Origin of the sequence: Rhizobium sp. BE258 (assembly GCF_031457345.1) — a bacterium.
GTDB lineage: Bacteria > Pseudomonadota > Alphaproteobacteria > Rhizobiales > Rhizobiaceae > Rhizobium.
In genome coordinates, this window is sequence record NZ_JAVDWL010000007.1 from 111,426 (window position 1) to 166,338 (window position 54,913).

A 54,913-nucleotide genomic window follows, 5' to 3' on the forward strand; every position below is an offset into this window, starting at 1 on the left:
AGCAAGATGCAGCTGGTCGAGGCGCTCCGCGCCGCTCGCGAGTGGATGACCATCCACTAAGCTGCAACGAAAAATCAGACAAGAATAACAACCTCGAAACGAGGGGAATGGCGGGCACCTTGACCGGGCCTGCGCCAGGAGAACGGAACCGCGACCGGCAGAAACAAGGCCGGCGCGGTTTTTTCCATTTTAGCCGAGCGTGTGCAAGACTTCGGGAAGTGCTGCCTCGAAGCGGTTCATATCGGCTTCCGGTCCGACACTGACGCGGATGCAGCGGTTGAGCGGCGCGACACCGGGCATGCGGATGAACACGCCATGCTGCATCAGCCCATCGACGATGGCGCGCGCATAGGTGCCGTCACGCCCGGCATCGACGGTCACGAAATTGGTGGCCGAAGGCAGCGGCGACAGCTGGTTTGCCCGCGCAATGTCGGAGATGCGCTCGCGTGCTGCGTGGATCTTGCCGACCACTTCGGCCAGATAGGCCCGGTCCTTCAGGGCGGCGAGGGCTGCGGCGGTCGCCAGCCGGTTCATGCCGAAGTGATTGCGGATCTTGTCGAAAGCCCGGGCGGTGCCCGGCGTCGAGATCACATAGCCGACACGGGCGCCGGCCAGGCCATAGGCCTTGGAGAAGGTGCGGGTGCGCACGATGTTCGGCAGGTCGATCAGGGATTCGATCGAGGGCAGGGCACTCGCCGGTCCCGTCTCGCTATAGGCCTCGTCAAGCACCATCAGGCAGGTTTCGGGCAGCGCTCTGGCAAAGGCGACGATCTTGTCGGCGTCCCACCAGCTTCCCATCGGATTGTCAGGATTGGCGAAATAGACGAGCGGCGCATTCTCCCGCTTCACCGCATCCAGCAGGCCATCGAGATCTTCCCGGTCGTTCACATAGGGAACGGTGACGAGGCGCCCGCCAAAACCGGCAACATGGAAGTTGAAAGTCGGATAGCCGCCGAGCGAGGTGACGACGGGCATGCCGGGTTCGATCACCAGCCGGACGATCTGGCCGAGCAGTTCGTCGATGCCGCCGCCGATGGCGATATTGGCTGATGTGACGCCGAGATGGGCGGCCAGCGCCTCGCGCAGCTCGAAATTCTCCGGATCGTTGTATTTCCAGATATCACCGCCCGCCTCGCGCATTGCGGCGAGCACGGAAGGCGCCGGGCCGAAGCCGTTTTCATTGGCGCCGATGCGGGCAGCAACCTTCAGGCCGCGCTGGCGCTCGATGGCTTCGGGGCCGACGAAGGGAACGGTGGAGGGCAGGGAGCTGACCAGCGGCGTGAAGCGCGAAAAGGCGGACATGGAAATGCTGAATCCCGGATAAAATGAAAGCGGCGCCAACAATAGGCGCCGCTCTTTTCAAGGCAAGCAAGATTATTCCAGAAACCGGCCTATTGCATCGCCGTGATGCGGCCCGCGCGACGAGCCTGGATCGCCTCGACATTGCCGGCCATGAAGTCGGCGCGCACCACGCGGCGCAGTACTTCCGGATCGAGAACGTTGATGAAGCGAACGCCGATGCGTTCCTTGTTGCGGTACACCTCGGCGCAGCCGATGCGGTAGGCGAGCCCGAGAATGTTCAGATAATAATGTTTCGGAAGGCCGGCCGTCGACGCGACGAGGAAGGTGGCACCGCCGCGCGAGATATCGAGGATCTCCGCACTGCGAAGCGACATGCCGGTGAGACACGGGCGCACCGCGATGATGCGCGCCGGCCGGCTGACCTGGAATTGCTCCCAGCGCTGGTCGTAGACCTCAGATTTCACCGTCGCGAGATGCGTTGCCCGGTCCATGGACATCGTGCAGTCCTCCGTCTGAGCCAAGGTCATCCTGGCGCGTTCTGGCAGAGCCTCACATGAATGTTTTGCGCATTCGTCAAAGAGATTTAGACAATTTTAGTGAATGTGAATTTTGTGCTTACGTGACACAGTCCTGTGCCGCAGCGGGAAGCCTATGCGCCAAAAGCCCGCGCCGCCGCATAGCCGCCCGCAGCCGTTGCCGCGGTGACGAATGTGCCCCAGGCCATGTCCACCAGGGTCATTGTCACAGGCCAGTTCTTCAGCGTCGACAGATTGGTAATGTCATAGGTGCCGTAGGCCGCCAGTCCCAGAATGGCACCATAGGCAAGCGCTGTGGTCAGCGAGGCCGCGCTGACCGCCGGAAGCACCGCGAGCACCACGACGGCGACTGCAAAGAACACATAGAACAATGCCGCGATGCCGAGTGCAGGCTGCGGCAGCATCAGGTCGCCCAGCTGATCGCGGTAGAAGGTGCGAGCAACGAGGCCGAGCCAGATCGCATCCAGCACCAGCAGCGTGGCGAAAGACCCGGCATAGGCAAGCAGCGCTGTTTTCATCGGCGTCTCTCCCGTTTGATCATCTCTACGCTGAATTGAGAAATTGGATTGCCTGACTGAATCGTTTTCTCGGCCCGGGCTGCGAACTCTTTCAATTCCCAGGCGTTTTGCCTTGGTCGATGAAGTGCTCCGCGCTTCGGTAAACAATCAAGAGGATATGAAAAATGGCTGATATCAGAGTGCCTTGGGAGTCCTGGGTGGTGGTCTGCGACGGTGCGAAAGCGCTGTTCATGCAGAATGCCGGCGACGCCCAGATCATGAACCTGCAGGTTCAGGAAACCCTGACGCAGCCGAACGAGCCGACCCGTGAACTCGGCACCGACAAGCCGGGCCGGACCTCGGCGCCGGATGGCCAGAGTGCCAGCGCGATCGAGCAAACCGATTGGCAGGGCCGGGCAGAAGCCGAATTTCTGAAGCAGGTGGCCGCAAAGCTGGATGAGCTCGTGCATCAGAAAGATGCCCGCCGCATCGTCCTCGTCGCGCCGCCGAAGGCGCTCGGCACGCTCCGCCCGGTTCTCAGCGCCGGTGCGCAGGCGGCCATATCTGCCGAAGTCGCGAAGGACTATACCAATCTGCCGGTTGACCAGATCGAGCGCCACCTCGCGGCGTAACGTCTGAAACGAAGCAAGATACCGCGGGCGGCTTCGGCCGTCCGTTTTCATGGGAGAAGATCAGAGGCCGGTTTCGAAGCTCAGCCGCAGTACGTGATGCAGGAACTCGGCGTTGATCAGCATGTTGAAACTGATCGTCACGAGCTCGCCTTCGCGCTTGACCACCGTCGAGCCGATCTCGTCGTGAATGCCGAGGATCTCGAGGAAGAAATTGCTCGGCATCTCCACCGAGGGGCTCACTTCCAGCACCGCGCCGCCGAGATTGATCGTGCGGATCAGGCAGCGGACCTGCGTGCCGGTGCTGAGGTGGTGGCCGACGAAGATGATCTTGCCGGGCCGATCCAGGTGGAAGTCGCGATAGGATTGCTCCTGATCGCCGTCATTGAGGTGCATCTGAAAGGCCATGTCAGCCTCCGCTTGTTGTCTGGTTGAAATGTAATATGGGAATGCTGATAAGTTGTGAAAAGCATTGGTAAATTTTGAGCCTTATGCGGGACTGGCGGCGAAAAGCGCGCTGTATTTCCGGCGTTTCGGGCGCCGCCGGGCAGGTCATTATGGGGCATTCTTGACAGTTTCTCCGCTCTGCCGCATACAGGCTGCGGTTCGAGGCACCGGCCGCTCGCGGATGAAAGTCCATGGTGAAGCCTCGCAAACATGAGTCACGGCCATTTGGTGCATGCTGACTGACGGCAAGGCGAGCTCCCATTCACAGTCGATAATGGCATGCCTTCCGAAAGGCTGAACCTGTGACGACGACCTATCCATCCATCGACGAGCTGAAGGCTCAGGCCAAGCGCCTGCGCCAGGCCATGGAAACCCGCGGCAGCGCGCTATCCCACAGTGCCGCGCTCGAACTTATCGCCCAGCAATATGGCGCGCGTGACTGGAACACGCTGTCAGCGCTCGCCACCCGCCCGAATGCCGAACCGATTTCGCGGCTGTCGGTCGGCGCGCAGGTGCGCGGCCGCTACCTGAACCAGCCCTTTACCGGCAAGGTGCTGGCGCTGGCGCAGACGAACGGGGGGCTGCACAAGATCACCCTGCATTTCGACGAACCCGTCGATGTCGTGACCTTCGAGAGCTTCTCGGCGTTCCGCCAGCGCGTCAATGCTCAGGTGGACGGCAACGGCATCTCGCCGCGCAAGACCTCTAATGGTCTGGCGCAGCTTATTCTCGATATCTGATTGGGGATCTGAGTGATGAACACCGCATCCGCAGCCAATCCGTTTCTCACCGCGCCGCTGCCCAGGGTCTTCGCCCGCACGGCCGCGCCGATCATCCTGATCACCACCATCAACGGCCTGTTTGCCGTGGTGGACGCTTATTTCCTCGGTGCCTATGTCGGCGCCGGGGCGCTCTCGGCGGTGACGCTGATCTTTCCCGGGCTGATGATGGTCGTGGCGCTGCAGTCGCTGGTCTCCAACGGCATGGCGAGCATCCTGGCCCGCGAGCTCGGCGGCGGCAATCGCGATGCCGCCCGCCGCACCTTCGCTGCCACCCATGCGCTGGCGATCGCCGTCGTGCTCGTCGTCAACCTTATCTACTGGACCATCGGCTGGCGGATCGTCGGCAATGCCGCGGCGGGCGATATGGCGGTCGCGGCCAGCGCCTGCACCTTCATGGGCATCATGGTCGGCGCCGCACCCATCGCCTTCTTCCTGTCGCTCAACATCGACGCGCTGCGCAGCGAAGGCCGGATCGGCTTCATGACGCTTGTCATGCTGGCCGCCTCGGCGCTCAACATCGCCGCCAACTGGTTCTTCATGGCGGTGCTGCATTGGGGTGTGGCCGGTTCGGCGCTGGGTTCGGTGCTCGCCCAGGCGATCTGCCTGCTCGCCGTCATCATCTATCGGTGGCGCAACGTTGCCGCGCTACGGCCTTCAACGCGCTTCCCGCTCTCTGACTGGAAGCCAATCCTCGCGCTCGGTGCACCGATGAGCCTCGGCTTCATCGGCATCTCGCTCTGCTCGGCAGCCGTGATCTTCAACTTGTCGATCTGGGGCGAGGGCGATTATGTCGCCACCGTCGGTGCCTATGGCATCATCACCCGCGTCATGACCGTCGCCTACCTGCCGCTACTCGGCCTCAACATCGCTTCGCAGACGATCGCTGGCAACAATTACGGCGCGGGCCTGCGGGATCGCGTCGGCCAGAGCCTGAAGATCGCGATGATCGCGGCGCTCGTCTATTGCACCGGCGTGGAGATCATCGTCGAGCTCTCGGCAACCCGCCTCGGCCACATCTTCGTCGCCGACCCTGTTGTGATCGCCGAGGTCTCGCGCATCCTGCCCTGGACTGTCGGAGCCTATTTCCTGTTCGGCCAGATGATCGTGCTGTCAGGCTATTTCCAGGCGATTGGCGACGCCAAACGGGCGGCGATCTTCGGCCTGTCGCGCGCCTATCTCTTCACCCTGCCGCTGACCTTCCTGATGCCGCATGCCTTTGGCGAGATGGGAATCTGGATGGTGCCGGTCTTCGCTGAGGCCTGCATGTTCCTGCTGGCCTTTGCGGTGCTGGCGCGGAATGCGCGGCGGTTGGGGTGGCGGTATGGGTTGTTGCCGGCTTGAATAGATAGACTCCCTCATCCCTGTGCCCTTAGGGCCTCGCCCACGGGATGTCACAGGGATCCAGCCAGCCCAAGTCCTTGGGCTGGAAAGACTCTTCTAGCCACGCCGACGCGCGGCGGCTGGATTCCTGTGAAAAGCACAGGAATGAGGGAGTGGTTGGGGCGTCGTTGTGACCCTCTAGTCCTTATTGTCCGTCGCTGCCGTATCGGCTTCCTTCAGCGCCTCGGCACATTCCTGGCAGCAGACTTCCACGGTTGTGCCGCCGAGCTTGACGCTGATCGCGTCATGGCCGAGTTCGCAGTCGCAGGCGGCGCATGTGGTTTTCTTCATCTTCTGATCCTCCGTTGGGTATCCCGTTCGGGACAGGATCATAAGACCACTGGAGGCACCGGCCTCGCTGTCGAATTCTTTAGCGACTTATCGCGGCCGGATGCGCGCCGCGCGTTGGAATTCTGCCGGGCTCTGGCCATATGTCTGGCGGAACGAGGCAGTGAAGTGGCTGTGGCTCGAAAAGCCGAGCTCAAGGCCGAGCGCGGTCAGATCGTCGTACTTGCCGAGAAGATCGAGCGCCCGGGCAAGGCGCAGCCGCAGCTGATAGCGATAGAGCGGCGCAGCCTCGACCTGCTGGAAGACCTGGGTGAGATAGACGGGCGAAACGCCGACTTCGGCGCCGATCTCCGCAAGCGTCCAGCGCCGGGCGAGGTCGGAGGAGAGCACCAGCTTTGCCCGATCGACAAGCTTCTGACGGCCGATACTGGCGCCTGCTCCATGTGACGTGCGTTCGCCAAGCGAACGGCGAACGAGGGTAAGCGCAAGCGTCTCCGCTTCCAGCGTCTCGGCAGCGCCCTGACGCAGGCCATGGCGTAGAAGGGCGACAAGCGCCTGCGCCCGCGGGTCGATCCGCCGGCGCTGCCGGCGAAAGCCGAACAGATCGCCGGGCTGGACCTGATCTCGGGGCGCCAGTTCGGCCAGCAGCGCGTCATCGACGGAAAGGTCGATGCAGGCATCGCCTCCATCGACAGGATGGCTGATCTGGTAACCTTGCCCGGCATTGAAGAACAGCATCTGGTTGGCTTCTGCCACCGTGTCGCTGCGCCCGACATGGCGCATGAAGACGCCACGATAGGGATAGACGAGGCTGGTCTTGTGGGCGCATTCCTCGTCGCTCCTGTGACGGCATTCGCCATCGCAGACCACGTCACGGATGGTGACGGTATCCGTCTTCAAAAGCAGCGCTGTCGAAAATTGCGGCATCATATCGTCCGGGGATTGCGGGCTTATTCTAGCATAGTTCAATCGCGGGAATAGACGTGCACGTCGCTTTCGGTCTGGTAGCGCGACAGCCCGATATCCTTCAGCTGCGCATCCGAAAGCTCCATGACGGCGTTCAGGTTGCGCCGCTCGCGAAGCTTGCGCGCAGTCCAGCGATAGAAGGAGAGGAGGGTGGCCAGCAGACGCGATTGCGCCGTGTGTGGCAGGTGGCCGTTGCGGCCGGAGATAAGGGTGGTCGAGCCGTGCATGATATTGCTCCATCGGTGTTGTTTCGATGGAGGCAGTGAACCATCTGCACGGCTCGCCCGCTGTCAGATTATTTAGCGATCGAACGGCTGATTATTTCAGCAGCCACTCATGCTCCGGCGCGTTGTAGAACTTCCATACCCGCTTCGGCCCGGCCATGACATTGAGATAGTAGAGGTCATAGCCATGCGTCGCCGCGCAGGGGTGATAACCCTTCGGCACCAGCGTCACGTCGCCGTCTTCGAGCACCATCGCCTCGTCGAGCGAACGGTCGTCGGTATAGACGCGCTGGAAGCCGAAGCCCTGCGGCGGGTTGAGGCGGTGATAATAGGTCTCTTCCAGGAAGCTCTCGTTCGGCAGATTGTCCTGGTCGTGCTTGTGCGGCGGGTAGGAGGAGGTATGGCCGCCCGGCGTGATCACCTCGACGACGAGCAGCGAATGCGCCGACGCATCGTCTTCTGGCATGATGTTGTTGACGTGGCGGACATTGGTGCCCTTGCCGCGCGTCAGCGGTGGATGCGTGCCCGGCGGGATCGCCTTCGCCTCGTAGGTGCCGCCGCCCGGTGCGGAGCAGACGGCAAGTTCCAGATCGGTCTCGGCGGTCACCGACCATGCCGATTCCATCGGGATATAGAGCGCATGCGGTGCGCCGTCGAACGGACTCATGCGCTCGCCGAGCGTGCCGAAATCACGGGTGCCAGCCGAGGCCTTGCCCTTGCCGCTGACCCAGACGAGGCAGATCTCGCGCTCACCCGTTTCGCCCGATGCGGTCTCGCCCGGTTTCAGCCGATACATGTCGAAGCCGACATAGGTCCAGCCGGCGCTTTCAGGCGTCACATGGGTGACGCGGCCGCTGGTGCCTTCGGGTTTTACCTTGAGATTCGGCATGGTGTTTCCTCCTCGATGTATCCGTGAGTGCGGCTCCCCCTCTGTCCTGCCGGAAATCTCCCCCACAAGGGGGGAGATTGGCTGGGCGCAGCCGATCGTTCTACATTCAACTTTTTGGCGAGACGCCAACCACTCGCCGATCTCCCCCCCTTGTGGGGGAGATGCCCGGCAGGGCAGAGGGGGGTGTCACGCCCTCATGTCTCGCGGCAGACTACCCCTTCGGGAACCCTTCCGTCTCCACCGTATAACCGGCCGCCGTCATCACCCGCATCAGTTCGGCATAGCCGACCTCGGCCATCTTCTTCGGCGGTGCCTTGCGCGGGTCCTGTTCGGCTTCGACGACGAACCAGCCCTCATAGCCGTAATCGGCAAAGCGCTGGACGATCGCGGCGAAATCGAGCGAGCCGTCACCGGGAACAGTAAACGCGCCGAGCGCCACCGCATCGAGGAACGACTGCTTGCTGCGGTCGAGGCCATCGACGACAGGCTTGCGGATATCCTTGACGTGGACGTGGTTGATGCGGGCGTGGTGGTTGTCGATGGCGCGCAGCACGTCACCGCCGGCAAAGGCCAGGTGACCGGCATCGAGCAGCAGCGGAATACCTGCGCCCGAATGCTTCATGAAGGCGTCGAGTTCCGGTTCGGTCTCGACCACGGCCGCCATATGGTGGTGGTAGGAGAGGCGCATGCCCTGATCGGCGCACCATTCGCCGAATTCGGTGACGCGGCCCGCATAGGCCTTCATTTCGTCATCGGAAAGGCGCGGCTTGGTGGCGAGCGGCTTGGACCGGTCGCCCTGGATGGAACGGCCGACTTCGCCATAGACGATGCAAGGCGCGTTGACCGCCTTGAACAGCTCGATCATCGGCGCGATGCGGTCCTTGTTGGCGGCAAGCTCCTCGTTGACGAGCGTGCCCGAGAACCAGCCGCCGCAGAGCGTCACGTCGGCGGCGCGCAGGATCGGCAGCATTTCACCGGGATTGTTCGGGAAGCGGCGGCCCTGTTCCATGCCGGTAAAGCCCGCGCCGCGCGACTGGCGCAGGCACTCTTCTAGCGATACGTCGTCGCTCAGTTCAGGAAGATCGTCGTTCCACCAGGCGATGGGCGACATGCCAAGTTTGGCCTTCATTGGTATTCTCCTCGTCATTCTCTTAAATCAGTGAGTGCGGCCCCCTCATCCGGCTGCCGCCACCTTCTCCCCTAGGGGAAAAGGTGCCCGAAGGTCTCAGGCGCAACTTGTTGCGCCGGGGATGAGGGGGCTCCCGGCTCTAATGTTTGAAATCAACCAGCCCGCTGTGCCTCGCGTGCCTTCACATAGGCCGCATGCGCCTTGTTGACCTGATCGCGCGGGCTCACCTCGGGCACGGCGACATCCCACCAGTGGCCACCGGCCTCCGTCGTGATCAACGGATCGGTATCGATGACGAAGACTGAGGTCCGATCGTTGCCCTTCGAATCGGCGATCGCCTTTTCCAGTTCGGCGATCGATGCGACCTTGACGGCAATCGCCCCCATCGCTTCGGCATGCGCGCGGAAATCGATCTCCGGCATGACTTCGTGATAAGAGTCCTTCAACAGGTTGTTGAAGTTGGCGCCGCCGGTTGCCATCTGCAGCCGGTTGATGCAGCCGTAGCCGCGGTTATCCAGCAGCACGATGTTGAGCTTCAGGCCCATCATCACCGATGTCGCCAGCTCCGAATTCAGCATCATGTAGGAACCGTCGCCGATCATCACGACGACGTCCTTCTCGGGATGCGCCATCTTGGCGCCGAGGCCACCGGCGATCTCGTAGCCCATGCAGGAGAAGCCATATTCCATGTGGTAGCTGCCCGGTGCCGTTGCCGGCCAGAGCTTGTGCATTTCGCCGGGAAGACCGCCGGCGGCGCAAAGGCCGATCGCCTTTTCGAGCTCGAACGAACGCGTCACGGCGCCGATCACCTGCGCGTCGGAGGGTAGCGCCGCATTGGTGGACGCCATCGCCTTGCTGGCGGCCTCCACCCAGACGTTCTTTTCCTTCGTCGCCTTTTCGGCAAGTGCTGCCGGCGCCTTCCAGCCGGAAAGACCCTTGGACAGTGCCTTCAGGCCCTCACGCGCATCGGCGACCAGCGGCTGGCCATCATGCTTGTAGGCGTCGTAGGCCGCGATATTGAGGCCGAGCATCCTCAGCCCGTCATTCTTGAAGAGCGCCCAGGAGCCGGTCGTGAAGTCCTGGCAGCGGGTGCCGACGGCGATGATGAGGTCGGTATCCTCGGCAATTGCATTGGCGGCCGAGGTTCCGGTGACGCCGACCGAACCGAGAGCCAGCGGATGACGCTCGTCGATCGCCGATTTGCCGGCCTGCGTCAGCACGACGGGAACGCCGTGCGTATCTGCAAACGCGGCCAGTTCCTTGGTCGCCTGCGAATAGAGCACGCCGCCGCCGGCGATGATCACCGGCTTCTGCGATGCCTTGACGAGAGCGATCGCCGAGGCAAGCTCGTCGGCATCGGGTTGCGGACGCCTGACAGCCCAGACCTTCTCTTCGAACAGGCTTTCCGGATAATCGAAGGCCTCGGCCTGTACATCCTGGCAGAGCGAAAGCGTCACCGGCCCGCAATCCAGCGGATCGGTCAGCACCTGCATGGCGCGCTTCAGCGCCGAGATGATTTGCTCGGGGCGGGTGATGCGGTCGAAATAGCGCGAAACCGGGCGGAAGGCGTCGTTGGCCGACACCGTGCCATCGCCCCAGTCTTCGATCTGCTGCAGCACCGGATCCGGGGCGCGATTGGCGAAGACGTCGCCGGGCAGGAAGAGAACCGGGATGCGGTTGACATGCGCTACACCGGCGGCCGTCACCATATTGAGTGCGCCGGGGCCGATCGAGGTCGTGCAGGCCATGAAGCGCTTGCGGAAGCTCGCCTTGGCATAGGCGATCGCCGAATGCGCCATGCCCTGCTCGTTATGGGCGCGGTAGGTCGGCAGCTCGCTGCGCACCTGATAGAGCGCTTCGCCCATGCCGGCGACGTTGCCATGGCCGAAGATCGCCCAGACACCGCCGAAGATCGGCACCTTCTTGCCGTCGACGACGGTCATCTGCTTCTTCAGGAAATGCGCAACAGCCTGCGCCATCGTCAAACGGATTGTCTTACCCATCGGGTCCTCCCGAACCTTCGCTCTGTATCTTCCCCTCCCCAACCCCTCCCCACAAGGGGGAGGGGCTAACCCGCCGGGCTCTCCGCGCTTTCATCGCAACGTTGCGTTCGCTAGAACGTTGATTTGTAAAGCGAGGCGGCGCCTCAGGTTAAGTCCCTCCCCCTTGTGGGGAGGGGTTGGGGAGGGGTTTAATTCCTCAATTCAGCCCGCGCGTCTTCAGCCAGGCCTCGGTCAGCTGGCGGAAACGGCCCGCCATGTCGGATATAGCATCCTCGTCATTCATCTTGCCCGACAGCCAGCCTCGTGCCGCATCGGCAAAGATCGTGCGTCCGACGGCAAAGCCCTTGACCGACGGGGCGGCGAGTGTCGCCTCGAAGCCCTTGAGCAATTCGTCGGCCGGCGCTTCCAGCCCCAGCAGCACGATACCACGGCACCATGGATCATTTTTGGCGATCACCGCATCGATCTTCTTCCAGGCGGCGCTCGATGCCTGCGGCTCGAGCTTCCACCAGTCCGGCTTGATGCCGAGCGCATAGAGCTCTTCCATTGCCGTCGAGACGGTATCGTCGGTCAGCGGTGCGTTCTTGCTGGCGATGATCTCGACCAGCAGCTCGCGGCCGACCTTGCGGGCGGCTTCGAACAGTGTGCGTAGCTTTTCCTGCTGCTCGAGCTTCAACTTGGCCGGATCATCGGGGTGATAGAAGCACAGGCACTTGATGCAATGGTTCAGCGGCCATTCGACGAGCTGCGAGCCGATGTCCTGGCTGAACTCGAAGCGCAGCGGTTTCGAACCCGGCAGCTCGACCGGGCGGCCGATCCAGGAGAAATTCTTGGCCGCTGCATCGAAAAAGGCGTCGCGGCCGAAGCGCTCGTCGATCAGCATGCCGTAGCCACTGCGATTGTTGGCAACCCGGGCGGCGGCTTCGACGGCCAGCCGCTTGAAGGCGACGATCTTCTTGTGATCGACGCCGAGTTCGTCGCAGACGCTGGTGAGCTGCGAGCGATGGTCGATCGCCAGCGCCATCAATAGCGGAATGTCACCCTTGCGGGTCGATGCCCAGTGAATGTGGTTGATCGCCTCGTCCTTGCGCAGCGCCCGGTGTTCGCTGCCCTTCGTCAGGAAGAAGTCGAGCTCGGCCCAGGTCGGATACTCAGGCGAGCAGAGCAGGCGGGAGACCGCGAAGGCGCCGCAGGCATTGGCCCAGGTGGCGCAGGTCTTCAGCGGCTCATCCTTCAGCCAGCCGCGCAGGAAGCCGGACATGAAGGCGTCGCCGGCGCCGAGCACGTTGAACACCTCGATCGGGAAACCTTCGCCGACAATGCCGTCTTCCAGATTGTCGCTGATCGGGCCGTCATAGACGATGCAGCCCATGGCGCCGCGCTTGAGCACGATGGTGGCGGGCGACATCCGGCGGATTTCCTTGAGCGCGCCGAGCACGTCGTCGGCGCCCGAAGCGATCAGGATTTCCTCTTCCGTGCCGATGATCAGATCGCAATCCGGCAGCGTTTCCTTCATCTTCGAGGAGACGCGGTCTGACTTCACATAGCGCTCGAAGCCCTCGGCATGGCCGGCAAGGCCCCAGAGATTCGGGCGGTAATCGATGTCGAAGATCACCTTGCGGCCGTTCGCCTTGGCAATCCGGATCGCCTTGCGCTGTGCTGCCTCGGTGTTCGGTCGGGAAAAATGCGTACCGGAGACCAGAACCGCGCGCGACGACTTGATGAAGTCCTCATCGACATCGCTTTCTTCCAGCGCCATGTCGGCGCAGTCGGAGCGGTAGAAGATCATCGGCGAAACGCCTTCGGCCTCGACGGCCAGCAGAACGAGCGCCGTCAGCCGCTCCTTGTCCGTCTTGATGCCCTTGGTCTCGACGCCTTCGCGGGCCGACTGTTCGATGATGAAGCGGCCCATCTGCTCGTTGCCGACGCGGGTTATCAGCGCCGACTTCAGCCCGAGCCGCGCCGTGCCGATGGCGATATTCGCCGGGCAGCCGCCGACGGATTTCGCAAAGGAGCCGATATCCTCAAGCCGCGTGCCGATCTGCTGGCCATAAAGGTCAACGGAGGAACGGCCGATGGTGATCACATCGAGAGATGCCTCGGGCTGCGCACCCGGATTCGATTCTACCATATTGTCCTCCCGCTCATTTTTATGCGGTCTGAAATGTCCGCGAATTGGCAATAATGAAACAACGGTTCCGTCTTGTTGTCAATTCGGAATATTTATTCCATTTTGCTTTTCGATGGCTTTTGGCCCTGTGTCTTGCGCCGGCGCTCGGCAATCGCCACCGGCAATGCCATGGTCAGCGCCATCGACGCCGAGAGCGACCGGAACCCGGCAAAATCCGCCTCCGCCACCTCGAACCAGCAGGTGGCGCGTGACGCCAGCGGTGAAAAGGCCGAATCGGTAATGGCAACGACAGGCACGCCGCGATCGGCAAGCGCTTCGGCCTGCGACAGGCTGTCGGCCGCATAGGGCGAGAAGCTCGCCGCGATCGCTGCATCTCTCGGCGTCGCAAACTGCACCATCTCAGGATCGACGCCATTCGGCGACGCAACGATCTGGTGGCGGATGCCGAGTTTTGAGAAGGCGTAGGTCATATGCGCCGTCAGCGGATAGGAGCGGCGTTTGGCGATCAGATAGATCGTCTCTGCGGCTGCGAGGATATCTACCGCCTTGGTGAAGGTCTCGCTCTGCACTGTCGAAGCCATGCGGTTGATCGACTGGCTGGCCGCGCCGATGAAGCCCGAAAGCAGATTGGCGTCCTCATCGTCACCGCCGGACTGTTCCAGCGTTACCAGACGCTCTTCATAGCTCAGCGTCCGGTCGCGTAGCCGCTCGCGGAAAATGCTCTGCAGATCCGAAAAGCCCTCGTAACCCAGATGATGCGCAAGGCGCACGAGAGTCGACGGTTGGACCTCGGAGGCGGCGGCGATGCTGGCCGTCGTGCCGAAGGCGATTTCATCGGGATTGCTGAGCGCGAAGGCGGCGACCTGCGCCAGGCGCTTCGGCATGCTCACCTTCCGCTCGATGATCGTGCTGCGCAGACTCTCGAAATCGCGGGGTACGCGCGTCTGCGCTTTTGCGTCGTTATCCATGCAGGCAACCCAAGAAATGAAACATATATTCCATATTCCGCACCATAGATGATTTCTCCCGGCGTTTCTAATTGTTTTTAATTCGCTTAATTTTCAGTATTTTAGACGTAAATCCGGCGCCCATGCCGCAAATGTCGCAACATTAGCATCTTGTCAAAATGATCTAAATATTCCAAAAATCGCCTCGCTTTCGGAGGAGGATACGCAAAATGAGGCCACTTGGCATAGGTTTGATCGGTACCGGCTATATGGGCAAGTGCCACGCGCTGGCCTGGAATGCGGTCAAGACCGTCTTCGGCGATGTCGAGCGGCCGCGCCTCGTCCATCTGGCCGAAGCCAACCCCGATCTCGCCAGGTCGCGCGCCTCCGAATTCGGCTTCGAGAAGGCGACCGCGGATTGGCGGACGCTGATCGCTGATCCTGAAGTCGACGTCGTCTCGGTGACGACGCCCAACCAGTTCCACGCCGAGATGGCGATCGCAGCGCTTGAAGCGGGCAAGCACGTCTGGTGCGAAAAGCCGATGGCGCCTGCTTATAAGGACGCCAGCCGCATGCTCGATGTCGCCAAGGCATCGGGCAAGGTCGCCGTGCTCGGCTACAATTATATCCAGAACCCGATCATGCGGCACATCAAGACCCTGATCGAGGAAGGCGCGATCGGAACGGTCAACCATATCCGCGTCGAGATGGACGAGGACTTCATGGCCGATGCCGATGTCTTCTTCTATTGGAAGAGTGAGCTCTCGGCAGGCTACGGTGCGCTCGACGATTTCGCCGTCCACCCGCTGTCGCTGCTCTGGTATCTCTTCGGCCATGTCGAGGCCGTCATTACCGATATGGTGAAACCCTATGCCGATCGTCCGGTCAAGGAAGGCGGCCGCCGCGCCGTCGAGAATCACGATGCGGCCAATGTGCTGATGCGCCTCGGCGGCGGCATCTCCGCCGTGTTGATGGCCAACCGCGCCGCCTGGGGCCGCAAGGGCCGCATCGCGCTGCAGATCTACGGCTCGAAGGGCTCGATCGCCTACGATCAGGAGCGGATGAACGAATTCGATCTCTATCAGGCAACGGGACGGGGCACCGAGCAGGGTTACCGCAAGATTCTCGCGGCGCCTGCGCACCAGCCCTATGACCGCTTCATTCCCGCACCGGGCCACGGCCTCGGCTTCAACGATCTGAAGATCATCGAATGCCGCGAACTGATCCGCGCCATTTCGGGCGAGCCGTCGTCCTTGGTGACATTCGAAGACGGTCTTAGGATAGAGAAGTCTGTTCACGCCATGGCACAGTCGTTTCACGAGCGCCGCTGGATCGAGATCGACTGAAGAGATTCGCTTCCGGTTGACGGCGCAAGGGGCGGGGACTACCTCTCGCCCCAACAACGATTGCAGGGAGCGGGACCGTGACGGACAGACTGGTAATCATCGGCGCAGGGCAGGCAGGCTTCGCCATGGCTGCGAAACTCCGCGCCCTCAAGGACACCCGCCCGATCACCATCCTCGGCGCCGAGGATGTTCTGCCGTACCAGCGCCCGCCGCTCTCCAAGAAATATCTGCTCGGCGAGATGAGCTTCGATCGCCTGCTCTTCCGCCCGGAGCAGTGGTACCCGGACAATAATGTCGAGATCCGCCTGTCGACCTGGGTCGAGCAGATCAAGCGCGACACCAAGCAGGTGCTGCTGCAGGACGGCTCCTCTATAGAATATGGAACGCTGGCGCTGACGACGGGCTCGACGCCGCGCAAGCTGCCGGCAGCCATCGGCGGCGATCTCGAAGGCGTCTATGTCGCTCGCGACAAGCGCGATGCCGACCTGCTTGCCGGCGAAATGCGCCCCGGCCGCCGTGTCCTTATTATAGGCGGCGGCTATATCGGTCTCGAAGCGGCGGCTGTCGCCCGCCATCTCGGCCTTGAAGTGACGGTCATCGAGATGGCCGAGCGCATCCTGCAGCGCGTCGCCGCCAAGGAAACCGCTGACATCATCCGGGTGATTCACGAAACCCACGACGTCGTCATCCGCGAAAAGACCGGATTGAAACATCTGATCGGCAAGGATGGCCGTGTTGTCGGCGCCGAGCTTTCCGATGGGTCGGTGATCGACATCGATTTCGCCATCGTCGGCATCGGCGTCGTCCCGAACGACCAGCTCGCCAAGGAAGCGGGCCTCGATGTCGCCAATGGAATCATTGTCGACGACTTCGCCCGCACCTCCGATCGCTCCATATATGCAGCAGGCGATTGCGCCGTGCTCCCCTGGCAGGGCGGCAGGATCAGACTCGAATCGGTGCAGAACGCCGTCGACCAGGCCGATGCCGCCGCTGCCGTCATTGCAGGCGGCAATGCTCCTTATGATCCGAAGCCGTGGTTCTGGTCGGATCAGTATGACGTGAAGCTGCAGATCGCCGGCTTCAACCTCGGCTACGACGAAACGCTGCTGCGCCCGGGCGCCCGCGAAGGCGCGCATTCGATCTGGTACTTCCGCAAGGGCCAGTTCATCGCCGTCGACGCCATCAACGACGCCAAGGCCTATGTGACGGGAAAGAAGATGCTGGAGAGCGGAATCAATCCGGACAAGGCCATTCTGGCCGACGGCGCTGCCGATCTGAAGCAGCTCTTGGCATAAAGACCGGGTGCCCTGTGGTCTCGACTGTGAAAAGCCGAAATAGCGCTTGATTCACCAGTCGAATGACTCTATCAGGCTCCCAACCGGAGAGGTGGCCGAGTGGTCGAAGGCGCTCCCCTGCTAAGGGAGTATACCCGAGAGGGTATCGTGGGTTCGAATCCCATCTTCTCCGCCATCCTTCCCAAAACAGATCATTCAGCATTTCGTTTGTGACGCCCGGCTGCGAATCCGCACCGGGCGTTTTGCCGTTCAAATGGAATCGAATTCAGTTCCCCGCAGAATCAAAAATGGGAATCACCGCAGGCCGGATGTGATTCACGAGCCTCCATCTCTGGTCATCGGCGCAAACCAAATCCTCCGGCACGACAAGCAAGATGTGCCGAAAGCCCCGAATCCGGCGGAAAATCGGTATCATTGCGGCACATAACGCCTGTTCATCCACATGTGAGATCCCGCTAAACCCCTGCAAAACCGGGCGTTTCTTAACGAAGTATAAAGAAGCCGGCGGGGCGTATGTCGATTTTGTGTCCTTTGAGCAACAGGGGTCTGTGAAGGCAGATGCAAACAGCACAAAGGAGGCAGTTGGTGATTGCGTGACGGACGGCGTCTTGTATTTTCAACCTCGGAAGCGAGGGCGGTTGATCGTCCGACTTCTTGAAACATGGGGATGGGGCAGGGAACGCTGCTCTAACGGCGAAAAATCCCAGACCCGATCGAAACTTTGAATTGGAGGTCACCAATGACAATCAAGAGCCTTCTTCTCGGCTCCGCTGCTGCTCTCGCAGTAGTATCCGGTGCACAGGCTGCCGACGCTATCGTTGCAGCTGAACCGGAAGCAGTAGAATACGTTCGCGTTTGCGACGCATACGGCACTGGCTACTTCTACATCCCGGGCACCGAAACCTGCCTCAAGATCGAAGGCTACGTTCGTTTTGACGTAAACTTCGGCTTCGGCGATGCATACGAAAACGGTGGCGCTGAAGACTGGAACGTCCGCACCCGCGGTCAGGTTCAGTTCACTGCCAAGAGCGACACCGAATACGGCCCGCTCACCGGCGTTATCGTCTACCAGGCTAACTACCGCCCGGCTGGCGACGCTCTCGATCAGTCCTCGCAGGACTCGACCGTTCTCGACACCGCTTACATCGACATCGCTGGCCTCCGCGTCGGTAAGTTCGTTAACTGGTGGGATGATGACTTCTCGGGCGAGTTCGACACGCTGAACTCCGGCACGACCAGCTTCAACACCATCCGTTACCAGTATGAGTCTGGCGACTTCTACGCTGGTATCGCTGTTGAAGAACTCGGCGGCCAGGGCTTCGATTGGGAAACCAATGGTAACGACGTCGGTATCGACGTTGGCGTTGGTGGCACGGCTGGTGCCTTCACGTACCAGGTCATCGGCGGCTACGACATCGACGCTGAAGAAGGCGCTGTTCGCGTAAAGCTCGGTGCTGACATCGGTCCGGGTACCTTCGGTATCGCTGGTATCTACTCCAGCGGCCAGAGCGCTTACTACACGGCTGGTGAATGGTCGATCGCTGCTCAGTACGCTGTCAAGGCTACCGACAAGTTCACCATTACTCCTGGCGTTCAGTACATCGGCAACACCGAACTTGACGTTGACGGCAACTACGACGACGGCCACACCTGGCTCGCTGGCGTAACGCTCGACTACCAGATCGCAGAGAACCTCTCCACGAAGCTGGCAATCAACTACGGCAATGCTGACGACGGCGCTGGCAACAGCACGGACGGCGTAAACGGCTTCTTCCGCCTGCAGCGCGCATTCTAATCTGATCTGACTTCGGTCAAATCACGAAAGCCCGGCTCTCGAGCCGGGCTTTTTGTTTTTCAGCATATCGTCAAATCGATTTGCTTGGTCCCGATGCGGTAGCCGCTAACCGCAAGCTTCGATGAATTGCTGCAACCGCTCGGCAATGCCATCGATATGCAGCAACGGCGCGTGTCCCTGGCCTGAAGCTATCAGACGTTCGGCCCGCGGATGGCGCCTCAGCATCTTGTTTGCTGTCTCTTCAGATAACAGCTTGGAATTCTCGCCGCGCACGATCATCAGCGGCGCAACCGCCATCGCCTCGAGCTGCGCCCACATATCCGGCAACGACTTACTGAGGTCTGCTGCCCTCATCGCTTCAGCGATCGCCGGATCGAAGTCGCTGACGATCAGGCTGCTGTCCTGCCGACAGATCGCCTGCGCCATCTCGCGCCAATCATCCGCCGAAAGCGCCGGAAAGTCGCGGCCGTGCAGACCGCGTAGAATCTCGGCGGCATCGGCAAAGTTCTCTGGCCTCCGCGCCTGCGATAGGTAATCCTGGATATGCCGCAGACCTGCCGGTTCCAGCACCGGCCCGACGTCGTTGAGCACCACACCTGCCAGCAATTCCGGTTTCATCACTGCGATCAGATGCAGGATCAATCCGCCGCGCGAGGTGCCGATGAAGGCGGCGCGGGGGACATTGAGTGCGTCGCAAAGCATCAGCACATCCTGCGCTTCGACGGCGATATTGTAGTTCGTCTTGTTGTCATCCCAGTCGGAGAGCCCGCGGCCGCGATAGTCAAGGGCGATGACACGGCGGGGGAATTGCGGGTGGCGCGAGAGAAAGATCGCCAACTGGTGAAAGTCGCGGGAGTTGCGTGTCAGCCCCGGCAGGCAGATGACGGGAAGGGCGGCATTCAGATCGCTGCCATAGTCCCGCGCATGCAGGCGCAGGCCGTCTGCCGTGGTGATCGTCCGTGCCACAAAGCCAGTTCCGAAATCGGTCGACATCGCAATCTCCCTGTCGAGAGAGATGTTAGCGCCGCTGCATCATCCCTCAAGTGCCATTACGAGGAACGGCCGCCGATCAGATCGCGCTCGATATCGGGCGTCTGTCCGAGTCGGGCTTTGTAGACCTCATAGTTCTCCATCACACGCTGCACGTAGTTGCGTGTCTCGGGGAAGGGGATGCGCTCGATCCAGTCGACGATTTCGTCGATATTCTTGCCACGCGGGTCGCCGTAGCGGGCGATCCACTCAGGCACGCGCTTCGGGCCGGCATTATAGGCGATGAAGGTCAGGATATAGGAGCCGCCGAAGGCGTCGATCTGCTCGCCGAGATAATGGGCGCCGAGTGTCGCGTTATAGCCCGCGTCACCCGTCAGCTTGTCGGCGGAATAGGCGATGTTGTGCCGCTTGGCGACGGCCTTGGCGGTGCCAGGCAGAAGCTGCAGCAGACCACGGGCATTGGCAGCGGAGACGGCTGCCGGATTGAAGGCGCTTTCCTGGCGGGCGATGGCATAGGCGAGCGCCTTGCCGGAACCTGAAATATTGGCGCTTGCGGGAATGACGCCGACGGGGAAGGCAAGCGCTGCGACATCGATGCCGCGCGAATAGGCAATCTTGCCGATCTGCAGCGACAGGTGATGGTCACCGGAGCGCTCGGCCTGCGCGGTGAGAATCGCCAGTTCGCCGGGGCTCTGGATCTGGTCGGCAAGCGCCAGATAGAGTGCTGCGGCCCGCCAGCCATGTCCGGCGGCTTCAAGTCGCGCTATCGCCTGCACCGCTTCGCGCGATTGCAGGTTCTGCCGGTCCTCATTGGTCGGCGACGGGTACGAAACATTCAGCGTCTTGCGGCCCAGCCGCTCGCTGGCGAGCTGCCCGTAGAAGGTGCTCGGGAGGCTCGCAGCCTTGGTGTAGAACTCTTTCGATTGGCCGGGGCCACCGGCTTCCGCCGAGCGTCCGAGCCAGTACCAGGCGCGCGACACCGAGAGTGGCCCGCTGGAGATCTGCAGGATCTTGCGGAAATGCTGTTCGGCCGCATTGGGGTCCTGAAGGCCGCGCAGCGCATACCATCCGGCATGGAATTCCGCCTCGACGATATCGGTCGGACTGGTCGCCACGCTGTTGGAAACGATGCGATAGGCGGCGGCAAACTGTCCCTGATCGACCAGCCCGCGGCTGATGATCCGCTGTTCGTTCCACCATTCGCCGGCGTTCACCAGCTCGTCGCGCTTCGATGGCATCTGCGCCAGAAGCTTGGCGGCCTCGGCATATTTCTCCTGTTTACGCAGATATTCGATGCGGGCAAAGAGATAGCCGGGGTCGGTGCCCCATGTCTTGTCGACGCCGTTGAGCAGGGCTGCGGCGTTCGGCGCCTTGGCGGCGACGGCCGCCCAGGCCTTGTAGAGCGATTGCGCCTGTCCCATGTCGCCGAAGCGCTTGGCTTGTGCCGTGCGGCCGCGATACATGAGATAGTCCATGCGCGCCTTGTGGTCGGCAGGCGTGATCAGGCCCGAAAACTCGGCCAGGATCTTGTCTTCAGTTGCCTTGTCCAGGCCCTGGCCGCGCCAGACTTTGCGGATATATTTGGCTGCCTGCGCCTGCTTTCCGGCCGAAACCAGCGCACGCGACAGAATGATGGCGCCCTCGTTTGTCTCTGGCGCAGTATCGCCGAAAGCGGCAAAGACCGCCGCTGGGTCAGGGTTTTCGTCGTAGAGCGCGCGTTCGGAATTGGCGCGCAGCCGCGAAAGACCGGGCCAGCCTTTCAGCTCTTGCGAGGCGCCGGCGATCTCGTAGGATGGGATACCCTTCTGCCCGGACATGGCGATCGCCCAGGTCAGGATATGGCGGTCGAGCGTTCCCTTCGCCATGCCGTCGCGAATGGAGATCGCCTGCTGCGGATCCTTGGCCGATAGCGCGTCGAGCCCGCTCTTCAGATCGCCGTTCACAGGCGCGACCGTACGAGGAATGGCGCCGGTCATGATCGATTCCGGCATGGATGTCTGCGGCACATAGCCGATCGGCTTGACGTCGGGGACCGGAACATCTGTCTGCGGTAATGGCGACGCGACGCTGCTCCACGCGGCGGCCGACAGGCCGAGGGCGGTCAGGGTCAGGACAGCTCTTCTCATCCGGGATACTCGCAACGAAAACGTGGCCCCAAGTCTCGCAAACGGCATCTTAATGAAAGCTTACCGGAACCGGTAAACTTCGTTCACATTTGATATCGGAATTTGCCCTAAACCGATCTCAGCATGCTTGTCGCGGCGTTTTCACCGCTCTATGGTGCGCAACTCTTATCCAAAGAATGCGGCCGAAGCGTGGATTTCGGCCTTAGGGAGTTCTGCATGTTCAAGGGATCCATTCCCGCCCTCGTCACCCCCTTCACGGATTCTGGCAATGTCGATGAAGCGGCTTTCGCCGCCCATGTCGATTGGCAGATCAAGGAAGGAAGCAGCGGCCTCGTTCCTGTCGGTACGACCGGCGAATCGCCGACGCTGTCGCATGCCGAGCACAAACGGGTGGTGGAACTCTGCATCGAGGCGGCCGCCAAGCGCGTTCCTGTTATGGCCGGCGCCGGATCGAACAACACACGCGAAGCGATCGAGCTTGCCCAGCATGCCGAAAAGGCAGGCGCGGATGCCGTTCTCGTCGTTACGCCCTATTACAACAAGCCGACCCAGAAGGGTCTGATCGCGCATTTCTCGGCGATCGCCGAGGCGGTCAAGCTGCCGATCTATATCTACAACATTCCGGGCCGTTCGGTCATCGACATGTCGCCGGAGACGATGGGTGCGCTCGCCAAGGCGCATTCGAACATCGTCGGCGTCAAGGATGCGACGGGCAAGATCGAGCGCGTCTCCGACCAGCGCATCACCTGCGGCAAGGATTTCCGCCAGCTGTCGGGTGAAGATGCAACGGCGCTGGGCTTCAACGCTCACGGTGGCGTTGGCTGTATCTCGGTCGTTGCCAACGTGGCGCCGCGCCTCTGTGCGGAGTTCCAGGCAGCGACGCTGGCCGGCGATTATGTCAAGGCGCTGGAATATCAGGACCGCCTGATGCCGTTGCACAAGGCAGTGTTCATGGAGCCGGGTGTCTGCGGCGCGAAATATGGTCTCGCAAAGCTTGGCCGCATGAGCCGCAACGTTCGCTCGCCGCTGGTCGCCTCATTGGAAGCAGGCACCGAAGCAGCGATGGATGCCGCGCTTCGTCACGCCGGCCTGTTGAACTGAACCAGAGGTGAAGGCGGGCTTGCCCGTCTTCACAAGCTCGGGTGGTTCCCCTACATACTAGGCGGGAAATGAGGGCGCGCCGTCGTGCGCCCCAAGCAGTTGGAATTTCGTCATGGCCCCCAAAGGCAGCCAGCGCATCGTCAAGAAGGTCGTCGCCGAAAACCGCAAGGCGCGCTTCAACTACGAGATCATCGATACCTATGAGGCCGGGCTCATGCTGATGGGCACCGAGGTCAAGGCGCTGCGCGACGGCAAGGCCAATATCGCTGAATCCTACGCATCGGATGAAGGCGGCGAAATCTGGCTGATCAATTCGTATCTGCCGGAATATCTGCAGGCCAACCGCTTCAATCACGAGCCGCGCCGCCGCCGCAAGCTGCTGCTGTCTGCGCGTGAAATCAATCGCTTGCGCTCCGGCATCAACCGCGAAGGCATGACGCTCGTGCCGTTGAAGATCTACTTCAACGAACAGGGCCGCGCCAAGATGGAACTCGCCCTCGCCAAGGGCAAGAAGCTGCACGACAAGCGCGAGACGGAGAAGGAACGCGATTGGAACCGGCAGAAGAGCCGGTTGCTCAAGGACAATCGCTGATCCTCAGCGCCTTCGGGCCTTGCCCGCGCGCTATAAAGACAATCGGACCGTAATCGAAGATCACGGTCCGATGGAACAAAGTCATCATGGAAGAAGGATGCAGCCGGATCACGCGGGTGAACCGGCCAGCCGGTCTTATTCGTCGGTCTCGGCGGCTGCGGGAGCCTCGACCTGTCTCTGCGGCCGCTCGGAAGGATCGCGGCCGATTTCTGCCTTGAGCGACAGAAGATCGATGAAGTGATCGGCCTGGCGGCGCAGATCGTCAGCGATCATCGGCGGCTGGGTTGCCATCGTTGAGATGATCGAAACCTTGCGGCCGCGGCGCTGCAGCGCTTCGACCAGCGTCGTAAAATCGCCGTCGCCGGAGAAGATGACGAGGTGATCGACGGTTTCGGACTGTTCCATCGCGTCTATCGCGAGTTCGATATCCATGTTGCCCTTGATCTTGCGGCGGCCCATGGAGTCGGTGAATTCCTTCGCAGGCTTGGTTACAACCTTGTAGCCATTGTAATCCAGCCAGTCGATCAGCGGGCGGATCGAGGAATATTCCTGGTCTTCGATCAACGCCGTATAATAGTAAGCACGCAGCAGGTAGCCGCGTTTCTGGAATGCTTTCAGCAGCTTGCGGTAGTCAATATCGAAGCCGAGGCTCTTGGATGCCGCATAAAGGTTGGCGCCATCGATAAAGAGCGCAATTTTTTCCCGTGGGTCGAACATCGCCTGCCAATCCAATTAGAGTAATCCAAATAGTCTCTCGTCAAAAACACATAAAAACAATGGCTTAACTGGCGAGAGGAATAATCCGTAATTTATGAATTATTCATATACAGGAGATTTAGGGCACGATTCGGCATATTCCAAGCAACTATTGGTGGAAATGTCATATTCTCCGTGCGATTTTAACAGGATAGGCCGTAAACCGCAGGCTTACGCACGAAAAACTTGAATTCGCCGGGTTTTAATTGTATCGGGCGTACCAATCCCGAGATCACGACCGCAAAGGACAGGCAATGGCCCGTGTCACAGTTGAAGATTGCATCGACAAAGTAGAGAACCGCTTCGAGCTGGTTCTGCTTGCCAGCCACCGCGCCCGGCTGATTTCCCAGGGTGCCTCGATCACCATCGATCGCGACAACGACAAGAACCCGGTTGTGGCTCTGCGCGAAATCGCAGACGAGACCCTGTCTCCCGATGACCTGAAGGAAGACCTGATCCATTCGCTGCAGAAGCATGTCGAAGTCGATGAGCCCGAGCCCGATCCGGCCAGCCTGATTGCTGCCGGCGGCGTATCGGCTGCCGATGGCGAAGATCAGGACGATCAGCCGGAAACCATCACGTTCGACCAGATGTCGGAAGAAGAGCTTCTGGCCGGTATCGAAGGCCTCGTGCCGCCGGAAAAGAGCGACGACTACTAAGTCGCTGCCTCTTCGGTGCGCCAAATGATTTGACGATTACCAATCGTCAATCTTGCGCCTTTATTGCTACGGCATAATATTGATGATCCGTGCGCCAATCGTTGATTGGCGCGCTTTTATTTTTGTCGGAGTATTTTCGGGATGATGCGTCAGTACGAGCTCGTGGAGCGGGTGCAGAAATACAAGCCCGACGCCAATGAAGCTCTGCTGAACAAAGCCTATGTCTATGCCATGCAGAAGCACGGCCAGCAGAAGCGCGCCAGCGGCGATCCCTACATCTCCCATCCGCTCGAAGTCGCAGCCATTCTGACCGACATGCATCTCGACGAGTCGACGATCGCGGTCGCCCTGCTGCATGACACGATCGAGGACACGACGGCGACGCGCGCCGAGATCGACGAGCTGTTCGGCGAAGACATCGGCCGCCTCGTCGAGGGTCTCACCAAGATCAAAAAGCTCGACCTCGTCACCAAGAAGGCGAAGCAGGCCGAGAACCTGCGCAAGCTGCTGCTCGCCATTTCCGACGACGTGCGCGTGCTGCTCGTCAAGCTGGCCGACCGTCTGCACAACATGCGCACGCTCGACCACATGGCGGCCGACAAGCGCGCCCGCATTTCCGAAGAGACGATGGATATCTATGCGCCGCTCGCCGGCCGCATGGGTATGCAGGACATGCGCGACGAGCTCGAGGAGCTCTCCTTCCGCCACATCAACCCGGAAGCCTATGAGACCGTCACCAAGCGCCTGGAGGAGCTCTCCCAGCGCAACGAAGGCCTCGTCAAGAAGATCGAGACGGAACTGCGCGATCTGCTTGTGGCAAACGGCATGGCGAGCGTTTACGTCAAGGGCCGCCAGAAGAAGCCCTATTCGGTCTTCCGCAAGATGCAGTCGAAGTCGCTGTCCTTCGAGCAGCTGTCGGATGTCTACGGTTTCCGAATCCTCGTCGATGAAATCCCCGCCTGCTACCGGGCGCTCGGCATCGTCCACACCCGCTGGCGCGTCGTGCCCGGCCGCTTCAAGGATTATATCTCGACGCCGAAGCAGAACGACTACCGTTCGCTGCACACCACCATCGTCGGCCCGTCCTCGCAGCGTATCGAGCTGCAGATCCGCACCAAGCGCATGCACGAGATCGCCGAATACGGTATCGCCGCCCACACACTGTACAAGGACGGCGCGACGACGCCTGACGGCGATATCCTGTCGCGCGAGTCCAATGCCTATTCCTGGCTGCGCCACACGATCGAGGCGCTGGCCGAGGGCGACAGCCCGGAAGAATTCCTCGAACACACCAAGCTCGAACTCTTCCAGGACCAGGTCTTCTGTTTCACGCCCAAGGGCAAGCTGATCGCCCTGCCGCGCGGCGCCACCCCGATCGATTTTGCCTATGCCGTCCACACCAATATCGGCGACACCACTGTCGGCGCCAAGATCAACGGCCGCATCATGCCGCTGGTGACGCGGCTGGCGAATGGCGACGAAGTCGAAATCATCCGTTCCGGCGTGCAGGTGCCGCCGGCCGCGTGGGAAGAGATCGTCGTCACCGGCAAGGCGCGCGCCGCCATCCGCCGCGCCACCCGCATGGCCATCCGCAAGCAATATGCTGGCCTCGGCCACCGTATTCTCGAGCGCACCTTCGACCGCGCCGGCAAGATCTTCTCGCGCGATGCGATGAAGCCTGCACTGCACCGCCTTGGCCAGAAGGATGTCGAGGATGCGATTGCCGCCGTCGGCCGCGGCGAGATGTCGTCGCTTGACGTGCTGCGCGCCGTCTATCCGGATCACCAGGACGAGCGCGTCACCGTCAAGCCGAGCGGCGACGAGGGCTGGTTCAACGTCCGCAGCGCCTCGGGCATGATCTTCAAGGTGCCCGGCAAGAACAAGGAAGGCGCCGAAGCGGGCCTTCTCGCAGGCGAGCCCGGTGTCGACGCGGTTCCGATCCGCGGCATCTCCAGCAACATCGCCGTCCAGTTCGCGCCGACAGGTGCAGTGCCCGGCGATCGCATCGTCGGCATCATGGAGAAGGGGAAGGGGATCACCATCTATCCGATCCAGTCCTCCGCCCTGCAGCATTTCGATGACCAGCCGGATCGCTGGATCGATGTCCGCTGGGATCTCGACGAGGCCAACAAGTCGCGCTTCATGGCCCGCATCCTGGTCAATGCCCTCAACGAGCCGGGCACCCTTGCAAAAGTGGCGCAGACGGTTGGCGGTCTCGACGTCAACATCCGCATCCTGAATACGGTGCGTGTTGCCGCCGATTTCACCGAAATGACGCTGGATATCGAGGTCTGGGACCTGCGCCAGCTGAACCAGATGCTCGCTCAGCTCAAGGAACTGGACTGCATCGCCACCGTGCGGCGCCTCTACGACTGAGGCGTCTGCACATTTTATGATCGTTTTGTGACCAAAATTGCACGACGATAAGGCCATGTATGCGCAATGCGCATGGCTGCACTCGTATTAGAGCGTTGGTAATTGTGCGCTGCAGCACCTATCTTCCGTGTCATCAGAGAATGAACGAAAGAAAGAGACAACGCTATGTTTGGTCCTATCAAGAAAATCGCCCGTGCCCTTCGCGCTCCGAGCGCCCAGGAACGTGAAATGGCCTACCTGAACGGTTCGCATGACCGTATTGATCTTGAATATCGTCAGCGTCAGGTTGACCGCGGTCTGTTCCGCGCCCGTTAATCTGCGAATAATACTTCCGAAATTGTGATGGGGCGCTCTGTGTGATGCGCGCCCTGCGCGAAGAAACTGGACGGCGCGGCCGGCGGTAACCGTGATTATTCGCCGCTCTTGTCATGGTGAGGTGCCCTGCACTAAATAGCCGCCATGTTGTTCCGCCGTAGAAAACCCGCAGGATTCGGAGAAAGAATGCGCGAGGCCTTTTGGCCCCGCAAAGGCTTTCTGCGCCCCATGCGTTACTTGAAGATGCGCGTCCTCAGATTGACGGCCTCGCCGCATGCCGTTGCGGCGGGCGTGGCTGCCGGCGTCTTCGTGTCCTGGACGCCGTTTATCGGCGTGCATTTCATCATGGCCTTCGTCATCACCTACTTCCTGTCGGGAAGCATGGTGGCTGCCGCACTCGGATGTGCCGCCTTCGGCAATCCGCTGACCTATCCCTTTATCTGGGGCATCACCTGGGAAATCGGGCATCTGCTGCTGGCGCGCAAGGATACGCTGGCCGGCCAGCAGATCGATCTCCACGAGATGTTCCATCAGCTGCATTTCACCGAGCTCTGGCGCCCGGTGCTGGAGCCGATGCTGATCGGCGCCATCCCGCCCGCCGCCGTCACATCCGTTGTGCTTTACATGCTGACATACTACACCGTCAGTGGCTTTCAGTCGCGCCGCCGCACGCGGTTGATGGATCGCGCCAAGCTCCGTCTCGCCATCGCCGAGCATGACGTGCCGACGGTATGACGTCTCGCCCGCAGAAGGACCTTTCATGATCATCGGCATTGGCAGCGATCTCATCGATATCAGGCGCGTCGAGAAATCGATTGAGCGTTTCGGCGAGCGTTTCACAAACCGCTGCTTTACCGATGTCGAGCGGGCACGTTCAGACCGCCGGGCGAACCGGGCCGAATCCTACGCCAAGCGCTTTGCCGCCAAGGAAGCCTGCTCGAAGGCTCTTGGAACGGGCATCGCCCAGGGTGTCTTCTGGAAGGACATGGGCGTCGTCAATCTGCCGAGCGGCAAGCCGACGATGCGGTTGACCGGTGGGGCTGCCGAAATCCTGCAGGCAATGATGCCGGCAGCGCACCGCCCGGTCATTCATTTGACAATAACCGATGATTATCCGCTTGCTCAGGCATTCGTGATCATCGAGGCGCTGCCGGAAGGCATCTGAGCCGCGGCCTGTCGTCGCTTTTAATGTTCGCGCCATTGCCGCCACCGGCCGAAGCCGCTAGAGAGAAGCAACTATAGAATTGCGCCGCTTCGGCGCCTTTGAGGAATAAGACTGCGTGTCCGAAAAAGCCGATACCAAGCCGAACGCTCTGTGGGAAAACATCAAGGTCATCATCCAGGCATTGCTGCTGGCGATGGTGATCCGCACCGTCTTCTTCCAGCCTTTCACCATCCCGTCCGGCTCCATGATGCCGACGCTCCTGGTTGGTGACTACATCTTCGTCAACAAGTTCGCTTACGGCTATTCGAAATACTCGCTGCCTTTCTCGCCGAACCTGTTCAGCGGCCGCATCTTCGAAAGCGAGCCGAAGCGCGGCGATATCGTCGTCTTCCGCTTCCCGCCGAATCCGGAAGTCGATTACATCAAGCGTCTCGTCGGCCTGCCGGGTGACAAGATCCAGGTGACCAACGGCGTGCTCTTCATCAACGGAAAGCCGGTTCCGAAGGTCGCCGACGGCACCTTCAATTCCGACTATGCGCAGGATCCGGGCCAGGACGTTCCGGTGTTCCGTGAAACGCTCGACGACGGCAAGACCTACGACACGCTCGACCAGTCGCCGGTTTCGCGCGGTGACAACACCCAGGAATTCGTCGTCCCCGAAGGCCACTACTTCATGATGGGCGACAACCGCGACAACTCGCTCGACAGCCGTTTCGACGTCGGTTTCGTTCCGGCCGAAAATCTCGTCGGCCGCGCCAGCGTCATCTTCTTCTCGCTCGGCAACGACACGTCGTTCCGCGAAATCTGGAAATGGCCGTCCAACATGCGTTGGGACCGCCTCTTCAAGGTTGTTGAATGACGAAGGCTCAGACGCTCTCGGCGGCCGACCGTTCCAAGCTTGAAAGCTTGATCGGTCATGAGTTCGCCGAGAAGGGGCGCCTGGACCGTGCCTTGACACATGCCAGCGCCCGGACGCAAAAGGGCGGCAATTACGAACGTCTCGAATTCCTCGGCGACAGAGTGCTCGGCCTCTGCATCGCCGAGCTGCTTTTCAAGACGTTCGGCAATGCCGCGGAAGGCGAGCTCTCTGTGCGGCTGAACCAGTTGGTCAGCGCCGATACCTGCGCTTCCGTTGCTGACGAGCTCGATCTGCATCTTTTCATCCGCACCGGTTCGGATGTGAAGAAGCTGACCGGCAAGCGAATGATGAATGTGCGCGCCGACGTGGTCGAAAGCCTGATCGCCGCGCTCTATCTCGATGGCGGGCTGGAGATCGCCCGCGGCTTCATTCTGAAGTATTGGGAGAAGCGTGCGGTCAGGGCCGATGGTGCCCGGCGCGACGCGAAAACCGAATTGCAGGAATGGGCGCACGCGAAATTTGGCGTGACGCCCCTATATCGTGTTGAAGAACGCAGCGGCCCGGATCATGATCCGCGCTTTACAGTGACCGTTGAAGTGGCCGGTGTGGCTCCTGAAACGGGCGTGGACCGTTCCAAGCGCGCAGCCGAACAGGTGGCTGCGACGAAGATGCTGGAACGTGAAGGTATTTGGCAGAAACCCTCTGCCGGGAATTGACGGAACAATGACCGAAGAAAATGACATCGCGCCTGACGGCGCCGCAGAAACGCATGGCCCGACCCATTCCGGTTTCGTTGCCCTGATCGGGCCGACGAATGCCGGCAAGTCGACGTTGGTGAACCGCCTCGTCGGCGCCAAGGTATCGATCGTCAGCCATAAGGTGCAGACGACGCGTGCCGTTGTCCGCGGCATCGCGATCCACAACAACGCCCAGATCGTCTTCATGGACACGCCCGGTATCTTCAAGCCGCGCCGCAGGCTGGACCGCGCCATGGTCACCTCCGCCTGGGGCGGGGCCAAGGATGCCGACGTCATCATGCTGCTGATCGACAGCGAGCGCGGATTGCGCGGCGATGCCGAGGCCATTCTGGAAGGGCTGAAAGACGTTCCGCAGAGGAAGATCCTGGTTCTGAACAAGATCGACCGCGTCAACCGCGAACTGCTTCTGGCGCTGGCGGCAACGGCGAACCAGACGGTCCAGTTCGACCAGACCTTCATGATCTCGGCCGAGAACGGTTCGGGTTGCGACGACGTGATGAACTATCTCGCCGAGACGCTGCCTGAGGGCCCCTGGTATTATCCGGAAGACCAGATCTCCGATCTGCCGATGCGCCAGCTGGCGGCCGAAATCACCCGCGAGAAGCTCTTCCTGCGCCTGCACCAAGAGCTTCCCTATTCGTCTCACGTCGAGACCGAGAAGTGGGAAGAGCGCAAGGACGGCTCGGTGCGCATCGAGCAGGTCATCTATGTCGAGCGCGACAGCCAGAAGAAGATCGCTCTCGGCAAGGGCGGCGAAACGATCAAGGCGATCTCGTCGGCCTCCCGCCGCGAGCTCTCGGAAATCCTCGAGCAGAATGTTCATCTTTTCCTGTTCGTGAAGGTCCGCGAGAACTGGGGCGACGATCCCGAGCGGTTCCGCGAAATGGGACTGGATTTCCCGCGATAGGGCGGTAGCGGCCTTAGAGGTAAGTGGGTGCCAGTAGCCCCCTCATCCGGCTGCCGCCACCTTCTCCCCGCCGGGGAGAAGGGACGAGCCGCAACCTCTCTATTCCCTTCTCCCCAGCGGGGAGAAGGTGCCCGAAGGGCGGATGAGGGGGCTAGAGGCGCTCCTTTGGCAAGAAAACCAGCGGTCTGCACCCACATCCTTGTTTTTCAATAAAAAATCCAAACCGTTCGCGGAACAAAACCGCCATCCCGCGCATTTTTCGCCTTGAACGGCGCGCTGAATATGATGCGCCGCTTTTTTCGGGCGCAGGGCTGGGATGGCAACGTCAAAACCGACACACTCCTTCAAGACACCGTGCGAGCAGTGTCCATTGCGGCCCTTGCCGCATTTCCGGGAATTCAGCGGTGACGAACTGGATTTCGTCTCGCGCTTCAAGAAGGGGGAACTGGCCGCCGATGCCGGTGCGACGATCCTCGTCGAGGGCGCCAACAGCGCCCATCTCTTCACGGTGCTCTCGGGCTGGGGCTTCCGCTACAAGTCGCTGGAAGACGGCCGCCGTCAGATCCTGAACTATATCATGCCTGGTGACCTGATCGGTCTGCAGGGCACGATCATGGGCGAAATGCAGCATTCCGTCGAAGCCCTGTCGCCGGTCTCGCTCTGCGTCTTCGAGCGCGACAAACTAATGACGCTCTATAACAAGCATTCCTCGCTCGCCTTCGACATCACTTGGATCGCCGCGCAGGAGGAGCGCATCCTCGACGAGCATCTGCTGAGCATCGGCCGTCGCACCGCGCTCGAGCGCGCCGCCTATCTCGTCGCCTTCCTCTATGAACGCGGCAAGCGGCTCAATCTCTTCAACGGGCGGAAATTTATTCCGATCACCCAGCAGCACATCGCCGATACGCTCGGCCTGTCGATCGTCCACACCAACAAGACCCTGAAGAAGCTTGCCGAGCGCGGGCTGATCCGCTGGCAGGAACGGGGCTGCGAAGTGCTGAACGGCGAGGGGCTGCTGGATATCGCCGGCTGGGAAGGACTGCCTAGCGGGAAACGCCCTTTCATATAAGCGTTTCAGCAACTATGTCTTTTTTAAATGCAAATCAGTGCTATGGAAAATAAGGTCCGGACATGCCACTTTTTCTCCCGGTTCGCTGTCTTATGGAGCGAACGGGACGTCGGGTTGCAGGCCGGACCGTTTCCGGTGCGGCGAGCACCCGTCCAAGAGGGCATCTGAGGTAAAAATGCGGTTTGATAAGACGGTGCGCGCCGTCAGCGGCGCACAGCGAGGGGCATAAATCATGAACGCAACCCGTGTTCTGGTTCTGGAAGACAGTCTTATCATTGCCATGGAAGCAGAAGACATTCTGCGCGCCGTCGGCGTCGAGACAATCGATATTGCCAACAGCCTGGATCAGGCCATGGAGGCCGTGAACGCCGAGAGCTACGATTTCGCGCTTCTCGATGTGAACCTCGGCGAATCCATGAGCTTCGGCTTTGCCCGCCATCTGAATGACCGCGGCATTCCTTTCGGCTTCGTCAGCGGCTATTCCGACAGCCAGGATTTTCCAGCCGACCTGCAGCAGGTGCCGCTGCTCGTAAAGCCCTTCGACGAAGGCGCGATGCGCGATTTTCTGGACAAGCTCTTTCCGGGCGAATGACGGCTTCCATGACATTTGCGACGCCTTGCTCTAGGATTGATTCCTGAAGTCTGAGGTTTGTTGCCGATGCAATGGCAGGATCATGCAATCGTTCTAGGCGTAAAGCGTCACGGCGAGACAAGCGTCATCGCCGAGGTGATGACGCGCGATCGCGGCCGCCATCTCGGTCTCGTCCGCTCCGGCCGTTCGCGCAGGATGCAGCCGGTGCTGCAGCCGGGCAATGAAGTCGATGTCATCTGGCGAGCGCGCCTTGACGAGCACCTCGGCGAATTCAGGATCGAGCCGCTACAGCTGCGCGCCGCGCGGCTGATGGAGAGTGCCACCGCCGTCTATGGCGTGCAGGCGATGGGTGCGTTGCTGCGCCTGCTGCCCGAGCGTGATCCGCATCCGCATCTCTACGACGCGCTGGAGGTCATTCTCGACAATCTCCACAATCCTGCCGATGCCGGCGAGCTCTTCGTCCGCTTCGAACTCGCGGTGCTGAATGATCTCGGTTACGGCATCGATCTCAGCGAATGTGCGGCGACCGGCGTCAAGACCGATCTCGCCTACGTCTCGCCGAAATCCGGCCGCGCCGTCTGCCGCGCAGCAGGCAGGCCCTATGCCGACAAGATGCTGCTGCTGCCGTCGTTTCTGGCGGGTGAGGGCAATCATGCCGCCGATTACGACAATCTCGCCGCCGCCTTTCGCCTGACCAGCTTCTTTCTCCACCGCCATGTCTACGAGCCGCGCGGCATCGAGGCGGCATCGGCCCGCGACGGTTTCATCCAGTCGGCACTGAAGGCGATCAACGCCTCGGCAGTAGCCCTGCCGCCGGATGGCAAGCTCTCCGCCTGAAGCGCGGTTTTTCACCGGTGAAAGACATGCTGCGGATTTGGCGGTTTACCACGCCGCGCTTGCTCCCTATCTCTTCGGCAACGGCAGATGGTGGAGGAACAGAACATGCTGACCAAACCTGACAATACGACGGCGATCACCCTCTGGAATGGCCGCGAAATCCCACGTCTCGGCATGGGCTGCTGGGCGATCGGCGGGCCGTCCTATGCCGGCGATATCCCGCTCGGCTGGGGCGAGGTGGACGACGACGAATCGATCCGCGCCATCAACCGTGCGGTCGATCTCGGCATCCGCCTTTTCGATACTGCCTCGAATTACGGGGCAGGGCATTCCGAGGAGGTTGTCGGCCGTGCCATCGGTAATCGCGATGACATCGTCATCGCCACCAAGTTCGGCCATGCGACCGACGAAAAGACCAGGCAGGCGACCGGCGCCTTTGCCGACCCGGCCTTCATCCGGCAATCGGCGGAAACGTCTCTGCGCCGCCTGCGCCGCGAGCGGCTGGATCTGCTGCAGTTCCATCTGAACGACTTTCCGCTCGAAGCCTCCGACGAGGTCTTCGGGACGCTTGAGACCCTGAAGGCCGAGGGCAAGATCGACGCTTTCGGCTGGAGCACCGACTATCCGGACCGGGCGGCCCGCCATCTCGATCGCAACGGCTTCGTCTCCGTGCAGCATACGATGAACGTCTTCGAGCCGGTGCCAGAGATGATCGCGCTCATCGAGAAGAACGGCCTGATCTCGATCAACCGCGGCCCGCTGGCCATGGGGCTGCTCAGCGGCAAGTTCACCCCGGGCAAGACTGTCGGCGAAAAGGACGTCCGCGGCGCAAGCCTCGACTGGATGATCTATTTCAAGGACGGAAAGATCGCCCCCGAATTCGCCGCCCGTCTCGACGCCGTCAGAAATCTCCTGACCGATGGCGGCAGGACGCTGACGCAGGGCGCGCTCGCCTGGCTCTGGGCCCGCTCGCCCCGCACCCTGCCGATCCCCGGTTTCCGGACGGTCGCCCAGGTCGAGGAAAATGCCGGCGCCCTGGCGAAGGGCCCGTTGCCGTCAGATGTGATGAGCAGGATCGACGAGGCGCTCTCCGGCCTCTAGGCGCGGTTGCGCACCTTGAAAGCCCAGCCTTCCGGCCGTTCCTCGATCACTGTCACGGTGTCGCCGATGGCGATCGTGCCGGTGCCGCGTGGTGTTGCGTTCCAGCCGAACAGTGGCCCCGGTACACGCCGGTCCGCCGACATGCGCACACGGCCCATCGCCGGCATCGGGTTCGGCACGTCGCGCGAGCCGGTGACCTGGTCCTGGGTGGTCATGATGCAGCGGGCGCAGGGCTTGACGAGATCGAGCCGGATGCCGGCGATCTCGATCGCCGCCCAGCGGTCTTCGGGCCAGGGCTCGTCGATATCGATGACGATGTTCGGGCGGAAACGTTCCATGCCGATTTCGCCTTCCGCATGGCTGGCCAGATCGGCATTCAGCGCCTTCAGCGATCCCGTCGTCGTCACCAGGATCTGATAGCCGTCGGCAAAGGTCACCGGCGTGTCCGGCCCGGCCCATTCGGGGCTTGCGATCCGCTCAGCGGCGGCATCGAAGAACACCAGCTTGACCTCACGCCCGAGCCATTCCGACAGCCGGCTGTTGCTCCCGTCATCGGCAACGGCGGCATTCACAGGCGTCTTCCAGATGACGACATCCATCCGCCTGTCCGGTTGTGGCGGCGGAACCGCGATCTCGCCCTTGCCATCCATCAGCAGGCGGAACGCTGCGGCTTCCGGGCGAACATCGATGCGCGCCAGATCCTGCAATTCGCGCTGGGTGATGCATTGTCCGTCAGCGTCCGTGATCATCGCCCGCCGGTCGCCCGGCAGGCCGAATGCGTCGATCGCAGAAGAGGGAAGCGCAATGCCCCTGGCGCTCTTGAGCGGGTAGATGAAGAGATCGCTGACCTGCATGCCGTCTCCTGAAGCCTAGATTTCGTCCATGAAGTCGGCGAGGAAATCACGCAACCGCTTGTCGCGTTCCGCCGCCAGTCCGCGTCCTGCTCCCGTCTGGAAGCCGTCGGCCAGTTTGAACAGTTTGGTCTGGAAATGGTCGATTGCATAGCGCTTGTCGTCGAGCGGCCGCTCCTTGGCGCCAGGATCGAAGGGGTCGTAGAGCCCGGAGACCATGCGCCCGGCGATGTAGAAACAGCGGGCAGCGCCGACAGCGCCGATCGCGTCGAGCCGGTCGGCATCCTGCAGCATCTTCGCTTCCAGCGTCTCGGGCGTCACATTGGCGGAGAAGCTGTGTGCGGTGATCGCATGGGAAACGGCTGCGATATCCTCTGCCGTCCAGCCAAGCTTCTGCAGGATCCCGGATGCCTTCTGCGCCGCGAGCGCCGAGGCCTTGGAGCGGAGCGGCGAGCTCTTCTCGACGGCAACGCAATCATGCAGCAGAACAGCTGCGGCCAGAATGCGCGCATCGCCGCCTTCGCTCTTCTGGATGCGCATGGCGTTCTTGAAGACGCGCAGCACATGCGCCAGATCATGTGAACCGTCGTCGCCCTCGGTGGCAAATGGAATAAGCTCAGCCGCAAGGCTCTCGAAGGGGGCAAAGGCTTCGGCCTGATGCATTCTCGTCACCGCAATCGTTGGTATGGAGGCCCGGAATAGGGCTTCGGGCAGAGAGTTGCAATGCGCCTTTCGCATGAGGGGCGAAGCCGTGGAAAACCCGGCGCCGGGATCGCCTCTGAACGCTTTGTCAACCTTCCTTAATGGGAAGTTAACAGCTTGTTGACCCGACTCACTATTCGGGGTATCCCCGGACCAGTTCGATTTTCCCCATTTGTATTGCGTACAGACAGCACCGAAGAATTAAGGCGGTGGACGGAGGTTTGTATGGCCCAAGTTACATCTGTTTCAGACACGGCATATGCCTATTTGGCAACGCTTTCCCGGCTCGACACGAATGGCGACGGCGTTTTGAGCCGTGGCGAACGTGCAGCTGACGAGAAGCCTGGTATTCTCGCTGAACTGAGTGAAGAGCCGAAGCATGAGCCGCGCTCGACAGCAACCGACAATGTTCTTGCCCTGATGATGGGCATGCGTACGACCGGTACCGATATGACCTTCGCGGCATCCAATGATGATGGTTCGCCCGATCTCTATCGCAGCACCTACGGCCAATACGATCTCGATATCGCCTCCTGAGGCGTACGGAGATTGTATTCACGAAGCCGGCCATTTGGCCGGCTTTTGTTTTTGCCGGAACCCCTTCGGCAGTGAGGCGTTGGACAACGATAGCCAAGCGGAAGGGAATCCTCATGAAAACGACCATCGTCATTGCTGCGCTGACGCTCGCGGCTTCGGCCTTCGCCGCCAATGCGCAGGACAAGCAGACCGCGACCGCCAATTTCGTCGACGGCAAGGGCAAGGAGAGCGGCCGGGCAACGCTGACCGCGGCAGCCAATGGCGGCGTGATGCTCGAAGTCGAGGTCTCCGGTCTGCCCGCCAACAAATGGGTCGCCTTCCACGTCCACGAAACCGGCAAATGCGACGCCGCCACCCATCACGAATCGGCCGGCAAGCATTTCAACCCGACAGATGCCGAACACGGCTTCCTGGCGGCAAAGGGTCCGCATGCCGGCGATATGCCGAATCAGTATGTCGGTCAGGACGGCATCCTCCGCGCCCAGGTCTTCGACAGCATGGTGACGCTGGATGGCAAGAAGGACGGCATCCGCGGGCGGGCGCTGATGATCCACGCAAATTCGGATGACTATCGCAGCCAGCCGTCGGGCGATGCGGGCGAGAGGCTGGCGTGTGGGGTGATTAAATAATGTCCCTCATCCGTAATAATACCGCTCCGCATACCAATCGGCCGATGCCATCGGCTTTTCCTGCGCCACCCAGCGGGCGATGTCGCTTTCCTCCAGCAGCTCCGATGTCATCTGATCTTCCAGCCCGACGAAGATCAGGTTGGTGTTTTCCCTGAGCCGCGGGTCGCGGGCGAAGCCCATCTTGCTGTCGTTGGCCGTGTGCATCAGGTTCATCCTGACGTAGAAGAATTCCGGGTGGTAATCCATCTCGCTCGCCTCGGTGAACGCATGGGCGACTTCGATGACCGATTTCTGCGGCCCGCTATAGGCGGTGATTGCTTCGTTGAGCCCGAAGGTCGCGCCATAGAGGCCGACCGATTGCGCCGGGATGACGCTGACCTCGCCGCTGACAAGGTCGATCTGCTGGCCCGAAAACCCGGCGCTGGTGCCATCGAGCGCCCCACGGAAGAAATAGGAGAATTGGCCGCGCGTCAGATAGATCGCCTGCCAGCGAAACCGCGCATACTCGCCCGAATCGCCGGTCAGCCCCTTGAGCGTCTGCAGGCTTTGCAAAAATGTATCGCGGTAGTTCGGCAGTGGCATCGATCAATCTCCTTGAGAGATTAACCGGCAGCGAGTCAAAACGTTCCGTTCGCGCTATGGCCTGGACGGCTGGTTCTTGGCCGCTGCGCGTCTGGTCGGACCTGTTGTCTTCTCTTCGACAGGAGCGGCTTCGGGAAGCGTGTTGCCATTGGCCGCCGTCACCGGCAGCAGATGGCCGCCTTCGTCGAAGCTGAGCTTGATCCGCTTCACCATATCGCGGCTGAGCAGCCACCAGTCGCCGGTCTTTGCCCAGTAGCGCAGTGTCACGCTGATCGTCGCGCCGCCGATCGTATCGACGAAAGCGCTGGGTGCTGGCGATTTCAGCACACGCGGATCCTGCTTGGCCAGAGACACCAGCCGCTCCATCGCCGCATCCAGGTCGTCCGCATAGGCGACGGCGACCTTCACCTCGTTCTGGCGCGTCGGTTCGCGGCTGTAATTGGTGATCGGCGTGTTCCAGAGAATGGAATTCGGCGCCAGCCTGTAGAGCCCATCGCCGGTCTTAAACTCCGTCGCAAACAAGCCGATCTCGCGGACCGTGCCGGAGATGCTGCTGGTTTCGATATATTCACCCACCCGGAACGGCCTGAGGATCAACAGCATGATGCCGGCGGCGATATTCTGCAGCGTGCCTTGCAGCGCCAGCCCGATGGCCAGACCGGCAGCGCCGAGGGTGGCGATGATCGAGGCCGTCTGCACGCCGAACTGGCCGAGCACGGTGATGAAGACGAGGATCAGCAGCGCATAGCGCAGGACATTGGTGAAGAAGCGCGCCAGCGTTTCGTCGATGCCGCGAACGCGGGAAATCCCCTCATAGGCCCAGCGGCTGAGAAAGCTCGCCATCGCCCAGCCGACGATCAGCAGAATGATCGCGCCGAGAATCGAAAAGGAATATTGAACTGCGAGCGCGCTTGCCTGGCTGAGCGCCGTGCGCGTTGCGACGATGACGTCTGTTGCCTGTTCCATGCCTGCTGTCATACCTCGAATTTCCATTGCCCTTCGCTAGATGGGGCAGGGTACCGGGGCGTCAACCAGTTTTATCGGGAGCGATGGACAGCACGAAAGGCGCGTTGCCGTCGGCATCGGCGCCGCGGCCGATGGCGCGAACGGCGGCAATCAGCCTGCCATCGCGCTTCAGCAGGCCGTCGCCGATCTCGATGATCCGGGTGTTCGGCGTCGCATGGGGCGAGGCGGTGCGCAGCCGTTGCGCAAGCTCCCTGTCGTCCTGATCGGGCACTCGCGCAAGGGCGGCAACAAGTGCTGCGGCAGGCGAGCGCGACACGCCCATCCAGCAATGGACAAGCAGCGGCGCGCTGTCGTCCCAGCCGGCGGCGAAATCGATGATCTTCTGAACATGGGCCTCATCGGGTGCGACGAGATTGCCGGTGCCCTTGAAGGCGATGTCGTTCATGTGCAGCAGCAGATGACGGTTGGCGGAGATAACGCCCGGCCGGTGAAAGGCCTGTTCCTTGGCCATCAGGCTGACCATCTCGCGGGAGCCGTGGCGTACCGCCATCTCGGCGATCCGCGAGAGCGGTGAAACGACGATATGGGGGGTCACGGCCTGGCGCTCCGGAGAGCTTCGATCGCCTCGAACCGTTCGCAGAACAGCCGCTGCGCCTCGACCGCCGGAAGCGGCTCCATCGGTAACATCTCGCGGGTAATCCCGCGCGGCTGGCCGAAGAATTTCTGCGCCTCGGCTGGTGTGAAACCGGCAAGGCAGGTCGCCTCGAAATAAGCGGCGATCGTGTCGGCCTTCTTGATCTTGTCCTTCAGCTCGCGCGAGGGATGCGGCGGCAGGCCGAAGCGCAGATGAACGGCCGCTTCCAGCCGCTTCTCCACCGTCTTGTAGCCACCGCCGACGACGGATTTGAACGGCGAGATCATATCGCCGATCACATATTCCGGCGCATCGTGCAGCAGCGCCATCAGGCAGTCGTCGGGGCTCGCCGTATTGAGGCGGCGAAAGATATCCTCGACGGCAAGACTGTGCTGGGCCACCGAAAATGCATGATTGCCCGAGGTCTGGCCGTTCCAGCGTGCGACACGCGCAAGACCGTGGGCGATGTCGCTGAGTTCAACATCCAGCGGCGACGGGTCAAGCAGATCGAGACGCCTGCCGGAGAGCATGCGTTGCCAGGCACGGGGCGGCTTTGTCACGCGCTGGCCTCGTCGGAGGCGGCCGGGAAGGTAAGGCCGGTCCAGGCGGGCAGCGTCAACGACACCGCGGTATCGCCTGCCATCAGCTGCGTGCACGCAGCCATGGCTTCGCCGGCGCGATCGATACGGACGATGGCAAGGCCGGTCCGGCCGCTGACGGTGCCGAGTGTGCCGACAGGCTTGCCTGCGGCCGTGATCTCCGTGCCCGGTGCCGGGAGGACGCCAGCCGCAGTGACGGTCACCACACGCCTGCGCGCGGTGCCGCGGTGCTGCATGCGGGAAACCACTTCCTGGCCGACATAGCAGCCCTTCTTGAACGACAGGCCGCCGTTAAGGTCCATCAGCGCGTCATGCGGGAAGATATCCTGCAGCGCGTAATCGGGGCCCGAAGTGACGATGCCATGTGCTGCCCGCAAGGCGTCGTAGAGCAAGGCGTCATCCGCGCCATGCTTGCCCTCGCGGCGGTGCAGCGTGATGCCGGCCTTGGCAAAGCGGCTGTCGGCCGCGCCGTCAGCGGTTGCATCATCCCAGGAAACGGTCACACCATCGGCCTCGATGGTCGAAAGCGTCACGGCGGCGCGCAGCTTGTACATCGTCAGCCGCTTCACCAGCGCATCGTGCTGATCGCGGTCGGTCTCGATGATGAAATCCGTGCCGTCGCGCCAGATCATGAAGTCGAACAGGATCTTGCCCTGCGGCGTCAGCAGCGCGCCGGGACGCGCCTCGTTTGGCGCCATCGAAACGATATCGGTGGTGATCAGGTTCTGCAGAAAGGATTCGGCATCCGCGCCGCCGATGCGGAAAAGCGCGCGGTGCGGGAGAAAGACGGATGGCATGGCGAGACCTGTCGCGTTCGTTGTCGCTCAGAGTTAAGTCTTCCGCGCCGCCGCTGCAAGCGGCGGGGGAGGGCTTGCGATCAATCGCCTGCGGTGAAGAACTTCCACTTGCCGTCAGGCGTGATGCCCAGGCGGTAGAAATTGTAGCCGCCGAATTCCTGCATGTCGGAGAGATCGCCGGCGGTGACGATGCGCAACAGCTCGACACGCTCGGGCGGCGTCAGCGCCTTCAGGTCCTTCTCGGCGAAATAGGGCCAGACATAGGCTTCATCGGCCGTTCCGGCGCCGACATGCACGAAGCCGGTGGAGATGACGTCGAGCATGATGGCGAGGATCTCGTCGCCGTCAGGATCTCCGGAGAGATCCTTCAGCGTTCCGATCGGGTCGTCCGTCGGCTCGCCGACAGTCACCTGCGTCTGCTGAGCGCCGGTCCCCATCAGCGGGCGAAGCCGCTCCAGATCGCCGGAAGCCGCCGCCTCGACGATCTGCTGGCGCATCTTACGCACCGGCTCCGGCGCCTTGTTGATATCGTAGATCACCTCGACAGGCTTGGCGTCGTCGGTGGCGCCTGGCGTCTTGTCGGTGCTCTTGCCGGCATTGTCCTTGTTAACAAGCGGATCCGGCATCGGCACGCCCGGCGCCGTTGCCGGCGGGGTCTGCGTCTGCTGCTGTTGCTGGCTGTTTTTCTGATCGGTCGCCTGCGGATCGGGCTGGCCCGGAACCTTGTGCAACTCGGAAAGCGCATGCGCCACCGGCGCTGGCAGAACACCGGCACCAACGCATAGAGCAACGAGAAGCGGCGCCATCAGCCGCCGCGGGGCCTTGTCCTTACCGGTTTGCATCGGGCTCTCTAATTCTACTGCAGTCTGCGGTTGGGAGAAAACTCACCAGCAAGCATCCGTTCGCGCAGCGAATCGAGCAAGGCTTCCGCGTTGTTCTCGCCGTGGAGGCGAATCGTCTCGCGCAGCGCATGAATGATGGCGGTGTCGGCGATGATTTCAGGCTCGATGCCGTCGGCCATGCCGTCCGCCCAGGCTTCGTTGTGGTACTCCAAAGCCGCCTGCATCTTCTCGTGGACGATCATGTCGTCGATGTCGTTGAGGCTTGGTTCCATTTTCTTTTCCTCGAACTGCATGCCTTACTGCCTGGTTAACAACTCTATCAGCCTTTTCCCAAAACGACACGCGCGGGAGTGAAAACAGGTTAATTAAACGTCAATTTCCAAACCGCGAAGTAATTTCTGTGGCCAGTGTTGCACCTTCGTTACGGTAGCGCTCTTCTGCCACGATCGCGGATGGCGTGCAATCGGTATAGACGGAGGCGAAGGCACGGTATCCACGGTTGAAGGCCGCGGTCAGTCTTTCCTTGCGCTGCGGCTCATCTTTCGCTTCAGAATCAAGCAGTTGCTGCATGTCGTTGCGCCATTCGTCGCCGCCGGAAGCCTTGCACAGCGTGCGCAGATAATGCACCGAACCGATCACTTCGGCAAAGCGCAACAGCTTGCCGTCATAAGGCACGGCCGCCGGTGGGGGCGGCGGCACCTCGGGCGCTGCAGGTTGCGCAGCCTTGTTGCCCTGTGCCCAAACAGGTGCCGACATCGCCACACCGGCGCATAACAACAGGGACAAGAAAACGCGTCGTACGGGAATCATGCTGATAGTTGATACGCAAGCGATGTCGGGAACAAGGCGCAGCGCCATGTTTCCACGCGGTTATTGTCGAAGCGCCAGCCGTTCCACGCATTCGAGCACCGATTGCGGAACCGGCAGCCGCCGGATCTCGTCGAGACTGTACCAGCCGATCGCCGCGGCATCGTCGGCAGCTTCTGCAACCGCATCCGCATCTGCCTCCACCGTGAAGACGGAAAGATAAAAATGGCTGCTGATGCTGCCGTCGGCCGCGTGGGTCTTCAGGTCATACTCGGAAAACAGCTTCGGATTGCGGGCTGCAATGCCGGTTTCCTCGTGGAATTCGCGAAGCGCTGTCTGATCCGGCGTCTCTCCCGGCTCCGCCCGGCCGCCGGGGAAGGCGTACATGTCGGCAGAGGGCGGATTGCGGCGCAGCACCAGCAGAAACCTGCCGTCACGCTCCAGAATGGCAGAGGATGCCGCCCGGGCCGTCGATGCCGTCTCTGTCATGTCCCGGCTGCTTTCAAGGTTGCGCACCATGTTCCGATCGCCGAACGTGGATATCAGCCTGAGTACCGGACGTTCGATTCGAAGGAAAGACCGCTGACCTACCTGATCTATGCCTTTGCTGCCCTCTTCGAGATCGCCGGCTGCTTTGCCTTCTGGGCCTGGCTGAAAATGGGCAAGTCCGTCTGGTGGCTGGCGCCCGGCATGGTGTCGCTGGCGCTGTTTGCCTGGCTGCTGACGCTCGTGCCCAGCGAGGCGGCCGGGCGCACCTTCGCGGCTTATGGCGGCATCTATATCGCCGCATCGATCCTCTGGCTCTGGCTGGCCGAAAACCGGGTGCCCGATCGCTGGGATATCGGCGGCGCGGTGGTCTGCCTGGCGGGCACGGCGATCATCCTCTTTGCGCCGCGCAGCTGACGCAACCGACCCTTGACCGTCGCCTGACGGGGTGCAAAGACAATCTCATGTGCGGACGCTATGCCCTGACATTGACGCCGGAAGAGCTGCAGGACCTGCTGGGAGTGGTCGAGCTGGAGGACTTTCCGGCGCGCTACAATATCGCCCCGACGCAGCCGATCCTCGTCGTCGTCTCAGGCGAGACGCCGGAGAAGGGCAGCAATCAGCCGGATCGCCGCGCCGTCCTCGTGCGCTGGGGTTTCACGCCCTCCTGGGTCAAGGATCCCAAGCAGTTTCCGCTGCTGATCAATGCGCGTTCGGAGACCGCAATCGGCAAGGCTTCGTTCCGCGCCGCCATGCGTCATCGCCGCGTTCTGGTTCCCGCGAGCGGCTTCTACGAATGGCATCGCCCTTCCAAGGAAAGCGGCGAGAAATCGCAGGCCTATTGGATCAAGCCGAAGCATGGCGGCATCGTCGCCTTTGCCGGGCTGATGGAAACCTGGGCATCCGCCGACGGATCGGAAGTCGATACCGGCGCGATTCTCACGACCGCAGCCAACTCGGCCATCGCGCCGATCCACGACCGGATGCCTGTCGTCATCAAGCCTGAGGACTTCTCCCGCTGGCTGGATTGCAAGACGCAGGAGCCGCGCGAGGTTGCCGATCTGATGAGGCCGGTGGAGGAAGACTTCTTCGAAGCGATCCCGGTGTCCGACAAGGTCAACAAGGTTTCGAACATGGGTGAGGACCTGCAGACGCCTGTCGTCCTCGAAAAGCCCCCGAAGCCTGTTGCCGCCAAGCCCGGCGACGGGCAGCTCAGCTTCTTCTGATCCCAAATTCTCTCATTTTCCGGACCATACTATGATCTCGATTTCGGCTGCCCTTTCGGGCTTCTTCCTCGGCGCATCCCTGATCATCGCCATCGGCGCGCAGAATGCCTTCATTCTTCGCCAGGGGCTGCTGCGCTCGCACGTCTTCATCCTCTGCCTGATATGCGCGCTGTCGGATGCGCTGTTGATCGCCGCCGGCGTCGGCGGTCTCGGCACGCTGGTATCGCAATCGCCGGTGCTGATTTCGGTGGTCACGCTCGGCGGCGCCGTCTTCCTCGGCTCCTACGCCTTCATGGCCTTTCGCCGGGCGCTGCATCCGGGCGCCATGCAGGCGGGATCGCCGCAGGCGCTGGGGCTGAAGGCGGCGGTTGCCACCTGCCTCGCCTTCACATTCCTCAATCCGCATGTCTATCTGGATACGGTGGTGCTGCTTGGCAGCCTGTCCGCCGCCTATCAGGGGCAGGACCGGATCGCGTATGGCGCGGGCGCCGCAATCGCGTCCTTCGTCTGGTTCTTCGGGCTGGGATATGGAGCGCGGCTGCTGCAGCCGGTCTTTGCAAAACCCGCCGCTTGGCGGGTTCTCGACGTCATCATCGGCGTCGTCATGAGCCTGCTGGCGATAAGCCTGCTCTGGCGCTTCTTCGCTGCTTAAGCAGGCTTCTTGATGAGGGCAGGCTTCTTCAGCATCAGTGCTGCTGCCAGTACGGCCTTCAGGCCGAGCGGGCGGTAGTGGGTGCTGAGATCCTGCTTGGCCGGCTGTTCCGCTGCACCAGTTTTCTTCGAGGTCACCATACTCTCCTTACGTGTTCCCTGGATGTGTTCTGATTTGCTCTTTTGTCGCGAAAAACGACAAAAGAGAGGCATCGATCATCAGGAAGTGTGTAAGGCGAAAACTTTGCGCGAGGCTTGATGCAGAAAAGCACGCTTGGGTAGCGTGCTAATCAAATCTCAGATGTGACGGCCCATGTCGTCTTCGCCGACGCCGGGTTCCTCGATCGTCAGCGTGCCGTATTTCTTCTTCCAGCGGTGCGCGCCGAAGGGCAGGGAGATGAGATAGATCACCACGGTGAAGACCATGATTTCCCAGGTAAAGCTCATCAGCAGCGCGACATAGAGAACGACGCCGAGCATTAGCGGCAGCACCAGATCGCGGCGCAGCTTGCTGCCTTCCTGTTTGCCCGACCAGACCGGCAGGCGGCTGATCAGCAGGAAGGCAATCAGCACGGTGTAGGCCGAAGAGATATAGGCAAACAGCCGGTCGCTCTCCATCCCCAGGAAGCCGAGATAGACGGGCAGCAGCACCAGCATGGCGCCGGCAGGGGCCGGCACGCCGACGAAATATTCCGATTGCCACGGCGCACGGTTTTCGCGCTCCGACATGACGTTGAAACGCGCAAGCCGCAGGCCGGCGGCGATCGTATAGATCAGTGCAGCGATCCAGCCGATCGAGCGCGCCTGATCGAGTGCATAGACATAAACGACGAGGGCAGGGGCAACACCGAAATTGACGATGTCGGCGAGCGAATCCATCTGCGCGCCGAATTTCGACGTCGCTTTCATCAGCCGGGCGATACGTCCGTCGATGCCGTCGAGGAAGGCGGCGAGCAGCACCATCATCACGGCCAACTCGTAGCGCCCTTCAAAGGCGAGACGGATGCCGGTCAGGCCGGCGCAGATCGCCAGGATGGTGATGAGATTGGGAACGACCAGCCGGAGCGGAATTTCACGCAGCCTTGGCCCGCGCGCTGAATCGTTCGGGCCGTTGGGTTCGAAAGGCGGAAAAGGCGTCTCCATGTGGCGCTCCTGATCGTCTTAGCTGCGGCGGCTGATGACAGGACCCTTGGCGGAGGCGAATTCGGCAAGCACCGTCTCACCGGCAATCGCCGTCTGGCCGAGCGCGACACGCGGCGCCGAACCGGCAGGCAGGAAGACGTCGAGGCGCGAACCGAAGCGGATCAGGCCGAAGCGCTCGCCAGCGGCCAGCGGCTCGTTGGTGTTCGCCCAGCAGAGAATGCGCCGCGCGACCAGACCGGCGATCTGCACGACGCCGATATTGCCATGGGCCGTTTCGATGACCAGGCCGTTGCGCTCGTTGTCTTCGCTGGCCTTGTCGAGTTCGGCATTCACGAAGCTGCCGGAGCGGTAATTGATGCTGACGATGCGGCCACGCACCGGCGAACGGTTCACATGGCAGTTGAAGACGTTCATGAACACCGAGATGCGCAGCATCGGCTCGCTGCCGAGATTGAGCTCGGCCGGCGGCGTCACCATCTGGATCGACGACACCTTGCCGTCAGCAGGCGAGATGACCAGATCGTCGTCTTGCGGCGTCATGCGCTCGGGATCGCGGAAGAAGTAGGCGCACCACAGCGTCAGGATCAGGCCGACCCAGAACAGCGGCTTGAAAAGCCAGCCAAGCAGCAGCGATGCGACGAAGAAGGCGGCGACAAAGGGATAGCCTTCCTTATGGACCGGAACGATGGTGTTTCGAACGGTATCAAGCAGGCTCATATGCGCCGGTCTCCTCGGTTTTTTCGTTACCGCTGGTTATAGAAAAACTCCGGCCGGGGCAATGCCGTGGCCGCTGCGGCGGCCTTCATGAAAGGGTTCTAAACAGCAAAACGGCGGATCGGCCGTTTTGTTCAGGTGGTTAGGTGGCTGGAGCAAGGCGCGTGACAACGCCCAGATCGTCGCTCTCGCGCACCTGCTTCAGATGTTCTTCGGCCTGTGTCGCCTCGCGCTGGCGGTTCCACATCGAGGCGTAGAGACCGTCCTTGGCGAGCAGCGCCGCATGCGTTCCCCGCTCGGCGATCTCGCCGCTCTTCAAGACGATGATCTCGTCGGCGCCGATGACGGTCGACAGGCGGTGGGCGATGACCAGCGTCGTGCGGTTCTTCGAGACGGCGTCGAGTGCCGTCTGGATCTCGCCTTCGGTCGTCGTGTCGAGCGCCGACGTCGCCTCGTCAAGGATCAGGATCGGCGGCGCCTTCAAAACGGTGCGGGCGATCGCCACGCGCTGCTTTTCGCCACCCGAGAGCTTCAGTCCGCGTTCGCCGACCTTGGTCTCGAAACCTTCGGGCAGAAGATCGATGAAATGGGCGATCTGCGCGATCTCGGCCGCAGTCTTCACCTCGGCGTCGCTGGCGCCGGGCCGCCCGTAGCGGATGTTGTAGGCGACGGTGTCGTTGAAGAGCACGGTATCTTGCGGAACCATGCCGATCGCCGAGCGCAGGCTCTTCTGCGTCAGTCCGCGGATATCCTGGCCATCGACGGTGATCGCCCCGCTCTGGATGTCGTAGAATCGGTAGAGCAGCCGCGACAGCGTCGACTTGCCGGCCCCTGATGGCCCGACGACGGCGACGGTCTTGCCCGCCGGGACGTCGAAGGAAATGCCCTTCAGGATCGGCCGCGCCGCGTCGTAGGCAAAATGCACGTCCTTGAAGCTGATGGCGCCCTGCGCGATCGAAAGCGGCTTGGCATCCGGTGCATCCGTCACCTCGGCCTTCACCTCCAGAAGATCGAACATCTGCTCGATGTCGGTGAGGCCCTGGCGGATTTCGCGATAAACGAAGCCGATGAAATTCAGCGGCACGGCAAGCTGCAGCAGCATCGAATTGACGAACACGAAGTCGCCGACCGTCTGTTCGCCGCGCTGCACGGCAAGGCCCGAGAGAACCAGCATGACGGTGGTGCCGAGACCGAAGATCACGCCCTGGCCGAAGTTCAGCCAGCCGAGCGAGGTCCAGACATCGGTCGCCGCCTTCTCGTATTTCTCCATCGATTTGTCGAAGCGCTTGGCCTCCATCTCTTCGTTGCCGAAATATTTGACGGTCTCGAAGTTGAGGAGGGAATCGATCGCCTTGGTGTTGGCGTCGGTATCGCTGTCGTTCATCGACCGGCGGATCGAGATGCGCCAGTCGCTCGCCCGGATCGTGAACCAGATATAGGCCCAGACGGTAAAGGCGGTGACGGCGAGATAGGAGAAGCCGTAGCCCCACCAGAAGATGAAGGCCGTCAGCAGGAATTCGATGACCGTCGGTACCGAGTTCAGGATCGTGAAGCGGACGATCGTCTCGATGCCCTTGGTACCACGCTCGATGATCCGCGACAGGCCGCCGGTCTTGCGCTCCAGATGGAAGCGCAGCGACAGCTCGTGCATGTGGACGAAGGTCTTGAAGGCGAGCTTGCGCACCGCATACTGGCCGACACTAGCAAACAGCGCGTCGCGCAGCTGGTTGAGCGCCAGCTGGATCAGTCGAGTCAGGTTATAGGCGATGATCAGCGCGATGGCGCCGGTCAGCAGCGGCGGAAGACTGGTGTGGAGATCGGTCTTGCCGTTCAGCGCATCGGTCGACCACTTGAAGAAATAGGGGACGAGCAGCAGCACGAATTTCGAGATCAGCAGGTAGACCGACGCCCAGACGACGCGCATCTTCAGGTCAGGCCGCTCGTTCGGCCACATATAGGGCCAGAGATTGAACAGCGTGCGCAGCAGATTGGAATCAGAAACCGTCTTGTTTGCCATGCCCATCTCCAGCCCGGGGGTGGGCTTTGACCACGAATGCATCGTTTCGATAGCGGCAATTGCAAAAGGCGGAACCGCCCTTTCGAGGGCCTCCGCCAGACAGTCTCGCCGTCCCCCGCCACATAGGATTTGACAGCGGCGAATGCAACGGCAAACCGCCAAAGAGAAAAGGCCGGGCGCTATATTCGCCCGGCCTTCATCAATAGCCGCAGATCTTTCGAACCGGTTAGAGGTGAGCGCCCGCCTTCAGCTTGCGGTGCAACTCTTCCGAATTCGGCAGCGCGTCCTTGGGAACGCCGAAGATCTGGCCGGGCAGGATGCGATCAGGATTCTTGATCTCGTCCTCGTTGGCCATGTAGATCGTTGTGTAGCGCACGCCCGCGCCATAGACGCGGCGCGAGATCTGCCAGAGCGTATCGCCGCGGCGGATGATGACGGTGTTGTTGCTCGTTGTCAGCGGCGCCTGTTCGATCGTCTTCGGCTCGCTGCTGTTGCCCGACGCCACTTCGTTGGTGGCGGGAGCAGGTGCGGCGGCCGTCGCCGGAGCCGGTGCTGCGGGAGCGGCCGGAACCCTGGTCAGCGTATCGATCATCGCCGACAGCTTTTCGAGGGCTGCACCGACCGATTTCGCATCGCGGGGCAGGGCCTGGAGCGCCGACAAGGCCGATGCCGCCGACTGCGATGCCTTTGCTGCCGTTTCCTTGAACGGTGCGCCTGCATCCACCGACGGACGGAACTCGGAGATCGAGCGCAGCGCGAATTCGGTTGCAGAGCGGGCGGCGGCGAGCTGTTCGGCTCCCGGCACCTTGGCATCGGCAAACAGGCCTTTCAGCAGCGCGAACGCCTTGCCGGCATCCATGCGCAGCTTGGTCAGTTCGCCCTCTTCGAGTGGCACCATCGACGGAGCCGTCGTGGCGGCACCCGTGGCAGGCGCCGTGGTCTGCGCCGCGACGGTCACCTGGTCGCCTTCCGGACGGTTGAAGTTGACGGCGGCGCGCACGAGCACCTTGCCCGAACCATCGACGACATCGACGCGGATCTTGTGATCGCCGACCGCGAGATCCATCGCGCCGTCGATGACGAAGTGGCCGTCGCCACCGGCCTTCGCCTTGCCGATCAGCTTGTCGTCGGCATAGGCGAGCACGTTGCCATTCGCCTTGGCCGTGCCGGCAACGAAGATCTTGTTGCCTTCGATCTCGACGGCATTGACCATGACCTCAGCCGGTGTTGCCGGAACGGCCGGTGCCGTATTGGCGATATCGGTGGAAGCTGCGGGCAGGGCGGGTGTTGCACCGTTCGCGGCAGGCGTTGCCGCAGCGGTCTGCTGCTCGGCCTTCGGAGCGGTGATGATGCGGCTTGCTTCACCCGGCTTGGAAACCATGGCCAGCAGCTCGGCACTGCTGCCGTCCTTCGGCACGGAAACTGTCGCGACTTCTTCCGAGGTCTGAACCTTGCCGTCCTTGCCGGTTACTTTCAACACCAGCTGGTGATCGCCCGGGCCGAGCGGATTGTCGAGCACGGCTGCGAAGTCGCCGGAGGGGCCGACATCGGTCGTGGTGACCACCTTGTCGCCATCGACGACTTCAAGCTTGCCGTTCGGCTCAGCGGAGCCGGCGATAACGGTCGAACCATCCGGCTCGACTCGCAGAACGTCGAAGGCGGGAACCTTCGGGCCGGCATTGGCCTGATCGGTGGCAGCAGGGGCCGCGGTTGCCGGAGCATTCGCGTCGGCTGCCGGCTGCTGGGCCGTAGCGTCGGCCGCGGGCTGAGTTGCGGCAGACTGGGCCGCCGGAGCGCCTGTCAGTTCGGCTTCGGCCTTGAGGAGGGCGGCGAGCGCGTCTGCAGCATTTTCAGGCAGCGCCTGGATCGTCGCCAGTGCCTTCGCAGCGCCGTCCTTGGCCTTGGTGATGATGGCGGAGGTTGCCGGGTCGATACCGTCAGGCGCGGCGAAATCGGCAATCGCCTGCAGCGCGCCGGTCGCCTTGGTCTTGGCGGCTGTGAGCGCATCGGCAGCCGGGGTCTTGCCGTCGGCGAATAGCGCCTTAAGTTCTGTGAGAGACTGTCCGGCGTCAGCCGTCAGGCGGCCGACCTTTCCGGTGGTTTCAGCAGCGTCGGCAACGGCGTTACGGGCCGTCTTGCCGGCTTCCTCGACTGTATTTTTGACTTCGGAGCCAGCCTGATTGATCGCATCACCAACTTTTGACGCGTCTCCGCCGATCCGGGGCATCACCACGAAGACCATCAAAAGGATTGCAATTGCAAGCACTGCGAGGGCCAGCAAGCCGGCGCGGTTTCTCATCATTCATTCTCCCCAGGCGGCAATGTGCCGTAGTAATCAGAAATTGCTAGCGATTCCCTGTGCTTTTCACAAGCATCCAAGCCCGTCACCTACGCTTAAGACGTAGGTTTTGCCTCATTTTTCTTGACTGCTCAGCCCCGGAATAGTTGTTTGGCCCAATGACCGATCAATCACACTCGATAAAATCCATCTGCGTCTATTGCGGCTCCAGGCCGGGACGCGACGCTGCATACATGACTGCCGGACGCACGCTCGGCAAGGAAATTGCCGAATATGGGTTAAGGCTCATCTACGGCGGCGGCACCAAAGGCATCATGGGGGCGGTTGCCAGCGGGGTGCTTTCGGCGGGCGGTCAGGTGACGGGGATCATCCCGGAATTCCTGATCGACATGGAAGCGACGCGCCATTCTCTCGGCCAGCTCAACGAACTGATTGTAACGCCGGACATGCATGCGCGCAAACACATGATGTTCGAGCGCTCCGACGCGTTCGTGGCGCTTCCGGGCGGTATCGGCACGCTGGAGGAGATCGTCGAGATCATGACCTGGGCGCAGCTCGCCCGTCACGAAAAGCCGATGGTTTTCGCCAATATCAACGGCTTCTGGGATCCGATGATGGAGCTCCTGAAGCATATGACGGACGAGGGCTTCATCCACACGGCCCATCGCGTCCAGCCGCTCGTGATCGACAATATCGCCGACATCGTTCCGGCGATCATGGCGCAGGCTGCCGAAATCGCCGCCGATCGTGGCGGCGAGGACGAGGTTCTTTCGAAAATGTGATGGTGAGCGGGCGCCTCAGCGCCCGCGCGTCGCATTCAGCATCGACACTGTGTAGAGCACCAGGCCCGCCCAGATCAGCGGGAACGCGATCATGCGCGCCGTGCCGAGCGGCTCGTGGAAGGCGAAGATGGCGATCAGGAAGATCATCGTCGGGGCGATATACTGCATGATGCCGATGGTGGAGAGTTTCAGCAGTTTGGCGCCGTTGGCATAGATCATCAGCGGCGCGGCAGTGATGAGGCCGCAGCCGAGCAGCAGGGCGGTATCGCTCCATCCGGTCTCGATGAAATGGCCTTCGCCGGTCACGAGCTCCAGGTAGAGGATGTAGAGGATTGCGGGAACGCTGAGGATCAGCACCTCGAGCAGAAAACCCTGGTTTGGGCCGAGCGGCAGCGTCTTGCGGAAGAAGGCGTAGAAGGCCCAGCTGAAGGCGAGCGTCAGCGCGATCCACGGCAGGCCGCCGCCATCGAAGGCGAGCACGACGACGGCAACGGCAGCAAGGCCGATCGCCGCGATCTGCAGTGGCCGCAGCTTTTCCTTCAACAGAACCGAGCCCATGAAGATGCTGATCAGCGGATTGATGAAATAGCCCATCGCCGCATCTAGCGAGTGCCCTGCGCCGATCGCCCAGACATAGGTGCCCCAGTTGATGGTGATAAGAGCGGCGGTCAGGGTCGCCATGGCGATCAATCGCGGCGAGCGCAGCGCATCACGGATTTCCTGCGTGCGGCCAAGCACCAGGAGCACGAGGCCGGCGATCGGAACCGACCAGAGGACGCGATGGGCAATGACTTCGGCCGGTGAAATATGCGCCAGCGCCTTCATGTAGATCGGCAGCAGCCCCCACAGCAGATAGGCAGTCAGCGCAAAGGCAAAGCCGCGCGGGCTGTCTTCGTTCTTGATGATCGGCGCGGTCGCATCGACGGACATGGGGGCGTTTCCATAATTTATCGTTATGGAACCCGCTCTAACCTAACCGCTATGAATAGGCCAATTCATTTCCGTGAATGGATGTGAAGGAGTTTTGATTTGCCAGAAACCAAAACTCTCACTCCGCGGCGATCTTTCCCGCCAGCTGCCGGTTCTTCATCAGCTTGTAGATGACCGAATCCATTAGCGCCTGGAACGAGGCGTCGATGATGTTTTCGGACACCCCGACCGTCCACCAGCGCACGCCGCTGGAATCGATGGATTCGATCAGCACGCGGGTGATCGCCTCGGTGCCGCCGTTGAGGATACGCACCTTGAAGTCGGCGAGCACGAGGTCGTCGATCTCATGCTGGTACTTGCCGAAATCCTTGCGCAGCGCTAGGTCGAGCGCGTTGACCGGACCTTCGGCTTCGGCGACCGACATCAGCGTCTGGCCGTCGATAGTGATCTTCACCACCGCTTCCGAGACAATCTTGACGCGGCCGAGGCTATCAAAGCGGCGCTCGATCATGACGCGGAAACCGTCGATGCCGAAGAATTCTGGGATGGTGCCGAGGGTGCGGCGGGCGAGCAGCTCGAAGCTGGCATCGGCGCCCTCATAGGCGTAACCCGACGCTTCGCGCTCCTTGACGATGGAGATCAAGAGGTCGAGCTTCGGATCGTCCTTGCCGACCTCGATGCCGCGGCGCTTCAGGGCATTGATGAAATTCGCTTTGCCGCCCTGGTCGGAGACCATGATCTTGCGGAAATTGCCGACACTTTCGGGCTGCACATGCTCGTAGGTGCGGGGATCCTTGAGCAGTGCCGAGGCATGGATGCCGGCCTTGGTGGCGAAGGCGGAGGCGCCGACATAGGGCATCTGGTGATCGGGCGAGCGGTTCAGCAACTCGTCGAAGGCATGCGACAGGCGGGTGAGATTGAGCAGCCGCTCCTCGTCGATCGCCGTTTCGAAACGGGTCGCATAGGTATCTTTCAGCGCCAGCGTCGGGATCAGCGTCACCAGATTGGCGTTGCCGCAGCGTTCGCCGATGCCGTTCAGCGTGCCCTGGATCTGCCGCACGCCGGCCTCGACGGCGGCCAGCGAATTGGCAACCGCCTGGCCGGTATCGTTATGCGCATGGATCCCGAGACAGCCGCCGGGAACGCCGGCCGAAATCAGCGCCTCGACGATGGCGCGGATTTCCGGCGGCTGCGTGCCGCCATTGGTGTCGCAGAGCACCACCCAGCGCGCGCCGGCCTCGTAGGCGGTCTTGGCGCAGGCGATGGCATATTCCGGATTGGCCTTGTAGCCATCGAAGAAATGCTCGCAATCGACCATCGCCTCCTTGCCGGCTGCAACCGCCGACTTGACGCTTTCGGCGATCGATTCCAGGTTTTCCTCGTTGGTACAGCCGAGCGCCACCTTCACATGGTAGTCCCAGCTCTTGGCGACGAAACAGATAGCGTCGCTCTCGGCCTGCAGCAGTGTCGCCAGTCCCGGATCGTTGGAGGTCGAGATCCCCGCGCGCTTGGTCATGCCGAAGGCGACGAACCGGGCGTCCTTGGTGCGCTTCTCGCTGAAAAACGCCGTGTCGGTCGGATTGGCGCCGGGATAGCCGCCCTCGACATAATCGAGGCCGAATTCATCGAGCATCGCCGCGATCGCAATCTTGTCCTCGACCGAAAAGTCGATGCCGGGCGTCTGCTGTCCGTCCCGGAGCGTCGTGTCGAAGAGGTAGATGCGTTCTCTGCTCATTGTCGTTCCTCCCGGCTGAGCGGGTGTTGAGTGTCAGTCACCCGCCCTCGTGGTTCGAGACGGCCCTTGCGGGCCTCCTCACCATGAGGGCTGGTCGTTGTGCCCTAGGGCACGCATGTCTCTCAGGCACCGGTCGTGCCTTGGTCGTCTTGCCGGTGGCGGCTCTATCTCCGCACGCCTCTGGGCCTCGTGGTT

Annotated in this window: 59 protein-coding genes, 1 tRNA gene and 1 pseudogene (1 of these 61 running past the window's edge); 28 read left to right on the forward strand and 33 right to left on the reverse strand. The window is 61.6% G+C overall.

Features of this window, described 5'->3' with window-relative positions; genetic code table 11:
* Window positions 1-60, forward strand: the end of a protein-coding gene (locus J2X43_RS23120) for a tetratricopeptide repeat protein (protein WP_112517129.1). It extends 207 nt beyond the left edge of the window; 60 of the gene's 267 nt are visible here — the last part of the coding sequence; its start codon lies off the left edge, out of view; the stop codon is at window positions 58-60.
* A 129-nt stretch (window positions 61-189) separates the two neighbouring features.
* Here J2X43_RS23120 and J2X43_RS23125 read toward each other — a convergent pair whose 3' ends face one another.
* The 3 genes from J2X43_RS23125 to J2X43_RS23135 form a co-directional block, all read right to left on the reverse strand.
* Entirely contained in the window at window positions 190-1,302 is a 1,113-nt protein-coding gene (locus J2X43_RS23125) for a pyridoxal phosphate-dependent aminotransferase (RefSeq protein WP_310297882.1), read from the reverse strand.
* 89 nt (window positions 1,303-1,391) lie between these two features.
* Window positions 1,392-1,799 (reverse strand): PilZ domain-containing protein, encoded by a 408-nt coding sequence (locus J2X43_RS23130; RefSeq protein ID WP_112390770.1) that lies wholly within the window; start codon window positions 1,797-1,799, stop codon window positions 1,392-1,394.
* Window positions 1,800-1,951: 152 nt separating this feature from the next.
* On the reverse strand, window positions 1,952-2,356 hold the full coding sequence (locus J2X43_RS23135) for a DUF2177 family protein (protein WP_310297884.1): 405 nt from the start codon (window positions 2,354-2,356) through the stop codon (window positions 1,952-1,954).
* 164 nt (window positions 2,357-2,520) lie between these two features.
* On the opposite strand from J2X43_RS23135, the gene J2X43_RS23140 reads away from it, so the two are divergent.
* On the forward strand, window positions 2,521-2,967 hold the full coding sequence (locus tag J2X43_RS23140) for a host attachment protein (protein WP_112537572.1): 447 nt from the start codon (window positions 2,521-2,523) through the stop codon (window positions 2,965-2,967).
* A 60-nt stretch (window positions 2,968-3,027) separates the two neighbouring features.
* Here the strand turns inward: J2X43_RS23140 and J2X43_RS23145 are convergent, their stop codons facing one another.
* Entirely contained in the window at window positions 3,028-3,372 is a 345-nt protein-coding gene (locus tag J2X43_RS23145) for a hypothetical protein (protein ID WP_112390773.1), read from the reverse strand.
* A 341-nt stretch (window positions 3,373-3,713) separates the two neighbouring features.
* On the opposite strand from J2X43_RS23145, the gene J2X43_RS23150 reads away from it, so the two are divergent.
* Window positions 3,714-4,151, forward strand: a complete 438-nt coding sequence (locus J2X43_RS23150; RefSeq protein WP_310297887.1) for a glyoxalase superfamily protein — start codon at window positions 3,714-3,716, stop codon at window positions 4,149-4,151.
* 15 nt (window positions 4,152-4,166) lie between these two features.
* Window positions 4,167-5,534, forward strand: coding sequence for an MATE family efflux transporter (locus J2X43_RS23155; RefSeq protein WP_310297890.1), 1,368 nt, complete (start codon window positions 4,167-4,169; stop codon window positions 5,532-5,534).
* 177 nt (window positions 5,535-5,711) lie between these two features.
* Here J2X43_RS23155 and J2X43_RS23160 read toward each other — a convergent pair whose 3' ends face one another.
* The 8 genes from J2X43_RS23160 to J2X43_RS23195 form a co-directional block, all read right to left on the reverse strand.
* Complete coding sequence (locus J2X43_RS23160; RefSeq protein ID WP_310297892.1) at window positions 5,712-5,864, reverse strand: hypothetical protein; 153 nt, start codon at window positions 5,862-5,864, stop codon at window positions 5,712-5,714.
* Window positions 5,865-5,951: 87 nt separating this feature from the next.
* Window positions 5,952-6,788, reverse strand: coding sequence for an AraC family transcriptional regulator (locus J2X43_RS23165; protein WP_310297895.1), 837 nt, complete (start codon window positions 6,786-6,788; stop codon window positions 5,952-5,954).
* A gap of 38 nt (window positions 6,789-6,826) precedes the next feature.
* Window positions 6,827-7,054, reverse strand: a complete 228-nt coding sequence (locus J2X43_RS23170) for a DUF1127 domain-containing protein (protein WP_310297898.1) — start codon at window positions 7,052-7,054, stop codon at window positions 6,827-6,829.
* A gap of 91 nt (window positions 7,055-7,145) precedes the next feature.
* Window positions 7,146-7,940, reverse strand: coding sequence for a 5-deoxy-glucuronate isomerase (iolB, locus tag J2X43_RS23175; protein WP_310297900.1), 795 nt, complete (start codon window positions 7,938-7,940; stop codon window positions 7,146-7,148).
* 211 nt (window positions 7,941-8,151) lie between these two features.
* Window positions 8,152-9,069: a myo-inosose-2 dehydratase gene (gene iolE, locus J2X43_RS23180; protein ID WP_310297904.1), complete on the reverse strand. Its 918-nt coding sequence runs from the start codon at window positions 9,067-9,069 to the stop codon at window positions 8,152-8,154.
* Window positions 9,070-9,221: 152 nt separating this feature from the next.
* The gene (gene iolD / locus J2X43_RS23185) at window positions 9,222-11,072 is read right to left on the reverse strand and encodes a 3D-(3,5/4)-trihydroxycyclohexane-1,2-dione acylhydrolase (decyclizing) (protein ID WP_310297907.1); all 1,851 of its coding nucleotides are present in this window, start codon (window positions 11,070-11,072) and stop codon (window positions 9,222-9,224) included.
* 196 nt (window positions 11,073-11,268) lie between these two features.
* A complete protein-coding gene (iolC, locus tag J2X43_RS23190) occupies window positions 11,269-13,203 on the reverse strand; it encodes a 5-dehydro-2-deoxygluconokinase (RefSeq protein WP_310297910.1) in 1,935 nt (644 codons plus the stop codon).
* A 92-nt stretch (window positions 13,204-13,295) separates the two neighbouring features.
* A complete protein-coding gene (locus J2X43_RS23195) occupies window positions 13,296-14,171 on the reverse strand; it encodes a MurR/RpiR family transcriptional regulator (protein WP_310297913.1) in 876 nt (291 codons plus the stop codon).
* A gap of 209 nt (window positions 14,172-14,380) precedes the next feature.
* On the opposite strand from J2X43_RS23195, the gene J2X43_RS23200 reads away from it, so the two are divergent.
* The 4 genes from J2X43_RS23200 to J2X43_RS23215 all read left to right on the forward strand — a co-directional run bounded on the left by J2X43_RS23200 (window position 14,381) and on the right by J2X43_RS23215 (window position 18,586).
* Window positions 14,381-15,496: a Gfo/Idh/MocA family oxidoreductase gene (locus J2X43_RS23200; protein WP_310297915.1), complete on the forward strand. Its 1,116-nt coding sequence runs from the start codon at window positions 14,381-14,383 to the stop codon at window positions 15,494-15,496.
* 77 nt (window positions 15,497-15,573) lie between these two features.
* Window positions 15,574-16,791: an FAD-dependent oxidoreductase gene (locus J2X43_RS23205; protein WP_310297917.1), complete on the forward strand. Its 1,218-nt coding sequence runs from the start codon at window positions 15,574-15,576 to the stop codon at window positions 16,789-16,791.
* 85 nt (window positions 16,792-16,876) lie between these two features.
* Window positions 16,877-16,966: transfer RNA gene (locus tag J2X43_RS23210), tRNA-Ser, on the forward strand.
* 564 nt (window positions 16,967-17,530) lie between these two features.
* A complete protein-coding gene (locus J2X43_RS23215; protein WP_310297920.1) occupies window positions 17,531-18,586 on the forward strand; it encodes a porin in 1,056 nt (351 codons plus the stop codon).
* A gap of 105 nt (window positions 18,587-18,691) precedes the next feature.
* On the opposite strand, the gene J2X43_RS23220 is transcribed toward J2X43_RS23215, so the two are convergent.
* On the reverse strand, window positions 18,692-19,579 hold the full coding sequence (locus J2X43_RS23220; RefSeq protein WP_310297923.1) for an alpha/beta hydrolase: 888 nt from the start codon (window positions 19,577-19,579) through the stop codon (window positions 18,692-18,694).
* A 56-nt stretch (window positions 19,580-19,635) separates the two neighbouring features.
* Entirely contained in the window at window positions 19,636-21,702 is a 2,067-nt protein-coding gene (locus J2X43_RS23225; protein ID WP_310297926.1) for a lytic transglycosylase domain-containing protein, read from the reverse strand.
* 216 nt (window positions 21,703-21,918) lie between these two features.
* Between J2X43_RS23225 and dapA the strand changes: the two genes are divergently transcribed.
* Both dapA and smpB read left to right on the forward strand, forming a co-directional pair.
* Complete coding sequence (dapA, locus tag J2X43_RS23230; RefSeq protein WP_112390787.1) at window positions 21,919-22,803, forward strand: 4-hydroxy-tetrahydrodipicolinate synthase; 885 nt, start codon at window positions 21,919-21,921, stop codon at window positions 22,801-22,803.
* Between the two features lie 112 nt (window positions 22,804-22,915).
* The gene (gene smpB, locus J2X43_RS23235) at window positions 22,916-23,395 is read left to right on the forward strand and encodes an SsrA-binding protein SmpB (protein ID WP_112390788.1); all 480 of its coding nucleotides are present in this window, start codon (window positions 22,916-22,918) and stop codon (window positions 23,393-23,395) included.
* A 135-nt stretch (window positions 23,396-23,530) separates the two neighbouring features.
* On the opposite strand, the gene J2X43_RS23240 is transcribed toward smpB, so the two are convergent.
* Window positions 23,531-24,112 carry an NYN domain-containing protein gene (locus tag J2X43_RS23240; protein ID WP_112517113.1) on the reverse strand — a complete coding sequence of 194 codons (582 nt, stop codon included), beginning with the start codon at window positions 24,110-24,112 and terminating at the stop codon, window positions 23,531-23,533.
* Between the two features lie 293 nt (window positions 24,113-24,405).
* On the opposite strand from J2X43_RS23240, the gene rpoZ reads away from it, so the two are divergent.
* From rpoZ to J2X43_RS23300, 12 genes are all read left to right on the forward strand, one after another.
* Window positions 24,406-24,810 (forward strand): DNA-directed RNA polymerase subunit omega, encoded by a 405-nt coding sequence (rpoZ, locus tag J2X43_RS23245; RefSeq protein ID WP_112390789.1) that lies wholly within the window; start codon window positions 24,406-24,408, stop codon window positions 24,808-24,810.
* A gap of 141 nt (window positions 24,811-24,951) precedes the next feature.
* Window positions 24,952-27,186, forward strand: coding sequence for a bifunctional (p)ppGpp synthetase/guanosine-3',5'-bis(diphosphate) 3'-pyrophosphohydrolase (locus tag J2X43_RS23250; protein WP_112390790.1), 2,235 nt, complete (start codon window positions 24,952-24,954; stop codon window positions 27,184-27,186).
* A 165-nt stretch (window positions 27,187-27,351) separates the two neighbouring features.
* Entirely contained in the window at window positions 27,352-27,501 is a 150-nt protein-coding gene (locus J2X43_RS23255) for a DUF3563 family protein (protein WP_112390791.1), read from the forward strand.
* A gap of 144 nt (window positions 27,502-27,645) precedes the next feature.
* Window positions 27,646-28,236 carry a DUF2062 domain-containing protein gene (locus J2X43_RS23260; protein ID WP_310297939.1) on the forward strand — a complete coding sequence of 197 codons (591 nt, stop codon included), beginning with the start codon at window positions 27,646-27,648 and terminating at the stop codon, window positions 28,234-28,236.
* A gap of 25 nt (window positions 28,237-28,261) precedes the next feature.
* Window positions 28,262-28,666 carry a holo-ACP synthase gene (gene acpS / locus J2X43_RS23265; RefSeq protein ID WP_112390793.1) on the forward strand — a complete coding sequence of 135 codons (405 nt, stop codon included), beginning with the start codon at window positions 28,262-28,264 and terminating at the stop codon, window positions 28,664-28,666.
* Between the two features lie 115 nt (window positions 28,667-28,781).
* Window positions 28,782-29,525: a signal peptidase I gene (gene lepB, locus J2X43_RS23270; protein ID WP_112390794.1), complete on the forward strand. Its 744-nt coding sequence runs from the start codon at window positions 28,782-28,784 to the stop codon at window positions 29,523-29,525.
* Window positions 29,522-30,241, forward strand: coding sequence for a ribonuclease III (rnc, locus tag J2X43_RS23275; protein WP_112390795.1), 720 nt, complete (start codon window positions 29,522-29,524; stop codon window positions 30,239-30,241). Before lepB ends, rnc begins: the two co-directional genes overlap by 4 nt.
* Window positions 30,242-30,248: 7 nt before the next feature.
* Complete coding sequence (gene era / locus J2X43_RS23280; RefSeq protein WP_112517110.1) at window positions 30,249-31,190, forward strand: GTPase Era; 942 nt, start codon at window positions 30,249-30,251, stop codon at window positions 31,188-31,190.
* Window positions 31,191-31,506: 316 nt separating this feature from the next.
* On the forward strand, window positions 31,507-32,259 hold the full coding sequence (locus J2X43_RS23285; protein WP_112517109.1) for a Crp/Fnr family transcriptional regulator: 753 nt from the start codon (window positions 31,507-31,509) through the stop codon (window positions 32,257-32,259).
* A 232-nt stretch (window positions 32,260-32,491) separates the two neighbouring features.
* Window positions 32,492-32,851 (forward strand): response regulator, encoded by a 360-nt coding sequence (locus J2X43_RS23290; protein ID WP_112537558.1) that lies wholly within the window; start codon window positions 32,492-32,494, stop codon window positions 32,849-32,851.
* A gap of 66 nt (window positions 32,852-32,917) precedes the next feature.
* Window positions 32,918-33,688, forward strand: coding sequence for a DNA repair protein RecO (gene recO / locus J2X43_RS23295; protein WP_310297952.1), 771 nt, complete (start codon window positions 32,918-32,920; stop codon window positions 33,686-33,688).
* 105 nt (window positions 33,689-33,793) lie between these two features.
* Window positions 33,794-34,789 carry an aldo/keto reductase gene (locus J2X43_RS23300; RefSeq protein ID WP_310297956.1) on the forward strand — a complete coding sequence of 332 codons (996 nt, stop codon included), beginning with the start codon at window positions 33,794-33,796 and terminating at the stop codon, window positions 34,787-34,789.
* Here the strand turns inward: J2X43_RS23300 and J2X43_RS23305 are convergent.
* Together J2X43_RS23305 and J2X43_RS23310 are read right to left on the reverse strand one after the other, a co-directional pair.
* Window positions 34,786-35,643: an MOSC domain-containing protein gene (locus tag J2X43_RS23305; protein WP_112517104.1), complete on the reverse strand. Its 858-nt coding sequence runs from the start codon at window positions 35,641-35,643 to the stop codon at window positions 34,786-34,788. The two genes, J2X43_RS23300 and J2X43_RS23305, sit on opposite strands and share 4 nt — an antisense overlap.
* A 15-nt stretch (window positions 35,644-35,658) precedes the next feature.
* Window positions 35,659-36,303, reverse strand: coding sequence for an HD domain-containing protein (locus J2X43_RS23310; protein WP_310297959.1), 645 nt, complete (start codon window positions 36,301-36,303; stop codon window positions 35,659-35,661).
* Window positions 36,304-36,567: 264 nt separating this feature from the next.
* Between J2X43_RS23310 and J2X43_RS23315 the strand changes: the two genes are divergently transcribed.
* Window positions 36,568-36,879, forward strand: coding sequence for a hypothetical protein (locus J2X43_RS23315; protein ID WP_112390823.1), 312 nt, complete (start codon window positions 36,568-36,570; stop codon window positions 36,877-36,879).
* Between the two features lie 113 nt (window positions 36,880-36,992).
* Window positions 36,993-37,508: a superoxide dismutase family protein gene (locus J2X43_RS23320; protein WP_310297963.1), complete on the forward strand. Its 516-nt coding sequence runs from the start codon at window positions 36,993-36,995 to the stop codon at window positions 37,506-37,508.
* 6 nt (window positions 37,509-37,514) lie between these two features.
* On the opposite strand, the gene J2X43_RS23325 is transcribed toward J2X43_RS23320, so the two are convergent.
* From J2X43_RS23325 to J2X43_RS23365, 9 genes are all read right to left on the reverse strand, one after another.
* Window positions 37,515-38,090 (reverse strand): hypothetical protein, encoded by a 576-nt coding sequence (locus tag J2X43_RS23325; RefSeq protein ID WP_310297966.1) that lies wholly within the window; start codon window positions 38,088-38,090, stop codon window positions 37,515-37,517.
* Between the two features lie 54 nt (window positions 38,091-38,144).
* Entirely contained in the window at window positions 38,145-39,056 is a 912-nt protein-coding gene (locus tag J2X43_RS23330) for a mechanosensitive ion channel family protein (RefSeq protein WP_112537596.1), read from the reverse strand.
* Window positions 39,057-39,117: 61 nt separating this feature from the next.
* Window positions 39,118-39,606 carry a tyrosine phosphatase family protein gene (locus J2X43_RS23335; RefSeq protein WP_310298682.1) on the reverse strand — a complete coding sequence of 163 codons (489 nt, stop codon included), beginning with the start codon at window positions 39,604-39,606 and terminating at the stop codon, window positions 39,118-39,120.
* A 41-nt stretch (window positions 39,607-39,647) separates the two neighbouring features.
* Window positions 39,648-40,220: a YfbR-like 5'-deoxynucleotidase gene (locus tag J2X43_RS23340; protein ID WP_112390826.1), complete on the reverse strand. Its 573-nt coding sequence runs from the start codon at window positions 40,218-40,220 to the stop codon at window positions 39,648-39,650.
* A 26-nt stretch (window positions 40,221-40,246) separates the two neighbouring features.
* Window positions 40,247-41,086, reverse strand: coding sequence for a folate-binding protein YgfZ (locus J2X43_RS23345; protein WP_310297971.1), 840 nt, complete (start codon window positions 41,084-41,086; stop codon window positions 40,247-40,249).
* Window positions 41,087-41,166: 80 nt separating this feature from the next.
* Window positions 41,167-41,928 (reverse strand): hypothetical protein, encoded by a 762-nt coding sequence (locus J2X43_RS23350; protein WP_112517098.1) that lies wholly within the window; start codon window positions 41,926-41,928, stop codon window positions 41,167-41,169.
* Window positions 41,929-41,942: 14 nt separating this feature from the next.
* Window positions 41,943-42,200 (reverse strand): hypothetical protein, encoded by a 258-nt coding sequence (locus tag J2X43_RS23355; RefSeq protein WP_112390884.1) that lies wholly within the window; start codon window positions 42,198-42,200, stop codon window positions 41,943-41,945.
* A gap of 100 nt (window positions 42,201-42,300) precedes the next feature.
* Window positions 42,301-42,762: a TIGR02301 family protein gene (locus J2X43_RS23360; RefSeq protein ID WP_310298686.1), complete on the reverse strand. Its 462-nt coding sequence runs from the start codon at window positions 42,760-42,762 to the stop codon at window positions 42,301-42,303.
* A gap of 36 nt (window positions 42,763-42,798) precedes the next feature.
* Window positions 42,799-43,224 (reverse strand): NUDIX domain-containing protein, encoded by a 426-nt coding sequence (locus J2X43_RS23365; protein ID WP_310297974.1) that lies wholly within the window; start codon window positions 43,222-43,224, stop codon window positions 42,799-42,801.
* A gap of 93 nt (window positions 43,225-43,317) precedes the next feature.
* Between J2X43_RS23365 and J2X43_RS23370 the strand changes: the two genes are divergently transcribed.
* The 3 genes from J2X43_RS23370 to J2X43_RS23380 are packed head-to-tail and all read left to right on the forward strand — an operon-like array spanning window position 43,318 to window position 45,099.
* Entirely contained in the window at window positions 43,318-43,638 is a 321-nt protein-coding gene (locus J2X43_RS23370) for a YnfA family protein (RefSeq protein WP_310298688.1), read from the forward strand.
* 47 nt (window positions 43,639-43,685) lie between these two features.
* On the forward strand, window positions 43,686-44,447 hold the full coding sequence (locus J2X43_RS23375; protein ID WP_310297977.1) for an SOS response-associated peptidase: 762 nt from the start codon (window positions 43,686-43,688) through the stop codon (window positions 44,445-44,447).
* A 31-nt stretch (window positions 44,448-44,478) separates the two neighbouring features.
* Window positions 44,479-45,099: a LysE/ArgO family amino acid transporter gene (locus J2X43_RS23380; protein WP_112517095.1), complete on the forward strand. Its 621-nt coding sequence runs from the start codon at window positions 44,479-44,481 to the stop codon at window positions 45,097-45,099.
* Here J2X43_RS23380 and J2X43_RS23385 read toward each other — a convergent pair.
* The 5 genes and pseudogenes from J2X43_RS23385 to J2X43_RS23405 all read right to left on the reverse strand — a co-directional run bounded on the left by J2X43_RS23385 (window position 45,096) and on the right by J2X43_RS23405 (window position 51,274).
* Window positions 45,096-45,236, reverse strand: coding sequence for a hypothetical protein (locus J2X43_RS23385; protein ID WP_310298710.1), 141 nt, complete (start codon window positions 45,234-45,236; stop codon window positions 45,096-45,098). The genes J2X43_RS23380 and J2X43_RS23385 overlap by 4 nt on opposite strands.
* Window positions 45,237-45,395: 159 nt before the next feature.
* Entirely contained in the window at window positions 45,396-46,241 is an 846-nt protein-coding gene (gene pssA, locus J2X43_RS23390; RefSeq protein ID WP_112517094.1) for a CDP-diacylglycerol--serine O-phosphatidyltransferase, read from the reverse strand.
* 18 nt (window positions 46,242-46,259) lie between these two features.
* Window positions 46,260-46,961: pseudogene (locus tag J2X43_RS23395) on the reverse strand (phosphatidylserine decarboxylase); the annotation flags it as partial.
* A gap of 136 nt (window positions 46,962-47,097) precedes the next feature.
* Entirely contained in the window at window positions 47,098-48,972 is a 1,875-nt protein-coding gene (locus J2X43_RS23400) for an ABC transporter ATP-binding protein/permease (protein ID WP_112537546.1), read from the reverse strand.
* Window positions 48,973-49,198: 226 nt separating this feature from the next.
* Window positions 49,199-51,274, reverse strand: a complete 2,076-nt coding sequence (locus J2X43_RS23405; RefSeq protein WP_310297985.1) for a LysM peptidoglycan-binding domain-containing protein — start codon at window positions 51,272-51,274, stop codon at window positions 49,199-49,201.
* A 155-nt stretch (window positions 51,275-51,429) separates the two neighbouring features.
* Here J2X43_RS23405 and J2X43_RS23410 point away from each other — a divergent pair, with 155 nt between their 5' ends.
* On the forward strand, window positions 51,430-52,053 hold the full coding sequence (locus J2X43_RS23410; RefSeq protein ID WP_112390837.1) for a TIGR00730 family Rossman fold protein: 624 nt from the start codon (window positions 51,430-51,432) through the stop codon (window positions 52,051-52,053).
* 15 nt (window positions 52,054-52,068) lie between these two features.
* Here J2X43_RS23410 and rarD read toward each other — a convergent pair whose 3' ends face one another.
* Window positions 52,069-52,983 (reverse strand): EamA family transporter RarD, encoded by a 915-nt coding sequence (rarD, locus tag J2X43_RS23415; RefSeq protein WP_310297990.1) that lies wholly within the window; start codon window positions 52,981-52,983, stop codon window positions 52,069-52,071.
* 118 nt (window positions 52,984-53,101) lie between these two features.
* Entirely contained in the window at window positions 53,102-54,718 is a 1,617-nt protein-coding gene (gene cimA / locus J2X43_RS23420; RefSeq protein ID WP_310297993.1) for a citramalate synthase, read from the reverse strand.
* Window positions 54,719-54,913: the final 195 nt, after the last annotated feature.

Bases quoted from the DNA above. Each gene is read 5' to 3' on its own strand.
- J2X43_RS23125 (WP_310297882.1), bottom strand. From the start codon at position 1,302: ATGTCCGCCTTTTCGCGCTTCACGCCGCTGGTCAGCTCCCTGCCCTCC.
- J2X43_RS23130 (WP_112390770.1), bottom strand. From the start codon at position 1,799: ATGTCCATGGACCGGGCAACGCATCTCGCGACGGTGAAATCTGAGGTC.
- J2X43_RS23135 (WP_310297884.1), bottom strand. From the start codon at position 2,356: ATGAAAACAGCGCTGCTTGCCTATGCCGGGTCTTTCGCCACGCTGCTG.
- J2X43_RS23140 (WP_112537572.1), top strand. From the start codon at position 2,521: ATGGCTGATATCAGAGTGCCTTGGGAGTCCTGGGTGGTGGTCTGCGAC.
- J2X43_RS23145 (WP_112390773.1), bottom strand. From the start codon at position 3,372: ATGGCCTTTCAGATGCACCTCAATGACGGCGATCAGGAGCAATCCTAT.
- J2X43_RS23155 (WP_310297890.1), top strand. From the start codon at position 4,167: ATGAACACCGCATCCGCAGCCAATCCGTTTCTCACCGCGCCGCTGCCC.
- J2X43_RS23160 (WP_310297892.1), bottom strand. From the start codon at position 5,864: ATGAAGAAAACCACATGCGCCGCCTGCGACTGCGAACTCGGCCATGAC.
- J2X43_RS23165 (WP_310297895.1), bottom strand. From the start codon at position 6,788: ATGCCGCAATTTTCGACAGCGCTGCTTTTGAAGACGGATACCGTCACC.
- J2X43_RS23170 (WP_310297898.1), bottom strand. From the start codon at position 7,054: ATGCACGGCTCGACCACCCTTATCTCCGGCCGCAACGGCCACCTGCCA.
- iolB (WP_310297900.1), bottom strand. From the start codon at position 7,940: ATGCCGAATCTCAAGGTAAAACCCGAAGGCACCAGCGGCCGCGTCACC.
- iolE (WP_310297904.1), bottom strand. From the start codon at position 9,069: ATGAAGGCCAAACTTGGCATGTCGCCCATCGCCTGGTGGAACGACGAT.
- iolD (WP_310297907.1), bottom strand. From the start codon at position 11,072: ATGGGTAAGACAATCCGTTTGACGATGGCGCAGGCTGTTGCGCATTTC.
- iolC (WP_310297910.1), bottom strand. From the start codon at position 13,203: ATGGTAGAATCGAATCCGGGTGCGCAGCCCGAGGCATCTCTCGATGTG.
- J2X43_RS23195 (WP_310297913.1), bottom strand. From the start codon at position 14,171: ATGGATAACGACGCAAAAGCGCAGACGCGCGTACCCCGCGATTTCGAG.
- J2X43_RS23200 (WP_310297915.1), top strand. From the start codon at position 14,381: ATGAGGCCACTTGGCATAGGTTTGATCGGTACCGGCTATATGGGCAAG.
- J2X43_RS23215 (WP_310297920.1), top strand. From the start codon at position 17,531: ATGACAATCAAGAGCCTTCTTCTCGGCTCCGCTGCTGCTCTCGCAGTA.
- J2X43_RS23220 (WP_310297923.1), bottom strand. From the start codon at position 19,579: ATGTCGACCGATTTCGGAACTGGCTTTGTGGCACGGACGATCACCACG.
- J2X43_RS23225 (WP_310297926.1), bottom strand. From the start codon at position 21,702: ATGAGAAGAGCTGTCCTGACCCTGACCGCCCTCGGCCTGTCGGCCGCC.
- dapA (WP_112390787.1), top strand. From the start codon at position 21,919: ATGTTCAAGGGATCCATTCCCGCCCTCGTCACCCCCTTCACGGATTCT.
- smpB (WP_112390788.1), top strand. From the start codon at position 22,916: ATGGCCCCCAAAGGCAGCCAGCGCATCGTCAAGAAGGTCGTCGCCGAA.
- J2X43_RS23240 (WP_112517113.1), bottom strand. From the start codon at position 24,112: ATGTTCGACCCACGGGAAAAAATTGCGCTCTTTATCGATGGCGCCAAC.
- rpoZ (WP_112390789.1), top strand. From the start codon at position 24,406: ATGGCCCGTGTCACAGTTGAAGATTGCATCGACAAAGTAGAGAACCGC.
- J2X43_RS23250 (WP_112390790.1), top strand. From the start codon at position 24,952: ATGATGCGTCAGTACGAGCTCGTGGAGCGGGTGCAGAAATACAAGCCC.
- J2X43_RS23255 (WP_112390791.1), top strand. From the start codon at position 27,352: ATGTTTGGTCCTATCAAGAAAATCGCCCGTGCCCTTCGCGCTCCGAGC.
- J2X43_RS23260 (WP_310297939.1), top strand. From the start codon at position 27,646: ATGTTGTTCCGCCGTAGAAAACCCGCAGGATTCGGAGAAAGAATGCGC.
- acpS (WP_112390793.1), top strand. From the start codon at position 28,262: ATGATCATCGGCATTGGCAGCGATCTCATCGATATCAGGCGCGTCGAG.
- rnc (WP_112390795.1), top strand. From the start codon at position 29,522: ATGACGAAGGCTCAGACGCTCTCGGCGGCCGACCGTTCCAAGCTTGAA.
- era (WP_112517110.1), top strand. From the start codon at position 30,249: ATGACCGAAGAAAATGACATCGCGCCTGACGGCGCCGCAGAAACGCAT.
- J2X43_RS23285 (WP_112517109.1), top strand. From the start codon at position 31,507: ATGGCAACGTCAAAACCGACACACTCCTTCAAGACACCGTGCGAGCAG.
- J2X43_RS23290 (WP_112537558.1), top strand. From the start codon at position 32,492: ATGAACGCAACCCGTGTTCTGGTTCTGGAAGACAGTCTTATCATTGCC.
- recO (WP_310297952.1), top strand. From the start codon at position 32,918: ATGCAATGGCAGGATCATGCAATCGTTCTAGGCGTAAAGCGTCACGGC.
- J2X43_RS23300 (WP_310297956.1), top strand. From the start codon at position 33,794: ATGCTGACCAAACCTGACAATACGACGGCGATCACCCTCTGGAATGGC.
- J2X43_RS23305 (WP_112517104.1), bottom strand. From the start codon at position 35,643: ATGCAGGTCAGCGATCTCTTCATCTACCCGCTCAAGAGCGCCAGGGGC.
- J2X43_RS23310 (WP_310297959.1), bottom strand. From the start codon at position 36,303: ATGCATCAGGCCGAAGCCTTTGCCCCCTTCGAGAGCCTTGCGGCTGAG.
- J2X43_RS23315 (WP_112390823.1), top strand. From the start codon at position 36,568: ATGGCCCAAGTTACATCTGTTTCAGACACGGCATATGCCTATTTGGCA.
- J2X43_RS23320 (WP_310297963.1), top strand. From the start codon at position 36,993: ATGAAAACGACCATCGTCATTGCTGCGCTGACGCTCGCGGCTTCGGCC.
- J2X43_RS23325 (WP_310297966.1), bottom strand. From the start codon at position 38,090: ATGCCACTGCCGAACTACCGCGATACATTTTTGCAAAGCCTGCAGACG.
- J2X43_RS23330 (WP_112537596.1), bottom strand. From the start codon at position 39,056: ATGGAACAGGCAACAGACGTCATCGTCGCAACGCGCACGGCGCTCAGC.
- J2X43_RS23335 (WP_310298682.1), bottom strand. From the start codon at position 39,606: ATGGCGGTACGCCACGGCTCCCGCGAGATGGTCAGCCTGATGGCCAAG.
- J2X43_RS23340 (WP_112390826.1), bottom strand. From the start codon at position 40,220: ATGCTCTCCGGCAGGCGTCTCGATCTGCTTGACCCGTCGCCGCTGGAT.
- J2X43_RS23345 (WP_310297971.1), bottom strand. From the start codon at position 41,086: ATGCCATCCGTCTTTCTCCCGCACCGCGCGCTTTTCCGCATCGGCGGC.
- J2X43_RS23350 (WP_112517098.1), bottom strand. From the start codon at position 41,928: ATGCAAACCGGTAAGGACAAGGCCCCGCGGCGGCTGATGGCGCCGCTT.
- J2X43_RS23355 (WP_112390884.1), bottom strand. From the start codon at position 42,200: ATGGAACCAAGCCTCAACGACATCGACGACATGATCGTCCACGAGAAG.
- J2X43_RS23365 (WP_310297974.1), bottom strand. From the start codon at position 43,224: ATGACAGAGACGGCATCGACGGCCCGGGCGGCATCCTCTGCCATTCTG.
- J2X43_RS23375 (WP_310297977.1), top strand. From the start codon at position 43,686: ATGTGCGGACGCTATGCCCTGACATTGACGCCGGAAGAGCTGCAGGAC.
- J2X43_RS23380 (WP_112517095.1), top strand. From the start codon at position 44,479: ATGATCTCGATTTCGGCTGCCCTTTCGGGCTTCTTCCTCGGCGCATCC.
- pssA (WP_112517094.1), bottom strand. From the start codon at position 46,241: ATGGAGACGCCTTTTCCGCCTTTCGAACCCAACGGCCCGAACGATTCA.
- J2X43_RS23400 (WP_112537546.1), bottom strand. From the start codon at position 48,972: ATGGCAAACAAGACGGTTTCTGATTCCAATCTGCTGCGCACGCTGTTC.
- J2X43_RS23405 (WP_310297985.1), bottom strand. From the start codon at position 51,274: ATGATGAGAAACCGCGCCGGCTTGCTGGCCCTCGCAGTGCTTGCAATT.
- J2X43_RS23410 (WP_112390837.1), top strand. From the start codon at position 51,430: ATGACCGATCAATCACACTCGATAAAATCCATCTGCGTCTATTGCGGC.
- rarD (WP_310297990.1), bottom strand. From the start codon at position 52,983: ATGTCCGTCGATGCGACCGCGCCGATCATCAAGAACGAAGACAGCCCG.
- cimA (WP_310297993.1), bottom strand. From the start codon at position 54,718: ATGAGCAGAGAACGCATCTACCTCTTCGACACGACGCTCCGGGACGGA.